Below are 57,671 nucleotides of genomic sequence, written 5' to 3'. Positions count from 1 at the left end.
CAATCCGACCGCTGACTGCTTCTACTATTTATGGTATTGCTTTTATCCAAGATCGGCTGATCGCTATTGACACCGTTAAAGGTCATCTATTGGAGATTGATCCGGTTTCTGATAACAGTAAAATTCTCAATCCGCACCAGGTCAAGGAATTTAGCGATGTTACTGGTTTGGCAGTCTGGGAAAATACACTTTGGGTCAGCCGAGGTAATAGTATTTATTTGTGTCAGTTAGACTCTCTAGGTTTAGAACATTTTGTTACTTTACCTTACACTGCCGACGGAATTGCGGTTTGGGAATCTACCATTTATGTTAGCTGTCAGAGGTTAGGTTATATTCTAATTTTTGACAAGGATACACGCAAAGAAATTACACGATTTTATGCTCCGGGTGTAGGTATAGAAAATTTGGCGGTGAGTAAGGAAACTTTATGGGTTTGCGATCGCACAGAACAAACAGTTTACTCCATGGATCGAGCAACTGGAGAACTTCGTTTTAGTGTCCTTACACCTTTTGCATCTCCCACTGGTATTGCTATCCATAGTCAAGATCAAACAGGGAAGGATCTACTTTATATTGCTTACTCCACTGAAGAACCTTATATTCGTGATAATCCCAATGCTGATCCTAATCACGAGTTGACTTACCGGGATCTGACTTTTATTCATCCCTTGCATTATGAATACAACCCAGATAAACGCTACGCTCTATCTAATGGTTACTTGATAGAAATGTCCTATGTCGAGGAAATTTCCCCCCTCGATGAAGTTTATTTACCGAATTTGGAATGGCGTATTGCTCTACCCTCGGAAACAGAGCGCCAAAAGGTTAAACAAGTTGAATCTATTGGTTTACCCTTCACAGAAGAAATTATTGAAGGACAACGCATAGCAGTATTTAGATTTGATTCTCTTGTTCCCGGTGAACGCCATATTTTCGGTTGGAAAGCTCTTGTGGAAGTACGAGGTATTAAGTATCGCATCACCCCTAAAGATGTGGAAGACTTACCAGACCTCACACCAGAATTAGAAGCTCGCTATTTGGTGGACGATGATGATTTGGCTATGGATACTACTATTGTCCGTGATGCAGCACATGAAGCCATCGGTTCAGAAACCAATACGTTGCGAAAAATGTACAACATTCGCAACTATGTTTATGATGAATTATCTTACGGCATTAAACCTCACATAGACACTCCCGATATCGTTTTAGAACGAGGTGTTGGTTCTTGCGGCGAATATGTGGGTGTATTACTGGCTTTATGTCGTTTAAATGGTATTCCTTGCCGAACAGTAGGTAGATATAAATGTCCTCCCTATGCAGAACATCAGGGAGTTCCCCTACAACCTGACTTTAATCATGTTTGGCTAGAATTTTATATACCTAATTTCGGTTGGCTACCAATGGAATCAAACCCTGATGATATTGGTGATTATGGCCCATACCCTACACGTTTTTTTATGGGCTTGTGCTGGTATCATATTGAAATAGGCAAAGGAGTCTCCTTTGAAACCTTAACTAGCAATGGTAAAAGGTTAACCAAAGAAGATATAGCCATTGGCGATTTGGCTATTAATCACATTCGGTTTACAATTCTTAAAGAAATCCCACCCATCTAGGTTGGGAATTAAGAATTGGCAACTGGTAGTTAGCAGTGGGGTATCAGATAGAAATGAAATATGGTCTATTTAGCTCTAAATGCCCCCATTGTTCACACATGATTAGATTAACTTTACTCAAGATTTAACGTTTAGCAGGAAAAATTTATGTGCAATTTAAGAAAAAAGTCAGTAGTTTTCCGAGTAATTCTGTAAAATACTAGAATACAGGCTTTCCATATAAATATGGAGGGTATAATGAACTTCATATTGCTATAAGCCGTATTAATCCGGTTGACATACTCATATTTATGTATGAAAAATGACTTATGAACCAGTTTGTAAACGGTAACAACAGGTGAAAAATTGGACAAGTACTGAATCCGAAAAAACTGTGGAACAAACACCCTTAGCAAAAGTGAATGGTGTCAGACGAGAATACCTACACAACTACCATGACTGTTATCTAGAAGAACAGTTAATTTATCAACATCTACTTCATTTGGTACAAATGGAATCCCCAGACCAAATGATTGAACGTTTTCGTTCATTATTTATTGAACGGTCGAATTATCCTGAACCAGAAATTATTCCTATCTTAGACAAAATTACAGCATCTAAAACTGCGACTGAAGATTTTAAATTTTTTCTCAATCGTTGTTGTCATATTCTCATCAATCGCTGGTATATTCAGCCCTATTTGCATCATAATATTGTTAATTTAATTAATCTATTTGATTTACCTTCAAACACTTTAGGAGTAGGGAGTTTTCGTTTTCGAGAAATCAGGCGTTTGCGTGAACTGTTAAAGATTTTCATTAACAGTGAACAGTATGTGGTATTGCGGCGGTTTATGCAGCTGGTAAGCCAAAAACCTCAACTGAATAATCGCAAAGAAAAGCAACCTTTAGTAAATTTAATTAGTCGTTATCCCTATCTATATGAACATTGTTTAATTAGTGAAGATTCCACTTTTGAACAACAAGAAACTGTGAGGAATTTCCAGGCACAGGTACAGAAAAAATTTGAAATTGATCTGTCTCAATATGTCACCTATAAAGTGCGTAGAGTACAGATTTTAAAAAAAGTTTCCCCATCAGAAGCTAATCGGATTTTACGCCCAGTTAATAATCCTACCCTACTTACAGATGGTGATCTGTACAGTACCCTCAAACAATTCATTGGTAATACTGAAGGTAATCATACATACCAAGAAAGAGCGCAACAATTCTTGAAATATAATAGTAGCGCAACTACTAAATTTCATGATTTTAAAGATGATTTATATGAATATCTCATACCTTCTGTTGATAGCAAATATGGCAAACGCCAATTTAACCAACGGTTATATTCTTATTTACAGAATACATTACCAGATGCTGATGATCTCAATACTAGTGAATTTTTAGTAGTCAGAACTTGTAGTCAGCTATTAAACTTCTTGGTTGTCAACAGTCAAGCATCACCACAACACTCAACTTTCTTAGACTTAATTAGTAATCAAGGTTCATTACCAACTATTGGTTTATTGCTAAAACTGGTTTTAATTTGTCATAAAGTTAAACCATATCTAGAGAAAAGATTAGCAATTTTATTCAATCATTATGAAAATGCAACTACTGACGCGATAGATTGGTTAGTAGCAACTTTAGAACAATTAAATATTGCCATGAGTATTCACTTTGGTGATATTGATTTGTCATTTTTTAGAAAATTCTGTTAGCAACAATCAACAAGCAGCATTTTTCCCAGTGCCTAAGAATTACGAATTATTGGTGCTGAGTAAGATTTTGTAGGCTTCAAAGCCGAAAATTCACAGATTGAATTGAAGGGACAAAATCGGCAGTGATTGCCTGGGTTGGGTGGAAATATTTGACTAAAATTACTATCTTGATCTGCATATTTTTGTAAATCAAGTTGGTGTTTATTTGCTACATTAGCCAACTCAAATTCCAAGGATGTTAATTCGTGACTATTAATAGTAATTAACTCAGATTTTTGGCCAACTTCTAAATTATAAAACGATGCTACAGCATTTTTGCCGGGATAAAGATAACGTGCAGCTAATAAATAAACTAAAGCTTGTCGTTTATCAAAAGCTGACTTACCAGTTTTAAAATCTAATATATGTAAAGTATTATCCGAGTCAATAAACACACAGTCCATCGCTGCATATAACCGGAAACGATAGTTACCCTTGTCAATGACAATTGGTTTGGGAAAACCTTCATCCCCTGGAGTTAGTTGCAGAATACATTTATTTAAAAGTAAAGGGGATTTTTGATATTTTTGTAAAATTTTCAGAACTCGTTGCTTAACTTGAAAAGTAAAGTTGCTGAGTTTTAGGAGTTGCGCTACTTTTTCCACCCCATCAGACTGAGTTAACCAATGGAGATGACGATGAAATTCATATACACCTTTTTGGGCAAGAATGCCAATCCGTTGGGGTGGAGTGGCTTTTGCTAATAAAGCTTTCACCTCTGGTTCACGTTGTTTGGCTTTAATAAAACCCCTTCTCATTTGACAGTGCCATTGTTCTTGCCCTTTTTTGGGGGCAACTAGGGACCAAAGGTGGTAACTTACAAAGGGTCTAGCAGGGATTGACATTGCTCAGTTAGAGTGAGAGAAATTACCTTGGGGATACTTGCAACACAGTGGATATTCCACGGGCTTTGCGGGATGCTTCCTCACAGTAATGATTATGTACGGGAGAGAGTAGCAAAATGAGTAACCCTAACAATTCCAGTAAAATAAAGTTTGGTACTGATGGCTGGCGAGGCCTTATTGCCGATGATTTTACTTTTCCCAATGTGCGGAAAGTAACTAGGGCGATCGCCAGTTATCTGGAAACTGCCTATAGTAAGGACAGACCAGTTTTAATCGCCTACGATACAAGGTTTTTAGCTGATGAATTTGCGCGGACATCTGCGGCTGTTTTAGCTGATTTAGGGTGGAATGTGAAAATTACAGATCGGGATTGCCCGACTCCTGTAATTGCCTACAATGCACGTCACCTGAATTCCGCAGGGGCTTTGATGTTTACTGCTAGTCATAATCCTGCACCTTATTGTGGGATTAAATATATACCAGACTATGCTGGGCCTGCCACTCCTGAAATTACTGATACTATTGTGGCCAATATAGAAACGGCATCGGATGAGTTACCGGGAAGTAACCCATCGGGTACGATTTCTACTTTTGATCCGAAACCTGATTATTTGCATTTTATCTACACCTTGCTGGATGTGGAAAAAATTAAGAGTGCGAATTTAAAAGTTAAGTACGATGCTCTCTATTCTACATCTCGTGGCTATTTAGATGAGGTGCTGCAACACTGCGGAACTCAATTAGAAAGTTTCCACACTTGGCGGGATGTGCTGTTTGGTGGTGGGATGCCAGAACCCAAGGGTGAACAGTTGGTTGATTTAGTGGCAGCTGTGAAAGCTGATAAGGCTGATTTGGGTTTAGCTACTGATGGAGATAGCGATCGCTTTGGGATTGTGGATGAACAGGGTAATGTTCTCACTCCCAATACGGTACTGTTAGTTTTAGCAAGACATTTAATCAAAAACAAGGGTAAAACTGGCGCGATAGTCAGAACTGTGGCGACTACCCATTTATTAGATAATTTTGCGGCTAAATATGGCTTGCAAATTTATGAAACTGCGGTTGGGTTTAAATACATTGGTGAGAAAATGCGGGAAACCGCTGTTTTGATTGGTGGTGAGGAGTCTGGGGGCTTGAGTATCATTGGCCATATTCCTGAAAAAGATGGGGTTTTGGCGGATATGCTGGTGGCTGAGGCGATCGCCTATGAAGGTAAGCCTTTGAGTCAGTTGGTACAGGAGGCGATCGTAGAAGCTGACGGGCCTTTGTATAACCATCGCTTAGATTTACACCTGACTGATGCCCACAAAAACGCTGTCATTGATTCCTATAGCAAAAATCCTCCGGCCGAAGTAGCAGGAATTAAGGTCAAAGAAGTAGGCAGAAAGGATGGGATTAAACTGTATTTAGAAGAAGGTAGCTGGGTGTTGCTGCGTCCTTCTGGTACAGAACCCTTGGTAAGGGTGTACATGGAAACTAATTCACCAGAGAAAGTTAATCAAATTGCAGCCACAATGGAAGCTGAAATTGCTAAGTTAGGATAGGTGATAGGTGACAGGTGACAGGTGACAGGTGACGTAAATAGTTGATGAATCCTGACTCCTGACTCCTGAATCCTGAATCCTAAATTTTTATATATAAAATTATGAAAAATTTTGTGAATTTATTAATAGCGGTAATTATAGCTGTTTGGGTATTGGCGATCGCTTTAATTTCTGTACAGAATGCTACACCTATATCTTTACGATTTCTATTTTTTCAATCTATACAAGTTCCTTTTGGTTTGATGTTAGCTTTTTGGGTAGCGGTGGGTTTAGTTGGTGTGGCGGTTTTGCGGCTGATTTTAAGTTTGGGTGAGTCCCAGTCTGTGCTTGATGAGGAAGCGGAGTTTTTTATTGATGATGAGGACTTTTAGGCGTTTCTTACCCAGAGTCGTAGAGAAATCAGGTAGTGTAATCCGAATCATAATTAAGAGGTATTCCTTACCCCTAAAACCATCTAGATCACAGAAAATTGATTGTCAGAATTATCCGCAAGCAAGTAAAACAGATAGATTACCATGTTAGAACAAGGCACTATCAGTATACATACTGAGAATATTTTCCCAATTATCAAAAAATCTCTTTATTCAGATCATCAAATTTTCTTACGGGAACTGGTATCAAACGCTGTAGACGCGATCCAAAAACTGACAATGGTATCTCGTGCTGGTGAGTACAGTGGAGACACGGGTGAACCAGAAATTACCATTGCCATTGATAAAGATAAAAAAACCCTCTCCATCTCCGATAATGGCATTGGGATGACAGCAGAGGAAGTCAAAAAATATATTAACCAAGTTGCTTTTTCCAGTGCAGAAGAATTTATTCACAAATATGAAGGAAAAGCAGACCAGCCAATTATCGGCCACTTTGGTTTAGGTTTCTACTCCTCCTTCATGGTGGCAAAACAAGTAGAAATTGATACTCTTTCCTATCAAGAAGGTGCAACCGCAGTTCACTGGATTTGTGATGGTTCACCAGCATTCACCTTAGATGAATCTTCTCGCACCACTCGCGGTACTACCATTACTCTAACTTTAATGGCAGAGGAGGAAGAGTTTTTAGAACCAGCACGAATTAAGAATTTAGTTAAAACCTTCTGTGATTTTATGCCAGTTCCCATCAAATTAGATGGGGAAGTTTTAAACAGACAAAAAGCACCTTGGCGTGAATCTGCTAGTAATTTAACTCAAGAAGATTATTTAGAATTTTACCGCTATCTCTATCCTTTCCAAGAAGAACCTTTGTTATGGGTGCATCTAAATACAGATTATCCCTTTATTGTGAATGGGATTTTGTATTTCCCGAAAATGCGACCTGATGTAGATGTCACCAAAGGACAAATTAAGTTATTCTGCAATCAGGTTTTTGTGAGTGATAACTGTGAAGAAATTATTCCCCAATTTTTAATGCCAATGCGGGGTGTAATTGACAGTACTGATATTCCTTTGAACGTTTCCCGTAGTTATTTACAAGGCGATCGCACTGTTAAAAGAATCGGTGATTACATCGCTAAAAAAGTCGGTGATAGACTCAAAGAACTCTACCGCAACGATAAAGAACAATATATTAATGCCTGGAAAGATTTAGGAACATTCGTTAAATTTGGTGTTCTCAACGACGAGAAATTTAAAAAACAAGTTGAAGATATTCTCATCTTCCGGAGTACCGCCGAATTAGCAGCAGAAAAAACAGAAACACCAGCCGTAGAAGTTCAATCTTCCGATAGTGATGTCTGGCAAGATGTAAACTCAAATAGTGGTAATAGTTTACCTTACACCACCATCAAAGAATATTTAGAACGCAACAAAGAACGCCACGAAAATAAAGTTTTTTATTGTACCGATGAAGCCAGCCAAGCAACATACATTGCATTACATAAAAACCAAGGTTTAGAAGTCCTATTTATGGACTCTTTCATTGATACTCACTTTATTAACTTCCTGGAAAGAGAATATCAGGATGTTAAATTTACACGAGTAGATTCTGATCTGGATAACACATTGTTAGATGATAAATCCAGTGAAATTGTTGACCCAACTACCAATAAAACCAAGAGTGAAATTATCAAAGAATTATTTGAAAAATCACTCAACAAACCCAAAGTTAATATCCGTACAGAATCATTAAAATCTGAGGATAGCAAAGCAACGCCACCAGCAATGGTATTGTTACCAGAAATTCTCCGTCGTCTACGGGATATGAACGCGATGATGCAGCAACAAAATGCTGATTTTCCTGAAGATCATGTTTTGTTAGTAAATACTGCCCATCCTTTGATTGAAAACCTTTTAACTATCAATCAAGGTAGCATTATTCAAGGTGAAGGTGAATCATCCTCGGAACAGTTAACAAAAATGATTTGTCAGCACGTTTATGATTTAGCGTTGATGTCTCAAAAAGGCTTTGATGCTGATGGAATGAAATCCTTTGTGGAACGTTCTAATGATGTGTTGACTAAGTTGACAGAACAAGCGAGTAAGTAGATAGAATTTGTAGGGGTTTAGCAGTGCTAAACCTTTACTTTGTTATATCTACGTTTTGGGTTTATCCAACAAGTGCTATTTATATTTTTTCTAATTCCTTGGATTTTAGTTAAACTAAATTTAGTAGATTTTAAATACTATGAAAATTTAAGAATATGAAACAAATAAAAATTATTGTCGAAAAACACTCTGATGGTTATATTGCTTACCCCTTGGGCATTAAAGGTGTTATTGTGGGAGAAGGTGATACTTATGAAGCAGCTTTAGCTGATGTAAAATCTGCTATTCGATGTCATATAGAAGAATTTGGACAGGAAGTTTTAGAAGAGGAATCACCTATTTTAGAAGCTTTTGTAGCTGAAGCAGAGATAGCTATCTAATGCCCAAATTTGATGTTTTCACAATTACTGTTGAGGATGTGAATAATGATAATAATGCACCAACTGTAGAAAATGAAATTCCCAACCAAACCGCAACCGAAGACACAACTTTCAATTTCATCATCCCAGAAAATACTTTCGCAGATGTAGATGCAGGAGATGTTCTCAGTTATTCAGCAACCTTAGCAAATGGTAATCCATTACCAAGTTGGTTGAGTTTTGATGCTGCAACTCGTACCTTTAGCGGTACTCCTGCTAATGAAAATGTTGGTAATTTCAATGTTCAAGTAATAGCTACGGATAGTCAGGGTGCAACAGTCAATGATGTTTTCACAATTACTGTTGAGGATGTGAATAATGATAATAATGCACCAACTGTAGAAAATGAAATTCCCAATCAAACTGCAACCGAAGACACAACTTTCAATTTCATCATCCCAGAAAATACTTTCTCTGATGTAGATGCAGGAGATGTTCTCAGTTATTCAGCAACATTAGCAAATGGTAATCAATTGCTATTTGTCCAGATACAAATAACATTTGTCCAGAAGCTAAAATAGCTTGGTTATATGGTCCAACTGGTGCAGGTGCTTTATCGGTACGGATAACTTGACGAGTCATGGAAATATCTCTTATTTCTTTTGGTAATGGTGCATCTGGTTTCATGAAGTCCAAATCAACATCTGTTGTGTAAACTTCTCCATCTGGCATTATCGCACCTGTGAGGTCAGCTTTGTGAAAGGTTGCACCGTAGATATTTGCGCCGGTTAAATCTGCTCGTCTCAAGTTTGTACCATCGAGATTTGCTCTCATTAAATCAGCTTTTTGCAAATCTGCTCGTTCTAAATTTGTTCCTTTTGAGAATACTTCATTAATTTTATTTATCATTTTATGAATTTTTACCATTATCTATGTCATTTTGAAATCTCTCTTAGTTTTTGTTAGGAAATAAGATGCGTTCGCCCTGGCTCTTTGAACTCAATGAGGTTGCCTTTGGGAATTGATTTGCGTCGTTTCAACAGTAAATAAGCAGCGGGGGTGAAGTAAAGCGCTAGAAATGGAGAACCGCCGATACCGCCTGCAATTGCGATCGCCAGAGGTTGCCAGAACGGATCGCCATCACTTAACAGGGGAATAAAACCCACCATTGTCGTAATAGTCGTGGTTAAAACGTGACGAGTTGCTTTGACAACCACATTTTCCACAGATCGGCGGTTGCCCAACTTAGCTTGAGGATCTTCATCAAGCGCAGAAAGTACCATAATCGAGCCATTAATAGCAATCCCGACCAGACCCATCGAACCGACAATTGCCATAAAACCCAGCACCGAGCCAAACACCTTGAGGGAAAACAAAGCCATGCCAATTGAGCCTATCGCCACGACTGCGACAATGGCTGTTTGCCCAAACGAACCCAGTGATAGTACCAGCGTGGTAATCATTGTCAGGACTAACAACGGCACAAAGAACAGCAAGCTGCCAACGGTACTGTTGCGTTCTGCCTGTTCGCCGCCAAACTCATAAAAATAGCCTGGTGGCAATTGAAAGTTTGCCTGGGCGAGTCGTTGTTGCAATGCTGCGAGAACCTTGCTTGGCAGCACCCCAGAGGTGATAAATGCTTGCACGGTATTTACTCTTTGCTCATGCCGACGCGCTACGTTGGCAGATTCAGGTAATAACTTGAATTGTCCCAGGGCTGAGATAGGGTGAAAGTCTGGATCTGGTGATTGCTCTGGGCGTAAATCAAGCGAGGACAGAGACTCCAAGCTGGCGCGATCGAGATTTGTCAACCGTACTCGCACCGGTAAATTTTCCGTGGACTCGACAATGCTGCCACCGATAATACCTTCAGAGTAGGCTGCCAATTGTTCGGCGATCGCTGTGTTATTCAACCCTGCCTGCTGCACCTGCTCTTCATCGACCTTCAGCCCTAACTTCGGTAAGCCTTCGGTCAAGTCATCCCGCACCGCAATCACATCTGGGATGGTGGTCAAAATCTGCCGCACCTGGGTTCCCAGACGGCGTAATTCTGTCAAGCTTGGGCCGTAAATCCGCATTTCTACTGGTGCGGCAAACGGTGGCCCTTGCTGAAGTTTCTGCACAATCACCCGTGCATCAGGGAAGACGGTACTCAGATCACCTTGTAACTCACGTACCAAAGCTTCAACCCCATCCTTGGATTTAAGCTGCACCATCGCCTGAGCATAATGAGATTGATTTTCACGGTTGCTGATCAGGTTGTAGTAAAACATGGGAGCGCTTTCGCCCACAAACCAATGTACATCTTTGACATTGTTATGGGTTAAGATGACCTCCCTTGCTCGTAGAACCTGTTTTTGGGTCTGGGCGATCGCCGTTTGTGGAGCAAATTCCACCTCAATCTGAAACTGATCACGATCAAGGAGTGGAAAAAACTGCTCCGGTAGGCTCCCTGCTACAAGAAAGCCCAGCAACGGCACAATCAGCGTTAATGTTGCCATCAATAGCGGTCGAGCCGTTGTGCGTTGAATTGACCAACGATACAGACGACTTAAACGCGGTGAATTCAAGCCATTATTCCACCACGCTCCAGGTTTGATCAAGAACTGGAAAAACCTGCTACCGAACCGACCCTTATTACTGTTTTGTTGGTCGTCGTAGTCATGCCCCCTACTTCCCAGCAAGCGTCCAGCCAAAGCTGCAATCACTGTCAGGGAGATCACTAGGGATGAAATCAGGGATAAGATGACACTGAGTGCGATCGAGCCAACAAATTCTCCAGCCGATCCGGGCAGGAGATAAATAGGCAAAAAGGTGATTACTGTTGTCACGGTCGAAGCCAGAAGCGGAACTTGCAAATACTTCACGGTATGGCTAACAGCTTCCAGGGGAGGCTTACCTTTTTCCAACTCCACCTGAATTTCATCGACGACCACAATTGCATTATCAATTAACAGACCCAGGGCAATGATTAAGCCCGTTACAGACATTTGATGGATTGGCACATTCAAAACGCTCATCCATCCCAAAACCGCAAATACGCTCAATGGCAGCGCAATTCCCACCACGAGAGCGGATCGCCAGCCCATGCCCATAAAGGTGACGCTCATCACCAGGGCAGCGCCAAACAACAGGTTATCAATCAGCGTACCAATGCGCTTTTCGACATAGCCACTTTGATAAAACAGCAGGTCTAGGCTCACACCCACCGGGAGGCGATCGCGAAAGCTATCGAGTTGCTTACGAACCTCTGCCCCCCACTGATCAACCCGCAACCCGGACTGCATCATCACGCCTAGCACAACCGCCGATTTACCCCCAACCAACGCCTGATGATTGAGAGGGTCGCGTACCCCCCGACTAACAGAGGCAATGTCACTTAAGCGTGTAAATTGACCTTGATCTGATTGAATGGGAATTTGCCGAATTTGCTCTAACGTTTCCAGTTCATTTTCCACCTCAATGGCAATATTTTGATTCGCACTACGAAACTGACCCGCCGTTACCTTAGCATCACTGAGGCGAATTTGCCCTGCCAACTGCTGAGGAGACAAACCTACCGCCGCCAGTTCTGATGCGGCCATATCCACCAGAATCTCTTCCTCTGGACTGCCGTAAAACTCAACTTTTTCTGTGCCGTTTATCCCTCTTAGAACGATGCCCAACTCTTTGGCATAGCGCTTGAGAATGGCATAGTTCGGTTCATCTGGCAAATTCCAGGTTAGGGAAGCAATGACGGTATACGCTCTTGTCTCGGCTTCATCTAGTTCCGGGGGGGTTGCCCCAACAGGAAGTCGGATTAAGGCATCAGCTAGTTCATCACGAACTTTTGACCACACAGACTTAGTATCTTTGACGGTTTCAGCCAGTTCAATCGCAACTGTAGAAAAGCCCACCCGCGAGTTCGACTGTAAAACATCAATCTCTTCAATTTCTGATAGTTCTTCTTCAATCACAGCCGTGACCAGGGCTTCCACCCGTTCGGCATTGGCTCCGGGAAAAGCAGTCTGAACGACGGCTGTACGGGCTACCATTTCTGGGTCTTCTTGGCGTGGCAGGGCTTGAAACGCAGAGAAACCCCAAGCGAACAGCATCAGCAATGTAAGAATGAGAAGACGAATATTTTTGTAAAAGGGGCCAACCATGATGTATTTTGCTGCGGAGGGATTGAACAAGATTATTAATAAATGCTTATAAAGGCTGCACCTTTTGTCCAGGTACAACCCGGTGCGTTCCATTGGCAACGATGCGATCGCCCGGTTGCAAAGTGCCTCGCACTAAAACCCGATCACCAGTTTGATGCAAAATTTCTACCGCTTTTTCTTGGAGGGTGTAACTGTTGCCATCCCTACCATTCAATGGGGTCACTACATAGCAATTCCATAGTCCTCTAGTTCCCTGAGTCAGTGCCTTGATCGGTAGCCAAAATCCATTAGTCGGCACGCTCTGAGTTAACTCAACCCGCGTGGTTTGCCCCGGAGGTACTTGAGATGCTGTGACCTGCTGGATCTGAAAAACCACCGTTTGCGTACGCGTATTGGTATCTATTTCCGGCAAGATAGATACAATCTTGGCAGGATAAGTCTGTTTCCCCATCTTGATTTGTTCAGTCGCACCGACCCGAAGTTTTGCGGTGGTTTCCCTGGGAATCCCAATCCGGGCTTCAGGGCTGACTGCTTCAACCAGCTTCATAATTAACTGTCCTGCTTCTACAACAGTTCCCTCATCCACAGATTTTGTCGAAATGATGCCATTAAATGGGGCAAGCAGTGTACTCTTCGCTATCGTCACATCTAAATCAGCCAGACGAGCGTCTAGCTGTTGCATTACCGCCACTTGGGCAGTAATTTGTTCTTCACGAGTCCCATTTTGCAATTTCCTGAGATTGCTACGAGTCTGCTCTAATCGAGCTTGCAAGGCGTTCCTTCCATAGCCAAACTCATCCAACTCTTCCGCAGAGATCGCCCCTTCCTTATAAAGAGACTGACGGCGTGAATATCGCACTTGTTGTAGAGATAATTGCTGCTCTAGGTCTCGGACGGCAGCCTGGGCGGCAGCAATATCTTCACCACGCGGCCCTGCCCTTAGCTCTGCTAATTGTGCTGCGGCCTGTGCTTTTTCTGCTTTCAACTGACGGCGTTGGGTTTGCAAGTTGCTAGTATCTAGTCGCGCCAAAGGCTGACCTGTTGCTACGTGATCGCCCTCTCTCACCAGCACCTCCATCAGTTTACCGCTACGCTCAAAGCCTAAATTACTTGCTCGGTAAGCTGCAATTTTCCCGGTGTAAGCCCTGGCAACTCTGTAACTCGTCACAGGTTGGATAGTAACTGTTTCCACAGGCAACACCTCAACTTTAGTTGCTTGAGTGGCTTGCACATTTTCTACCACGCCTGAGAAACGTTGTTTGACCATCTGCAAACCGAAAATTAGCATGATTCCGCAAATGCCTAGCCCTATCCAAAGACGGGTATGCTGTCTTTGCGGCTGTTGCAAGTCCGAGGCGGTTGTTGGTGTTTCCACCGGATCAGAGTTGGAAGGCATCGAGTCAAAAGTCATGGTTTTACTCAGTGAATTATCAAATGAGCAATAAATTATGAATATGAATCAAACGTATGTTTTATTTATCATTAAAAATTGAGGTAGGCATTTGTCAACGACTCTTGTATTCCTCAAAAAGCCCTTATAGAAAGACACTACTAGGGGGGGAGCTAAGTTTTTCTTTAATGATGCTCATTCAAACGTTGGTCTGATATAATTAAAACGTATGTTTGAATAAATTGCAAGGTGAAAATCTCAAATAGCTAAAAAGCTAGATTCATATAGTCACTCGCAAATTCTCAGTTACAATTGACAAAGTTTGAACTAATGCAGAAAATTGTGGTTAGTCTGACAACTGATACCAAAGAACAAATCATCAGTGTTGCTGAACGCCTTTTTGCCGAGCGAGGCTTTGCTGGAACAACATTACGTAATCTAGTGAGTGAGGCAGGGGTGAACTTGGCTGCTGTTCATTACCACTTCGGTTCAAAGGAAGATTTGTTTCGATCTGTGGTTGCGCGGTTTGCTCGTCCATTGGTTGAGCAAGAATTAGCACTGCTAGAACAGCTTCAGGCAGGGCAGGAAATGCCATCGGTGGAAGCAATATTGACTGCACTAATAAAACCCAATCTAGAAATTTTAGCCCAAGATAAAGATAACCTGCTGGTGCGCGCTCAATTTATGGGGCGTTGTCAAACTGAACCAGAACCAATCAAGAGTATTGCCGCGGGAGAATTTGCTGTGTCTACTAAGGCTTTTTTGGATGTGTTGCAACGCGCACTTCCTGAGCAGTCGCGATCACAGATTAACTGGAAGTTTGATTTGGTAATTGCAGCTTTAATTCGAGTGCTAGCTGAAGCTGGGCAACCATTTGCACTGCTCCAGAACACAAATTCCCAAGATATTCAAAATGCAACAGAGCGACTCGTTAAGTTTCTCAGTCCGGGTATGCAATGTTGAATTAATCTCAGTTCTGATAACTATCAGTAAGGGACTTCCAAAGAATAAATTATTCCAAGAAAAACAAGAGACAGGTTTTCAGAACTTACCCATTGACAAATGAGACAATAAATGAAGTAGTGAGAACGGGAAAAAATAAGCGATCGCTAGCAGTAGGGGACTGGAAAGATAGATAATTTACACTGTCTCTATTGAGGGCATGGACAATCAGAGTAACTACCAAACCATCCACGGCAAAGTGTGACCTCAACACTTACACCCGGATTTCTCACAAAGAAATAAAAAAAAGGGGTCAAAAACTGAGAAAATGTATATATAGAAAGCATTTCAACAGTTATAAAGTATGAGCCGAGTATCAGGTGACATTTATTTTTTATCATCGCCGCGCTTCATGTATCAAATAAATGCCACTTGCTGTGGCTTTTCATCAATGATTTTTTCTTCTTGTGAGAAATCCGGGTTAAGAATACTGGTAATTGTAGCACAAGTATAGTCAGCTAAAAAATTACGTGAATTAGGTGTTAATCCTGATGAATTAGATGATTTGATATAATCATTGATAAACCTGAAAACACAAATACCCACCATGATCATCACCACCCAAGACTACCAAATCACTTGGGAAAAATTACCCGATGATTACATTCTCCCAGATGACCCAGTGGACAACATCTACCAACCAGCCCAAGCCGCAGCCCTAACTGAGAGCCTCCAACTAGCAGGTAAACGTCCTCCCAATTGCCTCACAACAACCAATTACGGTATCTGTGCCACGTTAAACGGCAAAATTGTCGTTAAAGCACCTGACTGGGCTTATATTCCCGAAATCAACACAACAAAGCAAGAAGTCTATCGTAGTTACACACCCCAACTACAGGGAGACATTCCAGTTATTGTGATGGAATTTATTTCCGATACCGACGGAACAGAATATTCCAATAAACCAACTTATCCACCTGGAAAATGGTTTTTTTATGAAAGAATTTTAAAAGTTCCTAACTATATTATCTTTGAACCAGACAGGGGAGAATTAGAAGTTTATCGCTTAGAGAAAAACAGCGAACAATACAAAATAGAAACGCCTAATCAAAACCAACGTTACTGGATAGAGGAAATGAAACTTTATCTTGGTATTTGGGAAGGTACAAGGGAAGGATTCACCACCAAATGGTTGAGATGGTGGGATGAACAAGGAAATCTGCTGTTGTGGAGTTCCGAGTTAGTAGAACAAGAAAAACAACGTGCTGAACAAGAAAAACAACGTGCTGAACAGGAAAAACAACGTGCAGAGAAACTAGCCGCACAACTGCGTGCAGCAGGTATTGAACCAGAAAATTAAAAGTATCGTGGACAATGTCCACCAAATTATAAAACTCTTGTGGTGCGGGCATCTTGCCCGCTCATATTTTACCTAACGGCAATCAAATCTACTGCTATCAATTAATTACAGCAATACACTCAATTTCGACCAACACATCTTTAGGTAAACGTGAAACCTGTACACAAGCACGTGCTGGGGCTGTTTCTAGGTCAAAATATCTACCATAAATTTGATTTACAGTGGCAAAATCATTCATATCAGCTAAAAATATACCAGTTTTAATTACATCATTAAATGTAACGCCAGCTTCTGTCAGAATAGCTTCAATATTTTTCATTACCTGTTCAGTTTGCTTAGTGATATCATCGGTATAAACAATTGTATTTGACCGAGGATCAATTGCTATTTGTCCAGATACAAATAACATTTGTCCAGAAGCTAAAATAGCTTGGTTATATGGTCCAACTGGTGCAGGTGCTTTATCGGTACGGATAACTTGACGAGTCATGGAAATATCTCTTATTTCTTTTGGTAATGGTGCATCTGGTTTCATGAAGTCCAAATCAACATCTGTTGTGTAAACTTCTCCATCTGGCATTATCGCACCTGTGAGGTCAGCTTTGTGAAAGGTTGCACCGTAGATATTTGCGCCGGTTAAATCTGCTCGTCTCAAGTTTGTACCATCGAGATTTGCTCTCATTAAATCAGCTTTTTGCAAATCTGCTCGTTCTAAATTTGTTCCTTGTAAACAAGTTTTTCGGAAATTTACACCATTGAGATTTGCTGCACTCAAATCAGCATGAGCCAGATTTATACCTGATAAATCTTTATTTGCTAGATTAACACCTCGAAGTTTTGATCCTTTAAAATTGGTATTTTTAATTGTGACATTATTTAAGTTATTAGTTTGAATCAAATCACAATTAGTCAAGTCAGCGTTAGTAAAATTTGCAGAGTGTAGAGTAGCACCTCTGAAGTTGACTTTATCCAAGTTAGCATTACTAAAATTTGTACCATCTAATTTTGCTTTGCTTAAATTAGCAGCACTCAAGTCAGCCCAAGTAAAATTTAAACTAGAACCATTCACCAACTCACTCAAATTAGCATTTATTAAAGATGCCCTGGTGAGATTTGTATTGTGAAGATTGGCTTTAGTCAGGTTAGCATCATTCAATTCTACACCTGTTAAATCTGCACTTGTCAGGTCTATTCCACTCAAATCCACACCTTTAAGGTCTACCCCTCTCAGATTTACAGAATGGAATTTCCGTTCCCCAGCCGCGTATTTTTCTAAAAGTTCTTCAGCGTCCATACAGCACCATTAAATACTGATACAAGTATAAAACAACGCCGAACGGTGCAATATAAGTATTTATATTGATATTGTCTAGTGATTATATTACAAAAAAGTTAAATCAAGAGTAAATGAAACCATGAAAATATTCAGCAGTGCTATTATGACCCAAAGAAAAAGACTCAACAGGTATTTCAGTGTTAAACTACCTTCTGAGGCAGTTAAAAGTGAATAGACTGATAAATAATAACTGAATTTACCATAACTGTTAACTAATAATTTAATCATGGCAGATTCTAACCATTACGAAATCCTGAAAATTAAAGCTAATGCCAGCCAAGCGGAGATTAAACAAGCATATCGCCGTTTGGTCAAAATGTTTCATCCTGATAGTCATCAGGAAACGGCTAATCATGAGGAAATTATTAGGATTAATGCTGCTTATGAGGTTTTAGGTGACGCTCAAAATCGTCATCAATACGACCAAAAACTGCGTCATAATTTTCAAAAATCAACTATTCCCAAACCAAAGCGCAATTCTGAGCAAAAACCTTACCGAAAAACCAGACCAACGGGAAGAGATGCTGATGAACAAATTGAAGAATGGTTGCGTCGGGTTTATAAACCAGTAAATAGGATTCTTTTAACTATTCTCAGTTCTTTAGAAGCGCAAATTGAGGAATTAGCCGCAGACCCTTTTGATGATGAGTTGTTAGATGAATTTCAGGATTATTTAGATTCCTGTCGAGAAGATTTGAAGGACGCTCAATTTAAGTTTCGTTCTCTACCAAATCCTCCTAATTTTGCCGCAGCAGCAGCGCATATTTATTACTGTTTGAGTCAAGTTGCAGACGGAATAGAAGAGTTGGCGTATTTTCCGTTAAGTTACGATGAACGTTATTTACACACAGGTCAAGAATTATTTAGGATAGCTAAAAGATTGCATCGGGAAGCGCAAGAATCGGTTAGTTGAAAAATGGTAAGAAATCAGAAATTTTTATACATCAAATATTTAACGGATTGAGACTTATGATATAATGGTATTCATATAGGTTTAAATATTATGGAAAGAATTTCTGTTAACCCACAAATTCACTTTGGTAAACCATGTATATCAGGTACAAGAATTACAGTCCAAAGTATTCTTGAACTTGTGAAAGAAGGACTTTCATTTGAGACAATTATTCAAGAGTATTATCCAGACTTAGAAGTTGAAGATATTCGTGCTTGTAGTTAAACCATGCTCACAATTACAGTATCTCATCAACTATCACCGTACCGCCATTATAGAAATCTATACTAAGATGATAATCTTCAAGTAGGGCAGTCCCAATCAGAGGACGACGACCCATTGCCAGCACAGGAACTTCCCTCTGTTTACCGTTCCAGAGAATATTTGCTAAAAAAACATTGACTGGAACATTAGAATTATCAGCCAGATTTGCATCTATACGAGCGAGGTAGGGTAGCCCCATTTTTGTAATTGCATCTGCTGGTAAAGTCAAGAAACCTTCAAATCCTGTATCAACGACACATCCGATTTCTATATTTAATCCTTCTGATAAATTAAAAATTACATTAATTCGAGCTTGCAGCCCAACTACATTTCCATTTATCACTCTTTTGTCCTGATTAATGTACCACCAACAGCATAAACTGCGTTAAAGCCAATTCTTCCCGCCCAAATTGGTGCATCTGCTTGTTTAGTTTGTAGTTTGCGGCTTGTAATTATTAAATCATCACCAATTTCATATTCTCCTGTTTCTACGTTAATGGAAATAATTTTACCAATATTTTCTGCTGTCTCTATTTGAGAACGGATAATTTGCTCATAGAGTTCTTGGCCACGTTTGGTAATTTCTTCACCAGTCAGTTTAGGGTAAGGCATAGAGCTAATTTACAAATTAAAGTTTTTAGTGAATTCCTACATTCATTCTAATACAGAAGCTAGAATCATGAGTTAATCTCTTCGTGCTGAAAGAATGTTTAATTTAATAAACCACGAAGACGCGAAGAGCGCGAAGTAAGAAGAAAAGAAGATTAGTAATTTTATAGATTGGAAGAGATTAGTCAAATTATTTTAGAGTACAACCAAACCACAAACTAAAAACTACTAAAATCGAGATTTACTATGGGTTTTTGATAACCGATATTTTTATTATCTATAAAATCTACCAAATCTACAATAAAATTCTTAAAAATATAACTTTTAGAATCCCCTGGAATGTAAATACGATATGAAGATTCAGTCCACCCTGTATAATACTCTTCATCAATAGGAATAGGATTATCCCAAGATATAAATTCATGCTTTGTAAGCAATCTAATTTCTCCATCAATATCATTATATCTACAGATTCTTCTCAGTCTATCTTCATTAAAACGATAATAAAATTTACCTCCATGTGCTTCTTGCAAAGAATTTTCATCCATCCTTTCAAGAAGGAAAGCATAAAATTCTCGTGTTATGCGAGGTAACTTGGCAAGTTCCTTAGCTAAAAAATCAAACGCCTGTTTTATATCATCCATTGAGTAATCATCTCCTCCAAAATTATTATGGATGTAATATTCATAATAAACTTTAAGTGAATTTTCATTAAATTTAGGTTTTGCTATTGGCTCAATATAATTTTTGATATTTGTAGCAAATTCACCGTCTTGATTTGGTATCTCTAACTCTATTTTTACCCTGATAACCTCTTTTTTTATGTACTGGTGAATAGATTGTAATTTATCGAGAGGAAGATCAATTACTTCTTTACAAATGGTGTTGATATCCCAAATATTTTCCTTTTTAAAATTTAATTTATTCCAAAGTTCCTTCTTCTCTGCGTAACTTTTCTGTTTGTAGCCAATTATTAGTATATAAATATCATTATATTCTTGAATATTATGTTCCAAAACAGTATTGAGAGTGTCATTAATCTTATCCGATTTTTTTTGTGATGTAATTTGAAATGCTATATGGTTTAAAGCATCACCTAAATCTAAACCAGGCGCATTGCTTCTTTCATTATTGAGATTTTCTAAGTGGAAATCAAGTAGTCTATTCAATATTTCTTTAAAGAAATCCTCAAGATATTTATTTAGGTCTGTTAAGCCTAATTTGCATCTGTTATCCACTTGATGAGCAATATTGGCTAGTTCATCTATTATTTCACCTATAAAATAACCCCTAGTAATCACGCATTGCTCCTTATTATTTACAAAGTCAATAAATAAATTTGTAGTTGTTTTAACTCTAACAGATAAACTAAATGTAGTGTTGTCCACAACGCAGCAAGTTCTACTTAGATGGTTATTATACGAAAATATTATGAAAATTCCCCATTTTATTGACCTAGAAGTCGCAAATTAGATTACACTATGTGAAGTGAAAGATTAAGAAATTTTAAAATCTGTCCCCAGTGTACTCATGCAATGTATTGTCAACCGACGCGCTCAGTTTTCGGCCAGCCATCGTTATTGGTTGCCAGAACTGAGTGAAACCGAGAATGTAGAGAAATTCGGTCTATGCTCGAAATTTCCCGGACACGGACACAACTATGTTTTATTTATTTCTCTGCTTGGGGAACTAGATGAATATGGTATGGTGTTGAACTTGTCTGATGTCAAACAAGTGATTAAACGGGAAATTACCAGTCAACTAGATTTTTCTTATCTTAATGATGCGTGGGCCGAATTTCAACAAACTCTCCCCACCACGGAAAATATCGCCAGGGTGATCTGGCAAAAATTAGCACCGCACTTACCTATAGTAAAGGTGCAGTTATTTGAACATCCTGAACTTTGGGCAGATTATATGGGTAACGGAATGGAAGCACATCTCAGTATTAGCACTCACTTTAGTGCCGCTCATAGACTAGCGCATCCTGATTTGAGTTTAGAAAAAAATACAGAAATTTACGGTAAATGCGCTCGTGTGAATGGACATGGACACAACTACCATCTTGAAGTTACCGTCAGAGGAGAAATTGATCCTCGCACGGGTATGATTGTTGATTTAGGGGCTTTAAATCAGGTAATCGCAGATTATATAGTAGAACCCTTCGATCACAGCTTTTTAAACAAAGATATTCCTTTCTTTGCCAAAATTGTACCCACAGCGGAAAACATCGCTCTTTATATTAGTAATACCTTGCGATCGCCTATTCAAGAAATAGGGGCAACACTTCACAAAGTTAAACTCATTGAAAGCCCCAATAATTCCTGTGAAATTTACGCTGCTGACTCAGACAAAACCTCTGTTAACGCAGTTGTAAATCAACCAGAATTAGCAAGAGTTTAAAATAATTAGATTCCTCGATTTTACAAATAATTCGGGGATCTATTTTATTCATATTTTTATTTACACCTGAGCAGTGACAGTCCGGTGACGGGGACTATTAATAGTGATGGTAGGAGTTTGGAAACCAGCCTCAACTAAAGCTTGCTCAATATCTAAAGTGAAATATTCATCTAAATAAGGTTCGGTACTTTTGAGCAATGTAAAAACGTAGGTGGGCATTGTTTTGTATATCTCTGATTTTGGATTCATGTCCATAATTGCTAAATGACCACCCGGACGCAAAACCCTTCTTGCTTCTGCAAAAATCTTTCTCGTTGCTGATTGGGGTAATTCATGACATACAAGAAAAATAGACACTAAATCATAAGCATTATCTGCTAATCCTGTAGATTCAGCTTGAGCATGAACCCAATTAATATTTGCTTGATGTTGTTGAGAACGATAGTTAGCGACAGCCAAAAAATAGGGAGATAAATCTAAACCAGTAATTTTGGCTTGGGGGTAAATTTCTTGTAGCGCAAAGGAACTCATCCCCACACTACAACCTAAATCTAAAATATCTTGTGGTGGTTGAGCAATAGAACTTTTAAGAATATTGTGGTAACTTTCCCGTAGTTTGGCATCACCTTCAGCTTGGAAATCCTGCCAAATTTTAGCATGGACTGCATAAGCAGCAGACTCTACTTCAAAAGCAGCTTGCCAACTAAGATTTCCCTCTTCATAAGCATGGAAAGAAGTAACATAATATTCTGGATAAGTAATTTTCAGATTTTGCACTTTTGCTAAATCATTTTCCCAATTTCGTGCTTGTAATTTTTCTACTTCTTGATGCCAATGTACACCTATTTTTTTAGCCCGTTTAATCATCATTTGTCTGGCTTGATGCTTGGCCAGGTTAAACAAAGGCTGAATAGAAAGAATACCATTCACTAAGCGGGAAGTTAAGTCAGGAGGAGTTTTGATAGAATTAGTCATAATTTTTGCCAAGTTGAACAGCTTTATTTTACAGCAGGTAACAAAGGACAGAAGTTCAGGAAGTCGGGAGTTCTTTAATCTTGACTTTTGACTTGATTCTGTCCCATGTCCAAGGCCTATTTAGAACTACTTGGTTTTAAAGCTAACAACATTTCCATTTGGAAAGTAGATTTATCGGTGCTATTGACAGTTACACCAAAACCATTGATAGAACCCAGAATAGCATTGATATCTGAGGTAACGGGTTGATCGGCTGCAACAAAACGATTAATCAATGAAGTAGTTTTCTCCATATCCAAGTAAAAATATCCACCGTTGGGTTTTTGTAAAGAACCAGTTACAGCTTTGAATGTCTCGCTCTGATCAAGAGTTTTATCTTTGTTATCTGCTATAGTTGCGGCAATTGGTCCACCAATGGCTACAAATACGGTGTCCTGATCTAACCAACCATGTGCTATTAAAGATCCTTGGAAAGGAGCGTCCCACTCTGTGATATTTTTACCACCCATGTTTTTTTGAGTGACATTCAATGATTGTTTTTTAGCTAGATCATCTAGTTTAGTGAAAGTAGCTTCTGCTGTTTTGCGATCGCTAGTATCAAATACTATCGCACCGCCAAATCCTAGATTTGCCAACCAACCTTGATCGGATTTCACCGCACCTAGAGCAAATTCTCCATTCATCCAACTAAAAATATCTTTATCTAGGTCAAGATTGAAAAATTGTTTTATTTGTCCACGTGCTTGCTCAACTCCCTGTTTAATCTCAGGAGTATCTTTTGATTGTTCTAAAAAAGTTTGCCAACTACCATTAATATTCTGTCCAGTTAATAAGGCAATAGTATCACTGGGAAATTTACTAACTATTTTCGCTGGACTACTTTGATACTGAAATTTGCTTAATTTAGGATCTAAGTTAACTATTGTTTTGAATCGTAATCCTGCATCATCAATACCAATACCAGCTACTAAGGATTTTACTTGTTTTAGTTGTGCTATGGTTTCAGGTTGTAATGGTCTACCTTGAGGGTTTAAAGTTGCTAATTTTTCTGCTGCGTTGGCATGATCTGGGATATAAATTTGAGCCAAGGTATTTTGCAGATCAACACCTTTAGTTAAAATACTACTTGCTCCTTCCTTAGTAGCAAAAGAAGGCTCTCCTGTATATGTGTCAATAGCTTTTTCTACAGTTTGTTTTTCTGGAGCTAACAGTATATGAGTGTTATTTAATACTGCTGCATAAGTAGGCTGATTACTGCCTTGACGAGCAATAATTGTCTGACCTTTGTATTCAGATTCTTGAATTTGAGAATTTTTTTGTTGTTTTAATTTGTTAGCAAAATTTAAAGCCTTGATTTTATCTTTTATACCTACTACCAGTAATATATTTGGTTCTTTTTCCGCCTGAATAGATGTATTTTTCTCAGTTGATGTAGCTGTAGCAGGTGTTGGTGGTAACGCAGCAATCATGACACCACCGATCCAGGGTTTGATGTCTGTATCATAAGAAATATTGCCATCACTGAATAAATCCTGCTGAAAATCTTTTACCCTTGTGGCTACTAAATCTTGAGCCTGTTGAGTGCCAAATTGTTGTAACCTTTGCCAAGATTCAGCATTAGTATTAACATAGGTAGCCATCAAAGCATTAGCAGGTACTATTTTGGCACTACCCATAGGAGTTAAGTTGTTACCACCAGGATTTTTGAAATATAGATAAGCCGCGATACCTCCTGCTACAACTATGACAGCACTAACGACAGGAACTAAAAATTTAGATTTACTTTCAGGTATGGTTTCAGACATGGTTAAAATCCTTATTTACTGAAAAGATTAATTAGTAAGTAGCAACAGTAATAATCGTTTTTAAGGAGTTTTATCACTTATTCCTACAAAATTATCGGCATTTACTGACAAAATTAGTATTTCTACACACTAACAATTTTCTAGGAACTTTAAAAAATACTTCACCACAGTCACAGGGAAATCCGTAAATGATATTCTTGAGTTGATATCCAAAAATAGTCAAATTATAGTCACAAGTTGTTCTAAGCTATAAAAATAATTGGTAATATTTGTACTCAAAGGAAATAGATTGCCTCAATGTACACTGTGGTAATGCAGCGTGATACTAGATACTCTAGTGCTAATCATGTAAAAGTGTAGAATCTTGGATAACATCAAACAGATGGGAATTTGGGATTAACAGGAGGAAATTGATGTAAATCATAACACTCAAGCAACAATCCTGATCAAAGACTATTTTGATTGGGGAGAGGCATCTACGACCAATATTTGTGTATAAGTTTCAGGATTACAAGGTCAGTAACAATCAATGTCGCATTTTTATTTTGATACAGAGAATAAAAGACACAAATCTTTTGAATTACCAGGGGCAAAACCACATTATAATCCCGATAGACCGGGGCAGGTAGAACATATTTTCTTAGACCTCAATTTGGATATTCCCCACCAAAGCTACCATGGTAATTGTAGTATTCGCATCTTACCTATACGTAATAATATTGAAAGTTTGACTTTAAATGCTGTCAACTTAAATATTCAATCTGTCAAAGTGGATGAAGTACCACAGCATTTTGAATATGATGGGGAAAAACTGTGTATTCATCTATCCCAACCCACAAAAATAGATGATAGATTTTTGATTGCGATCGCCTACTCTGTTGAAAAACCCCAACGTGGTATTTATTTTATTCAACCAGACAAACACTATCCCCATAAACCTACTCAAGTCTGGACTCAAGGAGAAGACGAAGATTCTCGTTATTGGTTTCCTTGTTTTGACTACCCAGGACAATTATCTACTTCAGAAATTCGGGTGCGTGTACCCAAACCATTAATCGCTATTTCTAACGGTGAACTGATTGATACGGTAGATGATGGCGAGTATAAAATCTACCATTGGTCACAACAACAGGTTCATCCCACTTATTTGATGACCTTAGCTGTTAGTGACTTTGCTGAAATTCATGATGAGTGGCAAGGTAAACCTGTTACCTATTATGTAGAAAAGGGTAGAAAAGCCGACGCTCAACGTAGCATGGGAAAAACACCCCGCATGATCGAATTCTTGAGCGAAAAATATGGTTATTCGTACCCTTTCCCCAAATATGCTCAGGTCTGTGTAGATGATTTTATCTTTGGGGGAATGGAAAACACCTCCACCACTCTGTTAACAGACCGATGTTTGCTAGATGAAAGAGCATTATTAGACAACCGCAACACCGAAAGTTTAGTAGTTCATGAACTAGCACACCAGTGGTTTGGAGATTTACTGGTGATTAAACATTGGTCTCATGCTTGGATTAAGGAAGGTATGGCTTCCTATTCTGAGGTCATGTGGACAGAACATGAATATGGTGATGATGAAGCTGCCTATTATCGTCTATTGGAAGCTTGCAGTTATTTAAGTGAAGATGGTAGTCGCTACCGTCGGCCAATGGTCACTCATGTTTACCGGGAAGCTATTGAACTTTACGACCGCCATATCTATGAAAAAGGTTCTTGTGTTTATCACATGATCCGAGCAGAATTGGGAGAGGAATTATTCTGGAGAGCTATCCATCGGTTTGTTCAAGATCATGCTCACCAAACTGTGGAAACAGTGGATTTATTAAGATCCATTGAAAAAGCTACCGGACGTAATCTAACTTTCTTATTTGACCAATATGTTTATCGTGGCGGTCATCCCGATTTTAAAGTTGCTTATGCTTGGGATGGAGATAGTAAGTTAGCAAAGGTGACTGTTACCCAAACCCAAGCTAGTGATGAAAAGGATTTATTTGACCTGAAAATTCCCATTGGTTTTGGTTACAAACAAAGGAATACAGATTTACAAGTTTTTACTGTCCGCATCAATGAACGGGAACAAAGTTTTTATTTCCCACTCACAGAAAAACCAGATTTTATTAGCTTTGACGTAGGTAATAATTATCTCAAAACTGTAGTTTTGGAATATCCCATCCCAGAATTAAAAGCACAGTTGGAATTTGATCCAAATCCTATTTCTCGCATCTATGCAGCGGAAGCTTTAGCTAAAAAAGGTGGTTTGGAAATTGTTAAGTCTCTATCCGCAGCTTTGCAAAAAGATCCTTTTTGGGGAGTGCGGGTTGAGGTAGCTAAACAATTGGCAGAAATTAAGTTAGATCAAGCTTTTGATGGTTTAGTAACTGGTTTAAAAGATCAGAGTCCTTTTGTCCGGCGTTCTGTGGTTGAGTCTCTAGCACAAATCAAAACCCATGCTAGTTATAAAGCTGTGAAAGAATTTGTCCAGGATGGAGATGCTAGTTACTATGTCGAAGCTGCTGCTTGTCGTAGTGTTGGCGCAATTGCATCTGCTAACTTAGATGATAAACCCCACGCAGAAAAAGTGATCAAGCTCCTCAAATCTGTTTTAGAAGAAAAGGCAGGTTGGAATGAAGTAGTCAGAAGCGGCGCGATCGCAGGTTTAGCTGAATTCAAAACCTCAGAATCAGCCTTAAATCTACTATTGGAATACAGTAAACAAGGTGTGTCCCAAGCATTACGTTTATCTGCTATTCGCGCTTTAGGTAAAATCTCCGTTGGCCAAACTCCTGTGAATATAGAAAGGATTTTAGACCGATTATCAGAAATAGCCAAAGAAACCTTCTTTTTAACCCAAGTAGCAGTAGTGACAGCTTTAGGACAAATGGAAATCCCCAAAGCAATTGGTATTCTCCAAGCTTTAGCCAATCAAACCGCTGATGGGAGAGTTCGTCGTTACGCTGACGAAGAAATCTCCAAAGTACAAAACAACATCGGGACTGAAAAAAGTTTCCGGCAGATGCGTGAAGAACTCAACCAAATAAAACAACAAAATCAAGAACTCAAAAGCAGGTTAGAAAATTTGGAGGCTAGAACAAAATAGGTAGAAAACCTACTTAAAATTACCGCCACCATAACCGTAAGGTTCGGTGGTTGGTAATAGTTATTTCGGCAAACATCCTTTTCTGCGTAAATGTTAATTTTTTAAACTAAATAAAAGTAAACAAACGTGAATCAATATTTATGTTTACTTCTAATAATTATTAAGAAAAGATAAAATACTCTTATCTGGATTGTCTCAAGAGAGAAAGTTGTACTTTTATGAAGTATAATTAAGAAATAAATAAATTCTAGGCAGTAAAAGTAGGCAAAACTTGCCCGATAGCACCTAAACATGAGTCTAGCTAAATTTCTAACTTTAGCTAGAAATAACAGAACTTTGCCATCTACCCTTGAGAGTAGATAGCGAGACAAGCTGATAATAGGGTTAGCGCTATCAACCGTAGAGGTAAAAGAGCAATAACTAGACTGCATAGAAATTACTGATGGTAGTAGTAATACTTAGATACTAATCATTGCCTTGACTAACAACTAGCTTGTGAGTCGGTGTGCAAACTACCACAGTTGTCTGATCAAAATCCCAGTTGTAGAGGCAAATAAAGGCGTGGGTCAGTATCAACCTGCTCAACTAAAGCAGTATAATCCAGACACGATCACCCGTTACTATCGTTACCGTCCCTGGTTAGCTTGGGGCAGACTGCTAAAAATCATCTTCTCTTTTGCAGGCTTTATACTCAGCCTCAAGTGGGATGAATGGCAAAATCAAGTTGAGCAGAATCAGGGTAAACGAGCTATCCAACTACGACAACTGCTCACCCGACTAGGACCAACATTTATTAAAGTTGGCCAAGCTCTTTCCACTCGGCCAGACCTAATTCGTAAAGACTTTCTAGAAGAACTTGTGAAGCTACAAGATCAGTTACCACCTTTTGATAATGACTTAGCGCGGCATATCATTGAAACTGAACTTGACAGATCCATAGACGAGATATTTAGTGAACTTTCACCTCAACCCGTAGCCGCAGCTAGTTTAGGTCAAGTTTACAAAGGCCGCTTAATCTCTGGTGAAGAAGTAGCAGTAAAAGTACAACGTCCCCACCTACGTCCAGTCATCACCAAAGACTTATATCTAATGCGCTGGGCAGCTACTTGGCTTAGTCCGTGGTTGCCCCTAAATCTTGGCCATGACTTAACATTAATTGTAGATGAGTTTGGCACAAAGCTATTTGAAGAAGTTGATTACATTAATGAAGGTCGTAACGCAGAAAAGTTTGCCAGTAACTTCCGCGACGATCCTCATGTAAAAGTCCCTAGTATTTATTGGCTTTATAGCAGCACCCGTGTATTAACTTTAGAATGGATTAACGGGTTCAAACTTACAGACACAGAAAGTATTCGCCAAGCAGGGTTAGATCCTGAAAGCATTATTCAGATCGGTGTAACGTCTGGTTTACAGCAATTATTAGAATACGGCTTCTTTCATGCAGATCCCCATCCAGGTAATTTATTTGCTATTGGCCAAGGTAGTATGGCTTATATAGACTTTGGCATGATGGATCAGTTAGAGGAAAGCACAAAAGAAACATTGGTAGATGCTTTAGTTCATCTTGTGAACAAAGATTACGCTGACTTAGCAGAAGACTTTGTCAGACTGGGTTTTCTGGCACCACAAACTAACATTGCTCCTATTGTGCCAGCATTAGAAGCAGTGTTAGGAAATGCCATTGGCAAAAATGTGGGTGATTTTAACTTTAAAACCATCACCGACGAATTTTCGGAATTGATGTATGAATATCCTTTCCGAGTTCCTGCCAAGTTTGCTTTAATTATTCGTTCCTTAGTTACCCAGGAAGGTATTGCTTTAAGCCTCAACCCCGACTTTAAAATTGTGGAAGTAGGTTATCCATACATAGCACGACGGTTATTAACTGGAGAATCTCCCGCATTAAGACGACGGTTATTGAATGTACTATTTAAAGATGGTAAATTCCAATGGCAGAGGTTAGAGAACTTAATTTCCATCGCCCGTAGTGATCAGCAATTTGATGTTGTACCTACTGCCAAAATGGGCTTGCAATATCTACTCTCAGAAGAAGGTAGATTTTTACGTCGTCAGTTGGTTTTAGCAATAACTGAAGATGATCGTTTACATACTGATGAAGTACAGCGTTTGTGGGAATTAGTCAAAGATGACTTACCACCAAATCGCTTATTAAATGTAGCTGTCGGAATTTTAACAGAGTTCTCACGGGAAAGTGTAGCTGCAATTCTACCAAAAGCTACATCTTTTATTTCCGTTGCTAATAACCAAACACCAAATCAAAATTAATTTAATAACAATCAGGATTTTTCATGTATTACTACCCTTTACAACCACCCTATATTTTGTTACTGGTTGGCTTTCTTACTGCATTGACTTCTGGTCTTGCTTTATCTGGAACATTAAAAGTAATTGTCGAAAAATGGCCAAGTGACAATAAAGAACCAATCAAATCTAGCACTTCTTTAAAACAGTTAATAGTGCCATTTATTGGTATCACGGGAGGCGTTTGTTTATTTATGTCTTCTGGGTTAGAAATATTTGGCTTTCCTTCTGTCTTAGCTTTAGGTATTGGTTTACCTTTAAGTTTGGGAACTTGTGTGTTTGTATGGTTTCAGTTAGGGAGTTTGCTGGAATTTGTTAGTAGTCGCGGAATGCAATCTTTAGATTTAGATTCTTGGTCATAAAAATAAAATACCCCTTCCTAATTTTTTGAGGATGGGGTTTCTATTGAATACTGTTATTAAAGACTAATTTATAGTTTTAATTTATTTTTGATATTTTTAAGAGTCTTTTTCAATAGACTTTGTTTAACTGGTTGAGGAGGAATATAAGCAGGTAAATTAGGGTTTAAATTACGGTAATGCTCCCAAATTTTCCAATAAGGGCAACCTGGTTGAATTTTGATCCCCGCCCAATGTAAATATTGCAAAGGTTGGTTAACTGTGGGATCAAATAGTAGGTTTTCTTGAGTCTGGAAATGAGGAGTTCCTGCCCAATTTCCTGGACCCTTACCTTCTCGACGGACAATATTAAAACGGCGAGGTATTCGCTTTAATAGCATATAATTGATAATTGGTTGGTCAGAAGTCTTTTCAGAAAAATCAAAATATTCTGTATTTGCTGCACATTCGGAAAAGATTTCATATAGTTCTTGTTCGGAAATTAAATTTTTCTTAGAACCCCAAAAACCCCCGTTGAAAATCTCCTTTACTTCGGTTTCTGTAAATACTTTATCTTCTAAGACTTTAGGACTAAAAACGTTTTTTATTCCTCCTAAATGTTGATAATCACAACATATAAAGTCAGTATTTTCTAAGTAGTTCAGGTTATCAATGATTTTTTCAAAGACAACGATATCAGTGTCAATATATAAAAAATCATCAAATGGACCAAACCAGCAAGCTTGTTTACGAAATTGATTAGGACGAGCAAAAAATTTACCTCCGAAAGTCTCGTGTAGCTTGTGGGAAAGACGGTCAATAAAATCTAAGTCTTCATAGACTTTTACACCATAATGTTGATTGAGAGTATCAGCGATCGCATGATAATTATCATCGTAAGGGATCATGACAATGGGGGTTTCAGAATCATGTAATCGGATACTATTGAGTAATGCGATCGCTTGCTCTGTCACCTTATCATTAGCAATGATATAAATTCCTCTGTTCATTGAATGTAACCTCTATTTTTTAGCTAACCCTAACTTTCTCAAAATCTTTGTACCTAGACTGGGAGGAGCATTATAAGCTTTGGCCTTAGTTGTAAATTTTGGACGTTTTTCTGGTTCGTGTAAATAACGATAGTGTAAGAAAATATCCCGATAAGGAAAATCAATATTTTCACCATTACAAACTTTACTGAATAATTTAGAAGATAAGCCAATATAGTGTAAATAAGTTAATCTGTTACCTTTGTCGTACAAAACCTGATCTATGTTTTCAAAATGCAGAGAACTGACAGCATTACCTGTAGCTGTTCCAGTAGGTAAATTAAGTGCAAAGTTATAAAATGAGACGTTATTTTTCATTCTCATATAATTGAGAACAGATTGATTGGGAGCAGACATATATAAAATATCTGATTCTCCTGACTGTAGTTCTGAGATTATCCAGTCTCTTTGCTCCGGTGGGAACATTCCCCTTTTTGATGCGTAAAATCCTGAACAAAATATTTCGGAGTTAATTCTTTCTTGACTAAATATTTCTATAAGTTTCGGAGAGGATAAGTTATAGATATGACTAGGATCTTTATATTGGAAGTCATATACTACAAAATCATGATGATCTAATTGATCAAAAATGAAGTCTAAAGGTTGCATTACTAATGTATCTGCATCCAGGTAGATAAATTTTTCAAAGTTACTGTCTAGATCAAATGCACAATATCTTCTATTTTCTCCAACACGATAAAATTTAGTGGTAATGCCTTGTTCTCGCCAATTTTGAATAGCTTTGGGATGAGATTCCCATACTTTCAGAGAGAATTCTTCCCAACGAGCAAAGATGTCTGGATCATTGAATAAGGTGACATTTGGTCTTTTTTCTACTTCTGCTCGTACTTTTTCTATCTGATCATTATAAGCAATTACACAGACAGGAATATTTGCACCACCATTAACTTCAATGCTATTGAGTAGGGCAACCAGTTGGTTGTAAACATAATCATTGGCTAGTGTATAGATTCCATTTTTCATTTTTATTTTCCTGTTTTTTCTGTAAATTCTGATAGCCAGTTGAGCAGATTTAATTTGTGTAAGATAATTTGTCTTGCTTGAGCGATCGCCTCTTTAGCAGCATACCAAGCATTAGGAGTAGAAATTAATTCTTGAATATAAGCAATTTCTTTTTCATCTAAACTAGGTAATTTGAAAAAGCTCCCTGGTGGTAAGAGTTTATCGGCTGCTAATCCATCATAATAAATTGGCAAACACCAGGCTAGTAAACTATCCCAAAGTTTTTCACTGACATACAAATCATTTTCTGCATAATTTCCAATAGCTAGATTATAGTGATATGGTGCCATAACATACCACTTATTACCAAGTTCTCCTGAAGTTTTTACCCATTTTTGTAAACCTCTTCCATAAAAATCAATTTCTATACTACTTGATTCTAAAGATTGTAAAAAATCTAAACGGCGACGATGATTAGCTGTACGGCTAATTCCTGAAGTGATCCAACTACAAGTAGCTACTTTTTCTGGACATGGCATTTCATTATACCTGAATTGTTTGCTCAAATTTTTCTAAATTCTTCAACAGATAAATAGTAACTTCATAAGCTTCTGTCAATAATTGATTTTGGGATTCATAGTTGTCTGTAACGTTATCGGCTACTGTGCGAAGGCAAGAAAGTGTAGGATTAAGACCAGATCGAAATTCATCAAATATACAACTAAATTTTTGATAATATGCAGTAACGCTGCTATGATTTTGTTCAGCAATTGCCACTAACTGGCCTTTAATTTGGAGATTAATTACATCATCAAAAACATCAATAGTGTTGATGATTCTCCATACTGATTTATAAGATTGTTCAAGTAATTCTTGACGCTCTTGATCATTGTCTATTAAATTATTAATTAATAACTGTAACAATCCAATTAGTGAGTTTAGTTGGGTACGAATTTCATAAGATATGCGAAGTAAGCTTTGGTTACGGTTGCCAGAAGTATCAGTTTTTTTAGCAAACTGTATTGAGTACAAGTGTGAGTAGTAACCACCTTTCTGTAGTAATTCTTCATGAGTTCCAACTTCTACTACACTTCCTTGATCTAAGACGGCAATTTTATCTGCTTTCCGGACTGTAGAAAGTCGGTGTGCAATGACTAAGGTAGTGCGATCTCGACTTAGTTCATCAATTGCAGCTTGTACCAGCCGTTCAGAAACCGTATCTAAAGCGCTGGTAGCTTCATCTAAAATCAGAATTTCTGGATTTTGTAGCAGTGCGCGAGCGATCGCTAATCTTTGTTTTTGTCCACCGGATAACATCACACCGCGATCGCCTATCACAGTATCAAATTGCTGAGGTAATTTACTAATAAATTCATAGGCATTAGCTAGTTTTGCTGCTTGGATAATTTCTTCATCTGTAGCTTCTGGTTTAGGATAAGCAATGTTATTCCTGACTGAATCATTAAAAAGAAAAGTATCCTGACTAACAATTCCCATATTTTTTCGTACAGAACCTAAATCAAACTCTCGCAAATCCATACCATCAAACTTAATACAACCACTTGTCGGATCATAAAATCTTGGTAAAAGGTCTGCTAATGTAGACTTACCTGCACCTGAACCACCTACCAATGCCAAAGTTGTACCACGAGGTAAATATAGATCCACATCTTTTAGTACCTGTCTGTCATGGTTGGGATATGTAAAAGAAATAGACTGAAAGTGTACTCCTCGTTTTAATTTTTTATAAGTTAGTTTCCCATTACTCATAAAAACTTTGTTATCTACCCTTAAAAAATCACTGACTACATCTATACTTGCAGTAATGTTGGCAAAACTACTACGAAGATTATTTAATTGGGCAATTAAGGGTAGCGTTCTTAACAATAAGATCAAGTATGTCAAGAGTATGGTAGAAATTGAGGTTAATTGTTCGGAGAATAAAGTTTTACTCAAAAATACAATCATCAGTAAACAAGCAATTCCCACCACTTCACTCAATGGAGAAATGGCTTGTGAATTTACCTGCTGTTTAAAATCTGATTTTTCGCGAATTCTAATTAAATTTTTTATCCGCTCATATTCTCTTTGCTCATTACCTGTTGACTTAACTAACCTAATTCCATTCAAAACCTCAAGCACCGCAATTGAATAAAGCCTAGAAAAATCACTAATTTGCCTACCAAACTTTTTCGACTGATTAATAAAAAACTGATTAATAAATGTTAGTATCAACATTACAAACGTTGCAGCAATTGTTAATTGCCAAGAAATTGATAATAACAAACCAACAAAAACTAGAATTGTAATTAATAGAGTAATTAATCTAATAGTGTTACCAATAAAAACAGATGCACGATTGATTTCCGAACCTAGCCGATTAATTAGATCACCTACTTTCATCTTGTTGTAGTAATCTATATCTACCTTCAACAACATACTAATTCCATCTTCTCGCATATCGGATATTATCATCCGACTGAGGGAACTAGATGTTATTGAATTCAAATAATTAGCTAGATTTTTTAAAGTAATAATACCTAAAATTGCTCCAGCCATTGCTAAGTCCTTGTAATTTTCTGGCAGACTATCAAATGGATTTATAAATAGTTGTAAAATGCCAGGAGCGCCTTGAAGATTTACTTCTTGTCCTACTATTTTTAAAATTATTGGGACAATCAAAGCTGTACTAACACCATTAAATAAAGCTCCAGAAAATCCTAATAATATTGTTAGTACAATCAGTCCGGGATAAGGTTTAGAAAATTTCAGCAGTATATTTCTATTAAACATTGAGTTTGATGAAATTAAATTTAACTAAAAGACACAAAATAAATCTTAATTAGTGAATTTTGATCACTAATTACAAAATGCTAATAACTCTTTCCAGTATATCGTATATCAGATATAGAAATTATACAGCCATGCCACCCGAAATTCTTCGAAGGACATCAACTGCCTGGTTTGCTTTAGCAGCAATAATATCCTCATCATCTAACGGCAAAGGTTAATTGATTACAGCATAAACAGATTACGTCAAAATTACTATCCGCGAGTATTTTAAGTTACCATATTAAATAAGTCACTTCTAAGTAGTTCAGTAATGGTTGAGCTTTACTTTAATTCATAATTTATACATTTTTTTGTTTCATGCACGTAAGTATAAATATATACGCGTTAAAAAGGAATGAAATTTTGGTAATTTTCATGAAAAAATTTTTTACCGGGAGCGATTAAGCTGATCGGGATCTAACTTTATCATTTCTTTGTACAATTATTATGGTAACTTTAGCCTCAGCAACAGTAATCTAGCTAGAGAAGACTTGTATTAGATATACAATTCATACTAAACCATTCTGGTAAAAACCGAGAATTGAGTAAGAGTCTATGGATAGAATACAAGACAAGATAACTCATCAAATGCTAACATTCAGCCTATGCTAAAACAAACACTGATAATTTGTAAATTAGTCTGTATTTGACTTTATAAACATCATTTCATCTAATATCAATCGAAACCTAATTATTAATTTCAGATAAATAATGAAAAATTTTAATGTTTCAATCCTCACACCTGATTTTTCTGGAGGTGGAGCAACAAGAGCCTATTTACTAGCACAGGTACTGCAAAAATTAGGTTGTAACGTTAAAGTATTGGGATTCATTTTTGGAGAAAAAATCTATCCAGTTCCACCTGCTAATTTAGAAGTAATATCTGTGCCAGGGTATAAATACCCCCAAGTATTATCCTCTGTAAGTAAACTATTGAAAAATATTGATGGTGATATTGTATATGCAGTTAAACCAAGACCAACAAGTTTTGGTGTTGCTTTATTAAGAAATTTACAAACTAGGTGTCCAGTAATCTTAGATATTGATGATTGGGAATTAAGTTGGTATGGGGGCAATAATTTGAAATATAATCCTACACCCAAAGCTTTAGCTAGAGATATTCTTAAAAGTGATGGTGCATTAAGATATCCAGAGCATCCTTTGTATTTAAAGTGGATGGAAAAGTTTATCAATCGCGCCCATGCAATTACAGTAGATACTAAGTTTTTACAAAACCGCTTTGGTGGTATCTATCTGCCCAATGGCAAGGATACAAATTTATTTGATCCCAATAAATACGATCCATCTGTGAGTAGGAAAATTTACGGTCTTTCCCAATATCGAGTATTAATGTTTCCAGGGACAGCAAGACCTCATAAAGGACTGGAAGACATCTTGACAGCTTTGGAAATCATCAATCAACCCGATATCAAATTAGTTATTGTTGGTGGTAGAGATATTGGTGATGGTTATATTGAACAGTTGATGGCAAAATGGGAACGTTGGATTATTCGGCTACCTCAATTTCCCGCTGAAAAAATGCCAGAAATTGTTGCCGCTGCTCATCTGGTAGTTGTTCCCCAGCGAAATACATTAACAGCCCAAGCCCAGTTTCCCATTAAACTGACTGATGGTATGGCAATGGCCAAGCCTATTTTATCTACTTATGTTGGTGATATTGCAGAAATTTTAGGTGATACAGGTTATGTTGTTAATCCTGAATCGCCAGAGCAAATTGCGACAAAAATTCAATGGATATTTGAGAACTTTGACAAAGCTCAGGAAAAAGGCAAACAAGCTAGACAAAGATGTATAGAATTGTATAGCGTAGATAAAATGGCTAGTATCATATCAGAGATAATTGCTAATTTATGTTAATGCTAAATATAGCAATCCTAAATAAAATATGAACATTTCTGATTTTCCTACCTCTGTGTTCTCTGTGGTTGGTTTCCAAAACCAGTTCATAACTCAAATAGGATTACTATATATACATACATAAAATATGTAGAGGTAAAAGTAATGCAAGTAATTCGTCTGTCAGCACTTTCAGATAACTATATATTTCTGCTATCCGATTCTCAGAACAAGATTGCTGCTGTTGTTGATCCAGCAGAGTCTGAACCAGTTATAGCGGAATTGAAACGCTTAGATGCTGAATTAGTTGCAATTTTTAACACACACCATCATCATGACCATATAGGTGCTAATCAGAAATTAGCGCAAAAATTCCCTCAATTAAAGGTATATGCAGGAATTGAAGACAAAGGTAGAATTCCTGGACAGCAGGTATTTTTACAACATGGCGATCGCGTAGAATTTGCTAACCGTACAGCTGAAGTATTTTTTGTTCCTGGACATACACGCGCTCACATTGCTTACTATTTTCCACCAGTAACACCAGGTGAGATAGGTGAGCTATTCTGTGGAGATACTATCTTTGCTGGTGGTTGTGGTCGTTTGTTTGAAGGTACACCCGCCCAAATGGTAAATTCTTTAAGTAAACTTCGATCTTTACCTGATCATACTCGCATCTGGTGCGCCCATGAATACACTTTAAAGAATTTACGTTTTGCATTAACAGTTGATAGTCAAAACCAGGAATTACAAAAGCGCTTTTCTGAAGTAATAGCTATGCGTCAAAATCAAGAATCTACAGTCCCTTCTTTACTAGGTCTAGAAAAAAAGACTAATCCTTTTTTACGTTGGGATCAACCATCATTACAACGAATAGCACAAACGACTGATCCAGTACAAACATTTGCGAAAATTCGCAGCATGAAAGATAAATTTTAGTCCCTATTTTCATAGGTCTATTAAATGCTTATAAATCATTAGCAAACTTTCCTAAATATTCTTTTCTCCATTGAGCATCTCTTTTTCTGTTTGTTCTAATTTCTAGAACTCTAATTCCTTGAATTGGTAAAATTTGTAATCTTTCTTCTAGCTGTTTCCAAGACTTAATTAACTCATGTTGCACACCATAAGTAGTACATAACTGAGCAAAATCAATATCTTGTGGAGTCGCAAAAAATTCTTCAAAAGGTGGATCAAATTTAGCAACAGGGAGCATTTCAAAAATTCCTCCACCATTATTATTAATTAATACAATTGTTAAATGTCCAATAAATTTATTTTTAATTAAAAAGCCATTTGTATCATGTAATAATGATAAATCTCCTGTTAACATCACGCTACTTTTTTGAGTATGTGCTATCCCCAAAGCGGTAGAAAGAGTACCATCAATACCATTTGCACCACGGTTAAAATAGGATTTTATGCCTAAATTATTAGGTTTCCAAAAAAATTCTACATCCCTGACTGGCATACTATTAGCTATAAATATCGGTGTTTGTGAAGGCAGAATGTGAGAAATTAACCAAGCAGCTTTACTTTCAATTAATTCATCTGTATTTGCAAAAACAGCATCAATATTTTGTCTAATTTTTGATTCTATATAACACCATTTTTCCAGGTAATTTCCTTGATTAATATTTTCAATTGCTTCCGTTTTATTGATTAAATCTTCAATATCTATTTTTAAATGTGTGGTTTTATTATGTAATGGATCTAAATTATGACTGCAATTATCAATGACCCAAGATAAAGGATTGCTAACCTTTAACCAGTTGCGTAATTCTTTGCTAGTAGGCATTTCACCGATCTGAATTACTATTTCTGGTCTTAATTCATCAGCATTTTTTTGATCACGTAAAATAATGTCATAGGTGGAAATTAAATTAGGATTCAATTCTGCATAATTTCTAACTGGGGAAAGTCCTTCAGCTAAAACAGGCCATTGTAGAACTTGAGAGAGACGAGCGATCGCTGTACAATATTCTTGAGGTTTTTTGGGGTGCGCTACTCCAGCAATAATAATACCTCTTTGATATTTTTGCCATTCTTGAGGTAATTGATAACTAATAATAGGCAATTTTTGAGGAGTTATTCCAGAGAAAAAATCCTCAGACTCTAATGTAAAATCAGTCCCATCTGGAACAGGCACAAGCGGGTCACGAAAAGGTATATTTAAATGTACCACTCCCGCTGTAGGAAATTGACAACGTTCCCAAGCATGAATTACTGTTTGTCGTAAATAATTTAACATTTCCTGATCTACTACAGGTGTTGCTAACTCAGTTTGCCAATTGGGATAATTACCGTATATTTTTACCTGATCAATAGTTTGGCCGGAATGACACTCTCGCAATTCTGCTGGTCTATCTGTAGTTAAGATTAATAATGGTATGCGACTTTCCTTGGCTTCAATTACAGCAGGGTAAAAATTTGCAACCGCTGTCCCTGAAGTACAAACTAATACTACAGGTTTTCCCATTGCTTTCGCTCTTCCCAAGGCAAAAAAAGCAGCGGAACGCTCATCTAAAATAGAAATAGCTTCAATATCTGGTACTCGTCTTGCAAAAGCCATAGTCAGGGGAGTAGAACGAGAACCGGGACATAAGACAGCACAGCTTAAACCCAAGCGTAATAAGGTTTCTGTCATTACATAAGACCAAAGTTGGTTAAGATTATTGAAAACAATTTGCATTCCGTTAGTAATTCGATGGGAGAACAAGACAATTCCCATTAAAATCTAAAATGTAAAATTTTTATCTGAATTTTTCATGGACTGTATTTACTTGACTGGAATTCGCTGTTATGGCTACATTGGCTATCTACCAGAAGAAAGGGCTTTGGGGCAATGGTTTGAGGTAGATTTAAAATTATGGCTGGATCTGACTAAAGTGGCTGAAACTGATGCTCTTGCAGATACCTTAGATTATCGTAGTGTGATTAGTTCTGTGCAGAACCTAGTGAAAACATCCAAGTTTGATTTATTAGAGAGGTTAGCAGGTGCGATCACCAACACTATTATTCTGCAATATGATCTTGTTGAGCGAATACAAGTAAATGTAATTAAGCCCCATGCACCCATACCTGATTTTAATGGAAAAATTAATATTGAAATGACTAGAAGCAAAGTTATTTAAATTGAGATACATCATAGCTCACATAACTGTCAGGACACACAAACTTGACAGCTAAATCTACATTTGCAGTGACAATTTCCAATCCATTTAATGTTGCTAAAGTTTTAGCTATGGGTTGCCAAAAAAAGTTGAGTTGTTTTTAGACTTGTTTCCAGTCCTCCAATTAGAGAATGTATTCTTCTTTCTGTGGGAAATTATCATCCAATACTTGATAATTGGGATCTTTTTGATGTTTGAAAAAATTCCTGATAGATTGTTTTAAATTATCCTTGATGATTTTTTTGTAGAGTCGGCCATTTTTTATAAACCCTATTAATTACTTAAATTAAACTATTACCCATAATTATTTTTCCTGGGAATAACTAATACTTTATCAACCCTATTTCCATCCATATCCATGACTTCAATTCTCATTTCTTGCCATTCAAAATAATCTGCTGCTGAGGGAATACATCCAAAATGAGTAATTACTAAACCACCTAAAGTTTGAAAATTACCCATTTCCTCACTATCTATTTCTTCCATCCCAAAAAGTTTAAAAAATTCTTCTATGGGTAACATTCCATCTACTAACCAAGAACCATCTTCTCGTTGTATTGCTTGAGGTTCTTCCTGTCCTGGTTCTGGGGGAACATCACCGACAATTTCACTCATAATATCATTGAGTGTTATTAATCCTTGAATTACTCCATATTCATCAACTACTAAAGCAATATGAGTAACGGTTTGTTTAAATAATTCTAATACTTTTAAACCTCTGGTACTTTCCGGTACAAATATGGGTTGACGTAATCCTATTGTTAAATCAAAAGGTTCATGACGTAAACTCCTAGCTAATAAATCGGTGACAGGAATAACACCTAAAACATTATCAAGTCCTTCTTGACAAACAGGATAACGAGAATAGCGACTTTCTAACATTTTGCGACGATTTTCTTCTGGGGAGTCGTCCAAGTCTAACCAAACTATATCAGGTCTTGGTTTCATTAAAAAACTAACGGGGCGATCGCCTAACCGAAATACCCTTTCTACCATATCCTGTTCTGCTTCCTCAAAAGTCCCCGCTTCTGTACCTTGTTCAATTAAAATCTTGATTTCTTCCTCTGTAACTTGCGGTTCTTCTGAAGGTGTAATTCCCAAAATTCTGACTACTGCTTCCGTTGATACAGTTAAAAAATGCAATACTGGGGAAATAAAACCAGCTAAAGCTTTCATAGGTAAAGCTACGGTTGCAGCAATTCTTTCTGGGTTATTTAAAGCTAACCTTTTGGGTACAAGTTCACCAATAATTAATGATAAATAGGTAATCACTAAAACCACTATACTAAAGGCAATTGGTTGACTATATTTTGCTAAAAATGGAATTAACTGAACATACTTTTCTAGTCTTTGGGCAATGGTAGCACCACCAAATACACCATTCAAAATATTAATTAGTGTAATCCCCACTTGCACAAGGGATAAAAAATGATTGGGAGATTCCGCTAGTTGTAAAGCAGCTTGGGCGTTAAGATTTCCTTGGTTAGCTAATTGCTGTAATCTAACCTTACGGGCAGAAACTATAGCCATTTCTGACATAGAAAAGACACCGTTAGCAAAAATCAGCCCTAAAATGATTAAAATTTCAATAGTAATGGATGACATTTTATTTAGAGTCAGGAGAAATCCGGGATAGGTGACAGGTGACAGGTGACAGTAGGAAAACAAGAGGAAGGAGTCAGAATTAACTTTTCCCCACACTCTACACCCATGTTCCCTACAACTACTGACTTTTAAAATAGTGGATATAGCAAAGAGAAAAGTATGAGGGACATTAATCAATCCTAAACCTAGATACCAAAAGACTTTTACACTCTCACCTGTTCCCTGTTCCCTGTCACCTGCTATATATAAATAAAATCTAAATTTTCCCACTTTTCAAGACTTCTCACTGTAGTAACAATTATGGCTTTTTCTTCTATTGTGCGTGCTTTGGCGCGATCGCCTCTCACCGCAGAACTCAACACCAAACTCAAAAAAAATCAAGAACTGCGGTTAAATGGTATTTCCCGTCTACCTAAGTGTCTGGTAACCTCAGCCTTGGCCAATAATGAGAGTCGGGATTTATGCGTGATTTGTGCCACCCTAGAGGAAGCTGGACGGGTTTATGCCCAAATGGAAGCGATGGGATGGAATACTGTACATTTTTACCCCACTTCGGAAGCCTCACCCTATGAACCTTTTGACCCGGAAACTGAGTTAAATTGGGGTCAAATGCAGGTTTTAGCAGATTTAATTAGTGATCCTGCCTCTAAAAAAAATACAGCCGTTATCGCTACAGTTGGTGCATTACAACCACATTTACCACCACCAACAGCATTTAAATCTTTCTGTCTGACTTTAAACAAGGGGATGGAATACGATTTAGATGAATTTAGCGAGAAAATTACCATTTTAGGATATGAACGGGTTTCTCTAGTAGAAACTGAAGGTCAATGGAGTAGAAGAGGGGATATTGTAGATGTATTTCCCGTTTCTTCAGAATTACCAGTCCGTTTAGAATGGTTTGGTGATGATATTGAACAAATTCGGGAATTTGACCCTTCTACCCAACGTTCGGCTTTAGATAAAGTTAATCAAATTTCTCTAACTCCCACTAGTTTTGCACCTATTGTTACTGCTGCATTAAAAGATAATTCTGAATTTTCAAAACTAACTTCTGACTTAGAATTAGATACAGAAACATTAGAAAATTCTGGACTAGAAGGAAGTAGACGTTTTTTAGGTTTAGCTTTTAATAAACCCGCTTCAATTTTAGATTATTTACCCGCAAATACTTTAGTTGCTATTGATGAAGTCGAACAATGTCATGCCCATAGCGATCGCTGGGTAGAAAATGCTGAAAGTCAATGGTCTATTATCAGTGATCAATTATCATTTACATTACCAAAAAATCACCGGAATTTTGATGAATGTTTGCCAGAAATTAGTAATTTCCCCACATTATATTTATCAGAATTAGCCGAAGAAAATAGCGGTACTAATTTAGCTAGTAGACCTTTACCCGTTACACCTCATCAATTTGCTAAATTAGCAGAAACCCTCAGACAAGAAAGGGAAAGAAAATTTGCCGTTTGGTTAATTTCCGCCCAACCATCCCGTTCTGTAGCATTATTACAAGAACATGATTGTCCTGCCCAGTTTATCCCCAATCCCCGTGATTATCAAGCTATTGATAAACAACAAATTAATCATACACCAGTCGCTCTCAAATATTCTGGTTTAGCAGAATTAGAAGGTTTTATTTTACCTTCCTATCGGATTGTAATTGTCACCGATAGAGAATTTTATGGACAACATTCTCTAGCTAATTTTGGCTACATTCGCAAACGCAGAAAAGCCACTTCTAAACAAGTTGATCCTAATAAATTACGACCAGGTGATTTTGTCGTTCATCGTAGCCATGGCATTGGTAAATTTATTAAATTGGAAAGTTTAACAATTAACAATGAAACCCGTGATTATTTAGTGATTCAATATGCTGATGGCGTGTTAAGAGTTGCCGCAGATCAAGTTGGTTCTTTATCCCGATTTAGAACTAATTTAGATAACCCCCCAGCATTACATAAAATGACGGGTAAGGCTTGGGATAATACCAAAAATAAAGTTAGAAAAGCAATTAAAAAATTAGCAGTTGATCTGTTAAAATTATATGCTGCCCGTTCTCAACAACAGGGTTTTTCCTATCCCCAAGATATGCCTTGGCAGGAAGAAATGGAAGATTCTTTTCCCTATCAACCTACCACAGATCAATTAAAAGCTGTGCAAGATGTGAAGCGGGATATGGAAAGTGAAAGACCAATGGATCGTTTAGTTTGTGGTGATGTCGGTTTTGGCAAAACAGAAGTAGCAATTAGGGCAATTTTTAAAGCTGTCACCGCAGGTAAACAAGTAGCACTTTTAGCCCCGACGACAATTTTAACTCAGCAACATTATCACACTATTAAAGAACGGTTTTCACCTTATCCTATTCATGTCGGTTTATTAAATCGGTTTCGCACAGCAGAAGAAAAACGCAATATTCAAAAACGCCTAGCTACGGGAGAATTAGATATAGTTGTAGGTACACAACAATTATTAGGAAAAGGTGTAAGTTTTAAAGATTTAGGACTTTTAGTAATTGATGAAGAACAGAGATTTGGTGTTAACCAAAAGGAAAAAATCAAGAGTTTAAAAACTCAAGTTGATGTGTTAACTTTGTCAGCAACTCCTATTCCCAGAACATTGTATATGTCTTTATCGGGAATTAGGGAAATGAGTTTAATTACTACTCCCCCTCCAACCAGAAGACCAATACAAACCCATTTAGCACCATTAAATCCAGAAATTGTCAGAAGTGCAATTAGACAGGAATTAGACCGGGGTGGACAGGTTTTTTATGTAGTTCCCAGAGTAGAAGGAATTGAAGAAATAACTGCAAATTTACGGGAAATGATACCGGGTGCAAGATTTGCGATCGCTCACGGTCAAATGAATGAAAGTGAGTTAGAATCAACTATGCTGACTTTCAGTAATAATGAAGCAGATATCTTAGTTTGTACGACAATTATTGAATCTGGTTTAGATATTCCCAGAGTTAACACCATCTTAATTGAAGATGCCCATCGTTTTGGTTTAGCCCAATTATATCAATTAAGAGGTCGGGTAGGACGTGCTGGAATTCAAGCTCACGCTTGGTTATTCTATCCTAAAAAAAGAGAATTATCCGATGCAGCACGACAAAGATTAAGAGCAATTCAAGAATTTACCCAACTCGGTTCAGGTTATCAATTAGCAATGCGAGATATGGAAATTCGCGGTGTGGGTAATTTGCTTGGTGCAGAACAATCTGGTCAAATGGATGCGATAGGATTTGATTTGTACATGGAAATGTTAGAGGAAGCAATTCGAGAAATTAGAGGTCAAGAAATACCCACAGTTGATGATACCCAAATTGACCTCAATCTCACTGCATTTATTCCTTCTACTTATATCACTGATCTTGATCAAAAGATGAGTGCTTACCGTGCAGTAGCAACAGCAAAAACCAAAGCAGAATTAAAAGCAATAGCAGCAGAATGGACTGATAGATATGGTGCAATTCCTGTTCCCGCTAATCAACTTTTACGGATTATGGAATTAAAACAATTAGCAAAAAATATCGGCTTTAGTAGGATTAAACCAGAGAATAAACAGCATATAGTTTTAGAAACTCCCATGGAAGAACCTGCTTGGAATTTGTTAGCAGAAAAGTTAACAGATACGATGAAAAATCGTTTTGTTTATTCTCCAGGTAAGGTGACAGCAAGAGGTTTAGGAGTGTTTAAGGTTGAACAACAATTGCAAACTTTGATTGATATTTTTTCTAAAATGCAAGGTGTGATTCCTGAAGTTGCTGTAGTTTGATTGATATCTCACGCAAAGACGCAAAGACGCAAAGTAGGGTGGGTAATTCCTAATTTTGAAAAAAGACATCATACAAAAAATGTTATAATTTCTGATAAATTGCCTATCTTTATCCATCTCAATTAAAATCCCCAAAGAGGTGACAATGGTTTTACAACTAATCAGACACCAATTTACAGTTAAGCAATTTCATAAAATGGCTGAATCTGGTATTTTGTCGGAAAATGATCGAGTAGAATTAATTCGGGGGGAAATGATTGATATGTCACCGATTGGAACAAGACACGCAGGATGTGTAAATAGATTAGTTAATCTCCTCATTCAGCTACTCGGAAAACAAATAGTGCTTGCACCTCAAAATCCTGTAGAATTAGATGAAATTTCTGAACCACAACCAGATATAGCATTATTAAAACCGCGTCCTGATTTTTATAGAAATGCACATCCTCAACCAGAAGATATCTTTTTATTAATAGAAGTTGCTGATACAACTGTAAAATATGATCGGGAAGTGAAAATTCCTTTATATGCAGAAGCTAATATTCCTGAAGTTTGGTTAATAGATGTTAATCAGGAAGTGATAGAAGTATATCGAAATCCTCATCAGGGAATTTATCAAGATATGCAGAAGTTAGGGAAAAATCAAAGTTTATCAATTTTAGCTTTTCCTGATGTGAATATTAATGTGAATGAGATATTTTAATAATTATGAAAACATTGAACCAGACGAACAAGCAGATTGAAAAACCATCCCTAGAATATTATTTAAACTTTCAATATCCAGTCACCCTTTACCCAGATGCAGAAGGGGGATATGTAGCACAAATCAAAGAATTACCCGGTTGTCTCACTCAAGGAGAAACACTAGAAGAAACAATGACAAATATCAATGAAGCGCGAGAATTGTGGATAGAAACTGCTTATGAAGCTGGAGATAACATTCCTTTACCCAGTACCGATGATAGCTATAGCGGTAAACTACTGCTACGCTTACCTAAATCATTACATCATCGTTTAGCTGAAAGTGCAAAAAGAGAAGGAGTAAGTCTAAATCAATATCTTGTATCTTTAGTTAGTGCAGCAGATTAATAAAAAGAAAACTAATCGTATTAATACACTTTAGTTGGTTTAGTTAATTCTAAGCTCAAATAACCAGGAAGTTTTTTTGCTTTCAACTCTGGGCTTTTCATCCTATGTAGAGATGACTTATCTGGCAACTTCTGTAATTTACCCATAAAATCTTAAACTAGGTCAAGATCCCAACAACAGAATCCCCAAATTCATGAGTCAGGAAACAGTCCAGGGTGCAAGAGCAACAACTCAAAATCCAATGTCAGATAAAATTAATGATATCGCTGGGCAAGCTCATCAGGGCAGTGTTGCCGCCATTATTCAGATATTAAACGAAAAGCTACTTACCTCCGGTGTCAGAACCAGAGCAGTTTTTGCTAACGGTGTCTTACAACTTTTGTGTGAAGCTCCTACAGTAGAACAACTAGAGGAATCTATTCTAGTAGAAAAGATCCAGCAAATATTAGAATCTATTGCACCTCGCAATATTCGCAAGGTTAATATTAATAGTCGTATTGTGCGGGAAGAACAACTATTGTGGTTAGAAGAAATTAACAGAGACCGTGAAAATCAACTACTTTGGTCACAGGAAATTATCTTATCTCAACCCGGTATTTTTCAACAATTAATTCAGGATTTTAAATCCCTTTCCCTGAAAATAGGAAAACCAATTTCACCTCAATCTCTATCTTTATTAAACCTCAAAAATAAACAGCAAATAGCTACTAAAAGACTGATGATTGGTTCAACTATTTTATGTACAATCATCATCATCTACGGATTGGGTAACACCCGTTTAGTCAAAATCTTAAACAATCTCTTACCAATACAAATATCCACTTCTGTGCCAACAGAAAACGAATTGCAATCACAAAGATCATCATCTGCTACAGACAAAAGCCAGACTAACTCTAACAGTGATGATAGCTTTGCAGAGGCAGTAAGATTAGCTAACATAGCCTCTGCAAATGGAAAAACTGCTATCACAAGAACTCAGTGGTTAGAGTTAGCTGCTACCTGGCAAAGAGCATCTGATTTAATGAATAAAGTTCCCTCCAGTCACCCCCGCCATCAAGAGGCACAAATTCGCACAAAATTATATAAAGAATACAGTAAAACAGCGGAAGAAGAAGCGGAGAAAAGGAGTGGGGAATAGGGAATTAGGAAGAAATTTATTATTATTTTCCTGACTCCTTGTTCTCCTACTTAAACACTCATTTCCAACATCCTTTGCATAGGTTTGAGTGCTGCTAGTCGGATATCTTCTGACATAGTAATTTCCGGGGTGCGGTTTTTCATTGCTAGATACAATTTTTCTAAGGTGTTTAACCGCATAAATGGACATTCGTTGCAGTTGCAATTATTCTCAGGAGGTGCAGGAATAAAGTGTTTACCAGGAGCTAATTTTTGCATCTGGTGGATGATTCCTGGCTCTGTAGCCACGATAAACTCCTGACTAGGGCTGGTTTGACAATAATTCAATAAAGCTGCGGTAGAGCCAATATAACTGGCGTGACGTAACACACTGGTTTCACATTCTGGGTGGGCGATCGCCTCCGCTTCAGGATGTATAGTTTTTAACTCGACAATTTTCCGCTCAGAAAAAGTTTCATGAACAATACAGCTACCTTGCCATAACACCATATCCCGGCCAGTTTGCTGCATTACATACCTGCCCAAATTCCGATCTGGTGCAAAAATAATTGGTTGATCTTCAGGTATTTGTTCCACAATTTTCACAGCATTGGAACTGGTGCAGATGATATCGCTCATGGCCTTAATTTCGGCAGAGCAGTTAATATAAGAAATTACTAAATGATCTGGATGTGCAGCTTTAAATGCAGCAAACTGATCAGGAGGACAACTATCAGCTAAAGAACAACCTGCATCTAAATCTGGCAACAATACCAATTTATCAGGATTGAGGATTTTTGCCGTTTCCGCCATAAAGTGAACACCGGCAAACACAATCACATCTGCGTTAGTTTGGGCAGCGGCTCTTGCTAATTGTAAAGAATCGCCAATAAAATCAGCAATATCTTGTATATCTGGATCTTGATAGTAATGAGCTAATATCACCGCATTGAGTTCTTTTTTCAGATCCTCAATGGCAGCAAATAAATCTAGTGGTAGTGTAGCTTGTGGTCGAGCTATGGTATTTGTAAACACAATTAGTAACTGCTTTGTGTAAGTTTTTTCCCCTTATAATCTAATTATAGTAGTTTTCACCAAAAATGGGTGACTGGTGATTGGTGAATATACCCGATGCCCCATGCCCAAGAACGATTGTTTATTTTTTAGGAAGTCCCTTATCCTGGAGATATACGGCTTTTTAAAGTGGCATGACCAGTCAGAAAAATCAATTAACAACCTTGAAAATTGCTGTAATTGGCGATGTTCACGATCAATGGGAAGTAGAAGACGGTATAGCACTCAAACATTTGGGTGTGGACTTAGCTTTGTTTGTGGGAGATTTTGGGAATGAATCAGTAGATGTGGTGAGAGCGATCGCATCCTTGGATATTCCCAAAGCAGTAGTGATGGGAAACCATGATGCTTGGTACACTGCCACAGAATGGGGACGCAAAAAATGTCCCTACGATCGCACCAAAGAAGACAGAGTACAAGCACAACTAGACTTATTAGGATCTACCCATGTAGGCTTTAGTAAGTTAGATTTTCCAGATTGGAATTTAACAGTAGTCGGTGGTCGTCCTTTTACCTGGGGTGGTTCAGAATGGAGATTTGCAGATATCTGTAAGCAAAGGTACGGTATCGGCACCTTGGAACAATCCACCGAGAAAATAGTAGAAGTTGTCAAAAGTGCTGCCTGTGACAATATAATTTTCCTGGGACACAATGGGCCAAGCGGTTTAGGCGATCGCCCAGAAGACCCTTGCGGTAAAGATTGGCACCCCATCGGTGGAGACTTCGGTGATCCAGACTTAGCAGCAGCTATTTCTCAAACTCTCACCATGAATAAAAATGTTGCCCTAGTCACCTTCGGACATATGCACCGCAACCTTCGGCATACAAAAAAGGTGTTCCGCAAAGCCATTGTGACAAGTCCAGAGGGAACAATTTACCTGAATGCAGCCAATGTCCCCCGCATTATCGAAAAAGACGGTGTAAAACTGCGGAATCTTTCTCTAGCAACTTTAGAATCAGGTGTCCTACAAAAAGCTTCTCTAGTTTGGGTAGATAGCAACTACAAAATAGTCACTGAAGAAATTTTTTATAATTCCTCCCCCTCAGCAGTGACAATTCTGTAAATATATGCTATGATATTATCTGTCAGATTTTTTGTTTAGGCAAACTGACAGACAAATTGGAGAGGTGGCAGAGTGGTCGAATGCGTCCGACTTGAAATCGGATGAGGCTAAAACCTCCGGGAGTTCGAATCTCCCCTTCTCCGTTGGTTAATTAACACCTTTTTAACTGTGTTAATAGAACTACAATTTCATCCATAGCTTTCCTGACCACACTTGCAGGTTGTGCAGATTGATTTACCATAATACTGAAAACAACAGGTTCGTAATTGGGAACATTCACATAACCAGCAAGGGAAACGACACCCATCATCGTCCCTGTTTTTGCTTGGACAATTCCCTGAGCAGAAGTATTTAAAAACCGATTTTTTAAACTACCACTTACACCAGCAACAGGTAAAGAAGCACGAAATATTTCTGCTTGGTTAGATATTCCCATCACTTGTAAAAGTTTTACCGTAGCTTCTGGACTAATTAAATTTTTCCGGGATAACCCAGAACCATCCATAATCATATAACTATTAGGTTCAATTCCTAATTCAGTTAACGTAGAATTTAAAACCTCTAACCCAGCATCAATCGTAGTTTGATTTGCCTTTAATAGTTGTTGACTACCTAATGTTTTCAGTATAGCCTCAGCAAATAAATTATTACTGTTACTATTGATTTCTACTAATAGATCAGATAACAATGGAGATTCAATAGCAGCTATTTCTTGATCTTTTTTATCACTATTATTAATGGATGTTTTTTTAACTCTAATTCCTTCCTTTAATAGACTTACTCGAAAATGGCTGATGAAATTATCTACTGGATCAAAAACCGCAATAGCTGTAATATCTGGCTTTGCATTTACAGGTAAATTTCCCTTAATTTTTAAAGTCTGTCCTTGTAAATCTCGACTGACTTCCACAACACCCGATTCATTTTCCTGAGTAGTAACAGAACTATTTTTAACCTGCCATTTATAAGATTCTAGGGGATTAGACCAATTAATTTTTAAAGTTTCTCCAACTTTTTGAGGTAACAAATTGATCACAGCAGCATTTTCATTCACAATCAAACTATTCACAGGGGCGCCATAATAAAACTGTACATCCTCCCATTGCCAACTCGGATGAACTACATCACCCTTAAAATAACTATCATCAGCAATTAATTGATCAACTTCCCGAATACCTTTTTGATATAATTGCTTTGCTAATATTGTTAATTGTTCATTTTTTAAACTTGGATCTCCCCTACCTACAACCCTTAAAACACCATCAGCATCTTGATAAACAGAAGTGCGAATCCGAAAATTTGCCCCTAGTTTTTGTAATGCGGCCGCAGTTGTAAAAAGTTTAGTATTAGATGCAGGAATAAAATATTTTTCTGATTCTTGACTATAAAGATTTTGTGGCGATGATAGGGGTTTAATTAAAATTCCCCAACGCATCCTTTTAAATACGGGACGGTTAATAATATTATCTATAGAAGATGATAATTGAGCAGGACAAATAGATTTTTGGTTAGTTATTTGTTGGTTTCTGGTTTGTGCTTGGGCTATTTGTTGGTCTAAATTAAATTGGATGCCTATAAGTAACGAAATTAGGCTAATAGAGACGTTTTTATAAAACATAATTTGTCAGTTGGTATTCCCGAATATAGTATTTTATAAGCAAAAAACTCATAAAGTCATGATAAATTCATAAAAATATCTATATTTAGATGGAAATTTGTATTATCATAAAGTGATGGATACAGCACATTGCAGATCAATGAGGTACAAATAATAATCAAAGATCCTTACAAACAAAGGATTTGATTGCTGTTAGGCATAATCTGAAAGCTGCTGTAATATTCTTAATTTACCACTGCCAGGGCTAGATGAGTAATCAGAGTGGAAAAGTAAAACACAGTTGGGTAACATCTCAAAATCCTGCCAAAATAGCGAACCAACAGGAAGAATTATGGCAAAAAGAACCCACATTTTATTATTTTGCCTATGGTTCTTGTATGTGTCCAGTGGATTTAAAGCGATCCCTCGGAGAGAATACCCACCCTTACGTCATCGGACCGGGAATATTAAAAGAATATCAACTAAGATTTTATGGTTATTCCCCCAATCGTCAATGTGGGGTTTTAGATGTTGTCAAAGATTCCACATCCTTAGTTACAGGAGTTCTTTATCAATTACCTCTGCGACTTAGTGACAACCTAGACAAACGGGAAGGAGTAAGCCAAGGTCTCTACAGTCAAGAAATAGTAGATATTCACTGCCGAAACCAAACATATAAAAATGTTCGTACATACGTAGTAGTCAACAAACTTAAAGAAGAATTAGCACCTAACGACTGGTACTTTAACGTAGTATTAAGAGGGGCGATTACCTGTGGACTACCAGAGGAATACTGCTGGCATTTATTTAATAAAATGCACAAACTACAACAGTTTAATCAAATACCTGCCCAAAAATACCCTCTACAAACCTAATCTAACTCACGGCGACCTTCCAAAGCCCTAGCCAGGGTAATTTCATCAGCATATTCCAAATCACCACCCACTGGTAAACCAAAGGCAATTCTTGTCACCTTAGTAAATGGTTTCAACAACTGACCTAAGTATAAAGTCGTTGTTTCCCCTTCCACACTGGGACTAATAGCCATGATTACTTCCTTTGGCTGTTGCTGGCTAACTCTTTTGACTAAAGCTTGAATTGTCAACTGTTCCGGACCGATACCATCCATTGGAGATATTACCCCACCCAAAACATGATACTTACCCTTATATTCGCGGGTTTTCTCCAAAGCAATCACATCACGGGAATCTGCAACCACACAAATAGTTGTATTATCCCGGTTAAGGTTACGGCAGATATCACATACAGGTTCAGAGGAGAGATGATAACAAACCTGACATAAACCTACTTGTTTTTTGGCATCAATCAAGGCCTGTGCTAAAGCCTCAACCTCTGATTCTGGACGCTTTAAAATATGCAACGCTAGACGCTGGGCAGACTTGGGACCAACTCCGGGTAGACGTTGCAATTGTTCAATTAACCGGGCTAAGGGACGTGCGTAAACCGTAGTTTTATCTCCTTTTATCGTGATTAGTAGTCAACTATCAGGTATCAGCTGGGAAAAAATTGGGTTTGAACTTGATAGCTGAGTGTTTTGATATTTACTATGATGACATTTATGGGAAGTTTTAGAAGATGTTTTCTATCCATTCTCTTCCGGTCTGAGACTGGGAATGCTGAAAGGAGGTTCTACCACCCGTCCTAACTACAACATTTCTACCCCAAACCCAAAAAACTCGAAATTAAAGGTAAAATTTGACTGCATTGTTTAACTAAACTTGCAGCACTGGGTAAACCACTAATAACCCCTTTTAACATTGTGATTGCCGTATCTGCTAAATCTTCTTTTTCTTGGGGATTTTGGGCAGCTTCAGCTAAAGATTTAACTTGTTTGAGTGCCTTTTGTTTATCTTTATCTGTTAAATCTGTATCGGTTTCAATTGCTGTTTGCAGTTGGGTTAATAATTCCTTAATGCCTGGTTTTTCTGGTTCAGGTGCAGATGGTAATTCATTAATAGTATTTGTTACCGTACCACTGATTTCACCTAAATTAATTTGTCCGCTATTATTTAAAGTTCCGCTATTCTCAAATTTACGACTGGAATCATTACTGTTAGTCATATTTTTATTTCCCTGGTTATTATTAACTTCAATATTAATAGGTTGTTTGGCTAATGCCATAATCATTTCTGGAATTTTACCACTTTGTTGACGATGAAAATTAATTTCTTCATCTTTTGCTTGTAATAATGCCTTATATTTTTCCTCTACTGCTGCTAATGCTAATTGATAATTTTCGGTAAAATCGCTGTGAATCTTTTCCTTATCAGTCCCTTCAGGAACAGCAACCTTAACAACAACTACCCCATCACCTTTATTTTCAATACTCTGGATAGCTAATTCTACATCTTGATTTTGAACTTCTACCTCCTTAAAGGCATTAACAAAAGCTTTCCAATCAATTCCATCTCGGAAAATCAAATCAACAGTATTCAGAACCTCCTCAAATAATTTAGTAAATTCTCCTGGCTGAAAATCACCACTACTGGGACGACGTTCACGGTCATCTGTTTGAGGTTTGGGATTTTCTAAAAGATAGACAAAACGACAATCAACATGATCTAAGATAGTTGTACTTTCAATATTCCAAGCTTCCACACAAGCACCCGTCATTTGAGCCTTGGTGAAATTAGTACCTACAGCTTGAGTGAGAGTCAAATTTGCATATTCTAAAATAGCTTCGGCAAAGGTAGCTGCAAAAATATCAGCACCTTTCAAATTAGCGGTTTTTAAATCCGCACCTATTAAATTTGCACCTTTGAGGTTTGCACCAAGGTAAGATTTTTCTCTACCATTTAAAGTCACAAGCAAATTGAGAACAGCACAGTTAGCTAATATTGTTTCACCTGGTCTAGCCAAATCAAGTTCTTTCGCTTCATAAAAACGAGTGCGGGTGAGATTTGCTGTGCGGAAATCTGTGTTTTTTAGGGTTGCACCAGTAAAATTAGCATCGGTTAAATCAGCACCATAAAAACTTGTGCCACCTGTAGCAGCAAAGGCAATGGCAAATGAGCGAATCCAAATATCTTTTTCCCCTCTTTTCACACTTCGCCAGCCTATATAAGCACTAAATAGTGTACAAACTACGGCTCCGGCGATGGCGATGGCTCCGGCGAAGGCGAAGGCTCCGGCGAAGGCGATGGCTCCGGCGAAGGCGAAGGCTCCGGCGAAGGCGAAGGCTCCGGCGAAGGCGATGGCTCCGGCGATGGCGAAGGCTCCGGCGATGGCTCCGGCGATGGCTCCGGCAAAGGCGAAGGCGATGGCGAAGGCTCCGGCGATGGCTCCGGCGATGGCTCCGGCGATGGCGATGACTCCGGCGATGGCTCCGGCGATGGCTCCAGCAATTAAACTCTTACGAATAGCAATAATAAAAAAAACTATTACAGCAACTAAGCTAGTTATTCCAATAATAAAGCTTTCACTACTATCCTCAACAAAACCACCCTGAAAAATAGATATTATTAATGCACTGGTAAGGACTGAGAAAAACGCTGAAATTACAGACATTACCAAGGTAGCTATCAGCAACCCAATTACCCAACGCTTTGGTAGTCCAGCCTTAGCACCTGTAAAGTCAGCACCTATGAGAATAGCATTAGTAAAATTTGCTCCTCTAATATCAGCGTTGCTAAAGTTAGCTCCTGTGAGGTTTTGACCTTTAAAAGAACGTCCTCTCAAAATTTGACCAGAATAGTCAGGTGGCATAATCCCATCAGCAAAAGTATATGAATGAGATTTTATACCGTTTTATGGTGAAAACTACCTGAATTTTCACAAAATTTTGTGCAGAGGAGATTTCACCCAATTCTGTTAATTTCTAGATAGTAGTAAATCAATATTTTGATTAGTTTACGTGAATTAGTGGTTGCTTGTCGAATTTTGCCAAAAATACAGCAGAATTCAGGAGTAGGGGGGCCGTTCACCCGTACAGGATTCAAGAGTGAAACCGTCTTTGTGTATAGGTTTCAATTTTGATTCTGTACCTCATTGATTTGCAATCTGCTGTAGCAGCAATAATCTAACAAGAGATTTAAAAAAACGGCATTGCTGAATTGAAGTATGAAACTCTTACTCTCTGCGACTCTGCGCCTCTGCGTGAAAAAAAATCTCAAAAATTTTAGGGTGCGTTAGAACAGAGTCCGTAACGCACCAAACCCTTAATCAGGGTGTATTATACCGTCAGATCCTAAAAACTAAACTTTAGCTAACTCTAGTTGTTTTTGAGACAGATTACCGAAAAAGTCATAATGATCTAAAGCTTCCAAAATACCCCAAGCATAATGACCTTCAGCAAAATAAACCTGTGAATGACCACGTAGTTTTTCAATTTCCTGGCTGTAATTTCCTACCACTACAGCAAGAGTGCTACCACTTAACATGGTTTCATCATTACCAGAAGCACCAGCCACTAAGAAACGTTGCACAGGTAAACCCCATTTCCAAGCCACATAACGAATAGCATCACCCTTAGAAGCCCGAATTGGCACTAAATCCAGATACATATTGTGGCTATAAACACCTTTAACAGGGAGTTGATGACGACGCAAATGGCGGATAATCTCCCGGAATTTTGGAGCTTTAGACTCATCCACAAAATAACTAATCTTAAACTTGCGTTGAGATTCCGGTGGTTGCAATTCTACACCAGGAATATTTTTCATCACCTGACGAATAGCTTCACCTTGCCAATGATGTCCTATATGTTTTTTCCAACCTGTATCTGTAACAATCTGCGGTCCATAATAGATTTCACTACCCGCTGATGTGATTAACAAATCTGGCATGGGAAAGCGCCACTCTTCCAACATACTTAAAGTGCTTTCCAGACTGCGCCCAGTAGCAATTCCTACCCCGGTTGTTTGACCTTCGTTGCGAATCCGCTCAATTAACTTTTCTAAAGCTTCCTTATCCCCTAACAACGTATTATCAATTTCACAAACCAAGAACCGATCAGCCGTTGGTAGACGGTTAGTATCTTGAACTTTCCAATCTGGATGATCCACTGCTGGAGGTACAGGTAAAGGACTAAGTAAAGATTGAATTTTTTGTTGTTTAAATAAGCGTATCCTATCTAAATATTTCTCCACATGACTTTGCCAGGAGAAATATTTGCGGACATTAATTAAACCCTGATCAGACCAGCTTTGCCATTGTTGCCGATCTTTGAGAGTTGTCCGTAAAGCATTTTGGATGTCTTGAATATTCAAAGGATCAATCAGTAATCCATTTTCACAAGCTGCCAAAATATCCCTCGGACCACCATCAGCAGTAGCAATAATTGGTACACCACAAGCAGTAGCTTCAATTAACGTTAAACCAAATGGTTCTGTTAAAGCTGGGTTGATAAAAACACCCTGATTTTTAGCTGTGAGGCGGTATAAATCTGGAATATCATTGGAGGCGTGATGTTTAGGATAGGCTACATGACCATACAAATCATAGCGGTCTATTAGTTGCAATATCTCCATAAACACCTGACGCGGTCCAGATTCCATCGTCATAATGTCATCTCTTTTTCCTAGCACCAGTACCAGGTTAGCTAGGTTACGTAACTCTGGATCTTCACCGTAGGCTTTAATCAGGCTACTAACATTTTTGCGAATTGCTGGGCGAGAAATCGCCGTGATCATTGGTTTGTGGATATCTTTGAGAAAAGGTTCTAGTTCTTTTTGAATAGGTGGGTTTTGCCAATCATCCCCTGCTGGGTAAAATTTTTCTAAAGTCACACCAGGGGGAATTACCACCATTCTTTCTGGCTGATAGCGATCGTAAACACTATACTGTTCTTCAACTTCTTGGGACGTACTGGCTATCACTAAAGCCGCTCCACCCAATGTAATCTCTTCTGCGTCTATTCTTCTACTAATATGAAAATGTTCTTCAATAATGTGCTGTTTTGTTCCCTGTTCTAATAGT

45 protein-coding genes, 1 tRNA gene and 1 pseudogene (2 of these 47 only partly in view) are annotated in these 57,671 nt (G+C 37.9%); 25 read left to right on the top strand and 22 right to left on the bottom strand.

The window, feature by feature from the left end; all coding sequences use genetic code 11:
* Window positions 1-1,619, top strand: the 3' portion of a protein-coding gene (locus WJM97_RS10000) for a transglutaminase domain-containing protein (RefSeq protein WP_353933141.1). 52 nt of this gene lie to the left of the window's left edge; only the last 1,619 of its 1,671 coding nucleotides appear in the window; the start codon falls outside the window, past its left edge; its stop codon occupies window positions 1,617-1,619.
* 337 nt (window positions 1,620-1,956) lie between these two features.
* On the top strand, window positions 1,957-3,321 hold the full coding sequence (locus WJM97_RS09995; protein WP_353932885.1) for a hypothetical protein: 1,365 nt from the start codon (window positions 1,957-1,959) through the stop codon (window positions 3,319-3,321).
* 32 nt (window positions 3,322-3,353) lie between these two features.
* On the opposite strand, the gene WJM97_RS09990 is transcribed toward WJM97_RS09995, so the two are convergent.
* Window positions 3,354-4,205 (bottom strand): PD-(D/E)XK nuclease family protein, encoded by an 852-nt coding sequence (locus tag WJM97_RS09990; RefSeq protein ID WP_353932884.1) that lies wholly within the window; start codon window positions 4,203-4,205, stop codon window positions 3,354-3,356.
* A 116-nt stretch (window positions 4,206-4,321) separates the two neighbouring features.
* Here WJM97_RS09990 and WJM97_RS09985 point away from each other — a divergent pair, with 116 nt between their 5' ends.
* The 5 genes from WJM97_RS09985 to WJM97_RS09965 all read left to right on the top strand — a co-directional run bounded on the left by WJM97_RS09985 (window position 4,322) and on the right by WJM97_RS09965 (window position 9,172).
* On the top strand, window positions 4,322-5,749 hold the full coding sequence (locus tag WJM97_RS09985; RefSeq protein WP_353932883.1) for a phosphoglucomutase/phosphomannomutase family protein: 1,428 nt from the start codon (window positions 4,322-4,324) through the stop codon (window positions 5,747-5,749).
* Between the two features lie 101 nt (window positions 5,750-5,850).
* On the top strand, window positions 5,851-6,120 hold the full coding sequence (locus WJM97_RS09980) for a DUF1049 domain-containing protein (protein WP_353932882.1): 270 nt from the start codon (window positions 5,851-5,853) through the stop codon (window positions 6,118-6,120).
* A 144-nt stretch (window positions 6,121-6,264) separates the two neighbouring features.
* Window positions 6,265-8,232 (top strand): molecular chaperone HtpG, encoded by a 1,968-nt coding sequence (htpG, locus tag WJM97_RS09975; protein WP_353932881.1) that lies wholly within the window; start codon window positions 6,265-6,267, stop codon window positions 8,230-8,232.
* Window positions 8,233-8,387: 155 nt separating this feature from the next.
* Complete coding sequence (locus tag WJM97_RS09970; RefSeq protein ID WP_353932880.1) at window positions 8,388-8,612, top strand: hypothetical protein; 225 nt, start codon at window positions 8,388-8,390, stop codon at window positions 8,610-8,612.
* Window positions 8,612-9,172: a putative Ig domain-containing protein gene (locus tag WJM97_RS09965; protein WP_353932879.1), complete on the top strand. Its 561-nt coding sequence runs from the start codon at window positions 8,612-8,614 to the stop codon at window positions 9,170-9,172. Before WJM97_RS09970 ends, WJM97_RS09965 begins: the two co-directional genes overlap by 1 nt.
* Here the strand turns inward: WJM97_RS09965 and WJM97_RS09960 are convergent.
* The 3 genes from WJM97_RS09960 to WJM97_RS09950 are packed head-to-tail and all read right to left on the bottom strand — an operon-like array spanning window position 9,090 to window position 13,967.
* Window positions 9,090-9,500, bottom strand: a complete 411-nt coding sequence (locus WJM97_RS09960; protein ID WP_353932878.1) for a pentapeptide repeat-containing protein — start codon at window positions 9,498-9,500, stop codon at window positions 9,090-9,092. The genes WJM97_RS09965 and WJM97_RS09960 overlap by 83 nt on opposite strands.
* 53 nt (window positions 9,501-9,553) lie before the next feature.
* Entirely contained in the window at window positions 9,554-12,766 is a 3,213-nt protein-coding gene (locus WJM97_RS09955) for an efflux RND transporter permease subunit (RefSeq protein WP_353932877.1), read from the bottom strand.
* A gap of 16 nt (window positions 12,767-12,782) precedes the next feature.
* Window positions 12,783-13,967: an efflux RND transporter periplasmic adaptor subunit gene (locus tag WJM97_RS09950; protein ID WP_353932876.1), complete on the bottom strand. Its 1,185-nt coding sequence runs from the start codon at window positions 13,965-13,967 to the stop codon at window positions 12,783-12,785.
* A gap of 489 nt (window positions 13,968-14,456) precedes the next feature.
* Here WJM97_RS09950 and WJM97_RS09945 point away from each other — a divergent pair, with 489 nt between their 5' ends.
* Window positions 14,457-15,089, top strand: a complete 633-nt coding sequence (locus tag WJM97_RS09945; RefSeq protein ID WP_353932875.1) for a TetR/AcrR family transcriptional regulator — start codon at window positions 14,457-14,459, stop codon at window positions 15,087-15,089.
* 396 nt (window positions 15,090-15,485) lie between these two features.
* Here WJM97_RS09945 and WJM97_RS09940 read toward each other — a convergent pair whose 3' ends face one another.
* Window positions 15,486-15,677: a hypothetical protein gene (locus WJM97_RS09940; RefSeq protein WP_353932874.1), complete on the bottom strand. Its 192-nt coding sequence runs from the start codon at window positions 15,675-15,677 to the stop codon at window positions 15,486-15,488.
* Between WJM97_RS09940 and WJM97_RS09935 the strand changes: the two genes are divergently transcribed.
* Window positions 15,676-16,428, top strand: a complete 753-nt coding sequence (locus tag WJM97_RS09935; RefSeq protein ID WP_353932873.1) for a Uma2 family endonuclease — start codon at window positions 15,676-15,678, stop codon at window positions 16,426-16,428. The genes WJM97_RS09940 and WJM97_RS09935 overlap by 2 nt on opposite strands.
* Window positions 16,429-16,525: 97 nt before the next feature.
* On the opposite strand, the gene WJM97_RS09930 is transcribed toward WJM97_RS09935, so the two are convergent.
* Window positions 16,526-17,722, bottom strand: a complete 1,197-nt coding sequence (locus WJM97_RS09930; RefSeq protein WP_353932872.1) for a Rid family detoxifying hydrolase — start codon at window positions 17,720-17,722, stop codon at window positions 16,526-16,528.
* Window positions 17,723-17,990: 268 nt separating this feature from the next.
* On the opposite strand from WJM97_RS09930, the gene WJM97_RS09925 reads away from it, so the two are divergent.
* Window positions 17,991-18,677, top strand: a complete 687-nt coding sequence (locus tag WJM97_RS09925) for a DnaJ domain-containing protein (protein WP_353932871.1) — start codon at window positions 17,991-17,993, stop codon at window positions 18,675-18,677.
* A gap of 90 nt (window positions 18,678-18,767) precedes the next feature.
* Window positions 18,768-18,941 (top strand): DUF433 domain-containing protein, encoded by a 174-nt coding sequence (locus tag WJM97_RS09920; RefSeq protein WP_353932870.1) that lies wholly within the window; start codon window positions 18,768-18,770, stop codon window positions 18,939-18,941.
* Window positions 18,942-18,954: 13 nt separating this feature from the next.
* Here the strand turns inward: WJM97_RS09920 and WJM97_RS09915 are convergent, their stop codons facing one another.
* From WJM97_RS09915 to WJM97_RS09905, 3 genes are all read right to left on the bottom strand, one after another.
* Window positions 18,955-19,323, bottom strand: coding sequence for a clan AA aspartic protease (locus tag WJM97_RS09915; RefSeq protein WP_353932869.1), 369 nt, complete (start codon window positions 19,321-19,323; stop codon window positions 18,955-18,957).
* Complete coding sequence (locus tag WJM97_RS09910) at window positions 19,320-19,592, bottom strand: hypothetical protein (protein ID WP_353932868.1); 273 nt, start codon at window positions 19,590-19,592, stop codon at window positions 19,320-19,322. Before WJM97_RS09910 ends, WJM97_RS09915 begins: the two co-directional genes overlap by 4 nt.
* 215 nt (window positions 19,593-19,807) lie before the next feature.
* Window positions 19,808-20,977, bottom strand: a complete 1,170-nt coding sequence (locus WJM97_RS09905) for an SMEK domain-containing protein (protein ID WP_353932867.1) — start codon at window positions 20,975-20,977, stop codon at window positions 19,808-19,810.
* A gap of 142 nt (window positions 20,978-21,119) precedes the next feature.
* Here WJM97_RS09905 and WJM97_RS09900 point away from each other — a divergent pair, with 142 nt between their 5' ends.
* Entirely contained in the window at window positions 21,120-21,992 is an 873-nt protein-coding gene (locus tag WJM97_RS09900) for a 6-carboxytetrahydropterin synthase (RefSeq protein ID WP_353932866.1), read from the top strand.
* A 60-nt stretch (window positions 21,993-22,052) separates the two neighbouring features.
* On the opposite strand, the gene WJM97_RS09895 is transcribed toward WJM97_RS09900, so the two are convergent.
* Together WJM97_RS09895 and WJM97_RS09890 are read right to left on the bottom strand one after the other, a co-directional pair.
* Entirely contained in the window at window positions 22,053-22,967 is a 915-nt protein-coding gene (locus WJM97_RS09895) for a class I SAM-dependent methyltransferase (protein WP_353932865.1), read from the bottom strand.
* Between the two features lie 116 nt (window positions 22,968-23,083).
* Window positions 23,084-24,760 carry a DUF3352 domain-containing protein gene (locus tag WJM97_RS09890; RefSeq protein ID WP_353933140.1) on the bottom strand — a complete coding sequence of 559 codons (1,677 nt, stop codon included), beginning with the start codon at window positions 24,758-24,760 and terminating at the stop codon, window positions 23,084-23,086.
* Between the two features lie 541 nt (window positions 24,761-25,301).
* On the opposite strand from WJM97_RS09890, the gene WJM97_RS09885 reads away from it, so the two are divergent.
* From WJM97_RS09885 to WJM97_RS09875, 3 genes are all read left to right on the top strand, one after another.
* Window positions 25,302-27,875: a M1 family metallopeptidase gene (locus WJM97_RS09885; protein WP_353932864.1), complete on the top strand. Its 2,574-nt coding sequence runs from the start codon at window positions 25,302-25,304 to the stop codon at window positions 27,873-27,875.
* Between the two features lie 561 nt (window positions 27,876-28,436).
* Window positions 28,437-30,161 carry an AarF/ABC1/UbiB kinase family protein gene (locus tag WJM97_RS09880; RefSeq protein WP_353932863.1) on the top strand — a complete coding sequence of 575 codons (1,725 nt, stop codon included), beginning with the start codon at window positions 28,437-28,439 and terminating at the stop codon, window positions 30,159-30,161.
* A 23-nt stretch (window positions 30,162-30,184) separates the two neighbouring features.
* Window positions 30,185-30,559, top strand: a complete 375-nt coding sequence (locus WJM97_RS09875; RefSeq protein ID WP_353932862.1) for a hypothetical protein — start codon at window positions 30,185-30,187, stop codon at window positions 30,557-30,559.
* A gap of 68 nt (window positions 30,560-30,627) precedes the next feature.
* Here WJM97_RS09875 and WJM97_RS09870 read toward each other — a convergent pair whose 3' ends face one another.
* From WJM97_RS09870 to WJM97_RS09855, 4 genes and pseudogenes are all read right to left on the bottom strand, one after another.
* Window positions 30,628-31,545 carry an Npun_R2821/Npun_R2822 family protein gene (locus WJM97_RS09870; protein WP_353932861.1) on the bottom strand — a complete coding sequence of 306 codons (918 nt, stop codon included), beginning with the start codon at window positions 31,543-31,545 and terminating at the stop codon, window positions 30,628-30,630.
* Window positions 31,546-31,557: 12 nt separating this feature from the next.
* Window positions 31,558-32,568 (bottom strand): Npun_R2821/Npun_R2822 family protein, encoded by a 1,011-nt coding sequence (locus tag WJM97_RS09865; protein WP_353932860.1) that lies wholly within the window; start codon window positions 32,566-32,568, stop codon window positions 31,558-31,560.
* Window positions 32,569-32,570: 2 nt separating this feature from the next.
* Window positions 32,571-33,092: pseudogene (locus WJM97_RS09860) on the bottom strand (glycosyltransferase family 10); the annotation flags it as partial.
* Complete coding sequence (locus tag WJM97_RS09855; RefSeq protein ID WP_353932859.1) at window positions 33,091-35,340, bottom strand: ABC transporter ATP-binding protein; 2,250 nt, start codon at window positions 35,338-35,340, stop codon at window positions 33,091-33,093. The gene WJM97_RS09855 and the pseudogene WJM97_RS09860, both read right to left, overlap by 2 nt.
* A 750-nt stretch (window positions 35,341-36,090) precedes the next feature.
* Here WJM97_RS09855 and WJM97_RS09850 point away from each other — a divergent pair.
* Window positions 36,091-37,257, top strand: coding sequence for a glycosyltransferase family 4 protein (locus tag WJM97_RS09850; RefSeq protein WP_353932858.1), 1,167 nt, complete (start codon window positions 36,091-36,093; stop codon window positions 37,255-37,257).
* A gap of 144 nt (window positions 37,258-37,401) precedes the next feature.
* Window positions 37,402-38,175: a hydroxyacylglutathione hydrolase gene (gloB, locus tag WJM97_RS09845; protein ID WP_353932857.1), complete on the top strand. Its 774-nt coding sequence runs from the start codon at window positions 37,402-37,404 to the stop codon at window positions 38,173-38,175.
* 28 nt (window positions 38,176-38,203) lie between these two features.
* Here the strand turns inward: gloB and menD are convergent, their stop codons facing one another.
* Window positions 38,204-39,928 carry a 2-succinyl-5-enolpyruvyl-6-hydroxy-3-cyclohexene-1-carboxylic-acid synthase gene (gene menD, locus WJM97_RS09840; protein ID WP_353933139.1) on the bottom strand — a complete coding sequence of 575 codons (1,725 nt, stop codon included), beginning with the start codon at window positions 39,926-39,928 and terminating at the stop codon, window positions 38,204-38,206.
* Window positions 39,929-40,004: 76 nt separating this feature from the next.
* Here menD and folB point away from each other — a divergent pair, with 76 nt between their 5' ends.
* A complete protein-coding gene (gene folB / locus WJM97_RS09835; protein WP_353932856.1) occupies window positions 40,005-40,370 on the top strand; it encodes a dihydroneopterin aldolase in 366 nt (121 codons plus the stop codon).
* A gap of 333 nt (window positions 40,371-40,703) precedes the next feature.
* Here folB and WJM97_RS09830 read toward each other — a convergent pair whose 3' ends face one another.
* On the bottom strand, window positions 40,704-42,014 hold the full coding sequence (locus WJM97_RS09830) for a hemolysin family protein (protein ID WP_353932855.1): 1,311 nt from the start codon (window positions 42,012-42,014) through the stop codon (window positions 40,704-40,706).
* A 300-nt stretch (window positions 42,015-42,314) separates the two neighbouring features.
* Between WJM97_RS09830 and mfd the strand changes: the two genes are divergently transcribed.
* The 4 genes from mfd (at window position 42,315) to WJM97_RS09810 (ending at window position 48,021) form a co-directional block, all read left to right on the top strand.
* Entirely contained in the window at window positions 42,315-45,794 is a 3,480-nt protein-coding gene (gene mfd, locus WJM97_RS09825) for a transcription-repair coupling factor (RefSeq protein ID WP_353932854.1), read from the top strand.
* 145 nt (window positions 45,795-45,939) lie between these two features.
* Complete coding sequence (locus WJM97_RS09820) at window positions 45,940-46,497, top strand: Uma2 family endonuclease (RefSeq protein ID WP_353932853.1); 558 nt, start codon at window positions 45,940-45,942, stop codon at window positions 46,495-46,497.
* A 5-nt stretch (window positions 46,498-46,502) separates the two neighbouring features.
* Entirely contained in the window at window positions 46,503-46,883 is a 381-nt protein-coding gene (locus WJM97_RS09815) for a type II toxin-antitoxin system HicB family antitoxin (RefSeq protein WP_353932852.1), read from the top strand.
* 193 nt (window positions 46,884-47,076) lie between these two features.
* Entirely contained in the window at window positions 47,077-48,021 is a 945-nt protein-coding gene (locus WJM97_RS09810; protein ID WP_353932851.1) for a hypothetical protein, read from the top strand.
* Window positions 48,022-48,071: 50 nt separating this feature from the next.
* Here WJM97_RS09810 and nadA read toward each other — a convergent pair whose 3' ends face one another.
* Window positions 48,072-49,034: a quinolinate synthase NadA gene (gene nadA / locus WJM97_RS09805; protein ID WP_353932850.1), complete on the bottom strand. Its 963-nt coding sequence runs from the start codon at window positions 49,032-49,034 to the stop codon at window positions 48,072-48,074.
* A gap of 173 nt (window positions 49,035-49,207) precedes the next feature.
* Between nadA and WJM97_RS09800 the strand changes: the two genes are divergently transcribed.
* Together WJM97_RS09800 and WJM97_RS09795 are read left to right on the top strand one after the other, a co-directional pair.
* The gene (locus tag WJM97_RS09800) at window positions 49,208-50,137 is read left to right on the top strand and encodes a TIGR04168 family protein (protein ID WP_353932849.1); all 930 of its coding nucleotides are present in this window, start codon (window positions 49,208-49,210) and stop codon (window positions 50,135-50,137) included.
* A 58-nt stretch (window positions 50,138-50,195) separates the two neighbouring features.
* Window positions 50,196-50,280 (top strand) — tRNA-Ser (locus WJM97_RS09795).
* Window positions 50,281-50,288: 8 nt separating this feature from the next.
* Here the strand turns inward: WJM97_RS09795 and dacB are convergent.
* Complete coding sequence (dacB, locus tag WJM97_RS09790) at window positions 50,289-51,755, bottom strand: D-alanyl-D-alanine carboxypeptidase/D-alanyl-D-alanine-endopeptidase (protein WP_353932848.1); 1,467 nt, start codon at window positions 51,753-51,755, stop codon at window positions 50,289-50,291.
* 248 nt (window positions 51,756-52,003) lie between these two features.
* Between dacB and WJM97_RS09785 the strand changes: the two genes are divergently transcribed.
* Entirely contained in the window at window positions 52,004-52,609 is a 606-nt protein-coding gene (locus WJM97_RS09785; protein ID WP_353932847.1) for a gamma-glutamylcyclotransferase, read from the top strand.
* On the opposite strand, the gene recR is transcribed toward WJM97_RS09785, so the two are convergent.
* The 3 genes from recR to WJM97_RS09770 all read right to left on the bottom strand — a co-directional run.
* Window positions 52,606-53,163: a recombination mediator RecR gene (gene recR / locus WJM97_RS09780; RefSeq protein WP_353932846.1), complete on the bottom strand. Its 558-nt coding sequence runs from the start codon at window positions 53,161-53,163 to the stop codon at window positions 52,606-52,608. The two genes, WJM97_RS09785 and recR, sit on opposite strands and share 4 nt — an antisense overlap.
* Window positions 53,164-53,411: 248 nt before the next feature.
* Window positions 53,412-55,460 carry a pentapeptide repeat-containing protein gene (locus WJM97_RS09775; RefSeq protein ID WP_353932845.1) on the bottom strand — a complete coding sequence of 683 codons (2,049 nt, stop codon included), beginning with the start codon at window positions 55,458-55,460 and terminating at the stop codon, window positions 53,412-53,414.
* A gap of 488 nt (window positions 55,461-55,948) precedes the next feature.
* Window positions 55,949-57,671, bottom strand: partial view of an HAD-IIB family hydrolase gene (locus WJM97_RS09770; protein WP_353932844.1) — the 3' portion only. 479 nt of this gene lie beyond the right edge of the window; the window shows 1,723 of its 2,202 coding nt (coding positions 480-2,202); the start codon falls outside the window, past its right edge; its stop codon occupies window positions 55,949-55,951.

The sequence above is a fragment of the Okeanomitos corallinicola TIOX110 genome (assembly GCF_038050375.1).
GTDB lineage: Bacteria > Cyanobacteriota > Cyanobacteriia > Cyanobacteriales > Nostocaceae > Okeanomitos > Okeanomitos corallinicola.
This window is presented reverse-complemented; position numbering and strand designations above follow the sequence as displayed.

What these genes read in the sequence shown, in the direction of transcription:
- WJM97_RS09960 (WP_353932878.1), bottom strand. Translation starts at nt 9,500, where the DNA reads ATGATAAATAAAATTAATGAAGTATTCTCAAAAGGAACAAATTTAGAA.
- WJM97_RS09940 (WP_353932874.1), bottom strand. Translation starts at nt 15,677, where the DNA reads ATGGTGGGTATTTGTGTTTTCAGGTTTATCAATGATTATATCAAATCA.
- WJM97_RS09980 (WP_353932882.1), top strand. Translation starts at nt 5,851, where the DNA reads ATGAAAAATTTTGTGAATTTATTAATAGCGGTAATTATAGCTGTTTGG.
- WJM97_RS09970 (WP_353932880.1), top strand. Translation starts at nt 8,388, where the DNA reads ATGAAACAAATAAAAATTATTGTCGAAAAACACTCTGATGGTTATATT.
- WJM97_RS09800 (WP_353932849.1), top strand. Translation starts at nt 49,208, where the DNA reads ATGACCAGTCAGAAAAATCAATTAACAACCTTGAAAATTGCTGTAATT.
- htpG (WP_353932881.1), top strand. Translation starts at nt 6,265, where the DNA reads ATGTTAGAACAAGGCACTATCAGTATACATACTGAGAATATTTTCCCA.
- WJM97_RS09945 (WP_353932875.1), top strand. Translation starts at nt 14,457, where the DNA reads ATGCAGAAAATTGTGGTTAGTCTGACAACTGATACCAAAGAACAAATC.
- WJM97_RS09930 (WP_353932872.1), bottom strand. Translation starts at nt 17,722, where the DNA reads ATGGACGCTGAAGAACTTTTAGAAAAATACGCGGCTGGGGAACGGAAA.
- WJM97_RS09985 (WP_353932883.1), top strand. Translation starts at nt 4,322, where the DNA reads ATGAGTAACCCTAACAATTCCAGTAAAATAAAGTTTGGTACTGATGGC.
- WJM97_RS09875 (WP_353932862.1), top strand. Translation starts at nt 30,185, where the DNA reads ATGTATTACTACCCTTTACAACCACCCTATATTTTGTTACTGGTTGGC.
- WJM97_RS09815 (WP_353932852.1), top strand. Translation starts at nt 46,503, where the DNA reads ATGAAAACATTGAACCAGACGAACAAGCAGATTGAAAAACCATCCCTA.
- WJM97_RS09920 (WP_353932870.1), top strand. Translation starts at nt 18,768, where the DNA reads ATGGAAAGAATTTCTGTTAACCCACAAATTCACTTTGGTAAACCATGT.
- WJM97_RS09785 (WP_353932847.1), top strand. Translation starts at nt 52,004, where the DNA reads ATGAGTAATCAGAGTGGAAAAGTAAAACACAGTTGGGTAACATCTCAA.
- WJM97_RS09895 (WP_353932865.1), bottom strand. Translation starts at nt 22,967, where the DNA reads ATGACTAATTCTATCAAAACTCCTCCTGACTTAACTTCCCGCTTAGTG.
- WJM97_RS09855 (WP_353932859.1), bottom strand. Translation starts at nt 35,340, where the DNA reads ATGTTTAATAGAAATATACTGCTGAAATTTTCTAAACCTTATCCCGGA.
- folB (WP_353932856.1), top strand. Translation starts at nt 40,005, where the DNA reads ATGGACTGTATTTACTTGACTGGAATTCGCTGTTATGGCTACATTGGC.
- WJM97_RS09910 (WP_353932868.1), bottom strand. Translation starts at nt 19,592, where the DNA reads ATGCCTTACCCTAAACTGACTGGTGAAGAAATTACCAAACGTGGCCAA.
- WJM97_RS09820 (WP_353932853.1), top strand. Translation starts at nt 45,940, where the DNA reads ATGGTTTTACAACTAATCAGACACCAATTTACAGTTAAGCAATTTCAT.
- WJM97_RS09850 (WP_353932858.1), top strand. Translation starts at nt 36,091, where the DNA reads ATGAAAAATTTTAATGTTTCAATCCTCACACCTGATTTTTCTGGAGGT.
- WJM97_RS09810 (WP_353932851.1), top strand. Translation starts at nt 47,077, where the DNA reads ATGAGTCAGGAAACAGTCCAGGGTGCAAGAGCAACAACTCAAAATCCA.
- menD (WP_353933139.1), bottom strand. Translation starts at nt 39,928, where the DNA reads ATGCAAATTGTTTTCAATAATCTTAACCAACTTTGGTCTTATGTAATG.
- gloB (WP_353932857.1), top strand. Translation starts at nt 37,402, where the DNA reads ATGCAAGTAATTCGTCTGTCAGCACTTTCAGATAACTATATATTTCTG.
- mfd (WP_353932854.1), top strand. Translation starts at nt 42,315, where the DNA reads ATGGCTTTTTCTTCTATTGTGCGTGCTTTGGCGCGATCGCCTCTCACC.
- WJM97_RS09900 (WP_353932866.1), top strand. Translation starts at nt 21,120, where the DNA reads ATGCAATGTATTGTCAACCGACGCGCTCAGTTTTCGGCCAGCCATCGT.
- dacB (WP_353932848.1), bottom strand. Translation starts at nt 51,755, where the DNA reads ATGTTTTATAAAAACGTCTCTATTAGCCTAATTTCGTTACTTATAGGC.
- WJM97_RS09870 (WP_353932861.1), bottom strand. Translation starts at nt 31,545, where the DNA reads ATGAACAGAGGAATTTATATCATTGCTAATGATAAGGTGACAGAGCAA.
- WJM97_RS09830 (WP_353932855.1), bottom strand. Translation starts at nt 42,014, where the DNA reads ATGTCATCCATTACTATTGAAATTTTAATCATTTTAGGGCTGATTTTT.
- WJM97_RS09965 (WP_353932879.1), top strand. Translation starts at nt 8,612, where the DNA reads ATGCCCAAATTTGATGTTTTCACAATTACTGTTGAGGATGTGAATAAT.
- WJM97_RS09990 (WP_353932884.1), bottom strand. Translation starts at nt 4,205, where the DNA reads ATGTCAATCCCTGCTAGACCCTTTGTAAGTTACCACCTTTGGTCCCTA.
- WJM97_RS09885 (WP_353932864.1), top strand. Translation starts at nt 25,302, where the DNA reads ATGTCGCATTTTTATTTTGATACAGAGAATAAAAGACACAAATCTTTT.
- WJM97_RS09775 (WP_353932845.1), bottom strand. Translation starts at nt 55,460, where the DNA reads ATGCCACCTGACTATTCTGGTCAAATTTTGAGAGGACGTTCTTTTAAA.
- WJM97_RS09865 (WP_353932860.1), bottom strand. Translation starts at nt 32,568, where the DNA reads ATGAAAAATGGAATCTATACACTAGCCAATGATTATGTTTACAACCAA.
- WJM97_RS09925 (WP_353932871.1), top strand. Translation starts at nt 17,991, where the DNA reads ATGGCAGATTCTAACCATTACGAAATCCTGAAAATTAAAGCTAATGCC.
- WJM97_RS09935 (WP_353932873.1), top strand. Translation starts at nt 15,676, where the DNA reads ATGATCATCACCACCCAAGACTACCAAATCACTTGGGAAAAATTACCC.